The organism is Rhodophyticola porphyridii (genome assembly GCF_003688285.1).
Classification (GTDB): Bacteria; Pseudomonadota; Alphaproteobacteria; order Rhodobacterales; family Rhodobacteraceae; genus Rhodophyticola; species Rhodophyticola porphyridii.
The window spans coordinates 283,104-338,091 of sequence record NZ_RCNT01000004.1; the positions used below are offsets into that span (position 1 = coordinate 283,104).

Genomic DNA, 54,988 nt, shown 5'->3' on the forward strand with positions numbered 1-54,988 from the left:
TGCATGCCCGCATAGCCCAGAGCCGCCAGAAGCGGCAGGGCCGCGGCCCATCCGATCCCTTCGCCGGCGTCGGCCCACGGGCGCATCATCACGACGACCCCCAGAAACCCCACCAGAACAGCGCCCAACCGGCGCGGGCCCACCGTTTCGCCCAGAACCGGGATCGACAACAACGTGATGCAAAGCGGCGCGATGAAGAAAAGCGCCGTCGCCGTGCCAAGGGGCATCACCGCAAGGGCCGCGAAAAAGGTCATGTTGGCGAACACGATCAGCGAGGCGCGCAGCAGATGCAGCCCCGGCCTGCGCGTCCTGAGCAGGTGAAAGCCGCCCTCCATCCGCACGAAGGCCAACGCCATGCACAGCCCGATGGCCGACCGGATGAAAACCATCTGATGCAGCGGGAAGTCCTCGGACAGAAGCTTGATGATCATGTCGTTGACCGAGATGAACAGCATCGCCACCAGGATCAGGCCGATCGCCACCTGGCCCGGCCCGATCCCCCTGTCCTGATCCGCGCTCAGCATCCGCACCCCTCTCGTCGTCACCACCCGGGCTACACCGATACCCGCGCCGGCGCCAGCGCCGCGCGGCGATGTCGCCCCGCGCCCTGCCCTGGTCCGTGAAACCGGCGGCGCGGGGTCATGGAGTTTCGCCCCGGCGGATCCCGCGCGCAGGGCGACGGTCTTCCGGAGACCGGCAAGCGCCGCGCCCGGAACCCCGACGCCTCATGGCGCGCAACGCCCTACCGGCTCGGCAAGGGGATGAACTCCTCATCATCGCCCGGCGGCAACTGGAACCGGCCATGCTGCCAGTCGCCCTGCCGCCATGCCTCTTTCGCCTCGTCGATCCGCTCTTTCGAGGACGCGACGAAGTTCCACCAGATATAGCGCGGGCCCTCCAGTGTCTCGCCGCCGAGGATCATCACCCGCGCGCCCTGCGCACCCGCCGTCATCGACACCCGGTCCCCGGGTCGGAACACCATCATCTGCCCGGCCTCGAACCGTTGCCCGGCAATCTCCACCGCGCCCGACACCACATAGGCCCCGCGATCCTCGTGATCCTCGGGCATCGGCAACGTCGCGCCGGGCTGCAACACCGCATCCGCATAGAACATCTCCGACGCGGTTTCGACCGGTGCGCGCTGGCCATAGGCATGGCCCAGGATCAGACGCAGCTCCTTGCCCTCACCCTCCATCATCGGCAGTTCGGATTTGCCCGCATGCACGAAGGCCGGCGCGCCATCCTCGGCCCCCTTCGGCAGCGCGATCCATGTCTGGATGCCGGCCAGCGTATAGGGCGCCTTGAGCATCTCCTCGTCGATCCGTTCGGAATGGGTGATCCCGTGGCCTGCGGTCATCAGGTTCACCGCGCCGGGTTCGATCCACTGATCCGTCCCGAGGCTGTCACGGTGGTGGAACTTGCCCTGATAGAGATAGGTGACCGTCGCCAGCCCGATATGCGGATGCGGGCGGATATCCACCCCCTGTCCGGTCACGAACTCTGCCGGGCCCATCTGGTCGAAGAATATGAACGGGCCGACCATCTGGCGTTTCGGCGCCGGCAAGGCCCGGCGGACTTCGAAATCCCCCAGATCCCGCGCGCGCGGGACAATCACGGTTTCGATTGCGTCGACACCGTCCCCGGTGGGGCACTCAGGGTCAAGGGCGGGGTTCCAGCTCATCTCGGGGGCCTCCTTCTCAGGCAGTTCGCGTTGCAGGAAAGGTAGGGTCTCCGGCGAGCCTTGGGCAGGGTGTTCCCCCCACAGATAATGTGCATTTGCGCACGAAATGTATGACTCTCCCCAAAATCTATGCGAAATTGCTGATATCTGGATAGACCGCCAGGAAACCCGCCCCCGTGCCGGTCTGCTTCGAGCCTCACGCGGGCCTTTCGACCGGACACACAGTCCGCGTGGGACAGAGGGTGGCCCGGCAAGTTTTGGAAAGGACATGGTGGGTGATGAGAGACTCGAACTCCCGACATCTTCGGTGTAAACGAAGCGCTCTACCAACTGAGCTAATCACCCGCCCGCGCCGCTCTAGCAAATAGCCGGGGGCGGACGCAAGCGCGGTTTCATCCCGTTGGGTTCCCTTTGGCGGATGCACCGGCAGATCGTGGCGGAATCCGGAGACCTCCACCGCATGATCGCATGCCGCGCCGGGGCAGCTCATGGCCCTCCCCCCGACATGCCCCCAATGCGCGAAGACCGCCCCGCACCGCTCAGGGGATCGGGCGCAGAACCGTCTCCAAGCCATTCTCGATTGCGAAGACCACGCCTTGCTCGTGATCCAGCCAGGCCATCTCATCGAACTCCAGCCCCAGAAGCTGCCCGCGCAGCACCGATGACGTGATGCCATGGGTCACCACCAGCGCGGGACCGGACAAATCTCCCAGAAAGCCGGAGACGCGGGCGGCAAGGTTGGCATAGCGCTCCCCGCCGGGTGTGTTCAGGGACAGGGCGAACACGGTGTCATGGGCGGTATAGATCCCGGGCCAGCGGGGCGCGATCTCCTCATGGGTCAGCCCCTGCCAGGCGCCCATATCCACTTCCGAGAGGCGCTCATCGAAGCGCACCGGACCCTCATGGCCACAGCACCGCGCCGCGATCTCCCATGTGGTGCGGGCCCGGCCCTGCGGGCTGCAATGGACCGTCAAATCCGGATAGGCGGCCGAAATCTCCGCCACGATCCGGCCCTGGGCCGCAGCCTGGGCACGGCCCCTGTCGGTCAATTGCGCATCAAGCCTGCCCTGAACCCGGCGTTCCAGGTTCCAGGTCGTCTCGCCATGGCGCAGGATATAGACCGGATACATGGGCGCAGCCCTTAGGCCGGGACGCAGGCGGGCGCAAGCCGACGGGCGCGCGCGCCGGTGCGCCTCAGCTCTCCAGCGTGCTCCGCTCCTCCGGCGCGCCGTTCCAGCGTCTCGCGCCCGGCCCGTTGGCGGCAAGCGTATCCCGGGGATTGTAAAGCGGGCAGGTCTCCAGCGACAGGCAGCCACAGCCGATGCAGGATGTCATCTGCTTGCGCAATCGCTGCAGGGTCTCGATCTGCGCATCCAGCCGCGCCGCCCATGGCTCGGCCGCGCGGGCCCAGTCCGCGGCAGTGACAACCGAATTGGGCGGCACCGCATCCAGCACGATCCTGATTTCCGACAGCGGCACGCCCACCGATTGCGCCGCGCGGATGATAGCCACCCGGCGCAGCTCCCGCCGGTCGTAGCGGCGATGATTGGCGCTGTTCCGCCATGAGCTGATCAGCCCCTCCGCCTCATAGTAATGGAGCGTCGAGACCGCGACCCCCGCCCGTGCCGCCATGGCCCCCACACTCAGATCCTTCGCAATCGCCGACATTTCCGCTTTACCTCAAGTTCACTTGAGGTCGTAGCGTGACCCTATTGAGACGATTCGCCAAGAGGAGACTGCCCATGGACCGCCCGATCACCCGCACCGCACCCCCTTACCCAAAAATTCGCTTTCCGGGTTTTCTGTCGCTGATGCTCAAGGCACTTCTCCGCGCGGCGGATCACCGCCGACAGGCCCGCGCCTTCGACCGGGCGATGACCGATCCCCATCTGGCCCGCGATATCGGCCTGCCGGAGGCTTCGGGTGCCCCGGCAAGCCCCGATCCGCTCGCCAGAATAGGAGAGCTTCGCTGACCGCCGGACAGGCGCGCCTCTCCCCAAGTCATTACCCACGCGCCGGCGGGACACCGGCAAACGCGCACACCCGGTCCGCGCGGAACCCGGCAGCAAGACAAAAGGAAGGCGTGGTGGGTGATGAGAGATTTGAACTCCCGACATCTTCGATGTGAACGAAGCGCTCTACCACTGAGCTAATCACCCGTAGGGCGGGCTTTTAGCCATCCTCGCCCGGGTCCGCAAGACCTTCCGGCGACGACTGATGCCGCTTGATCCGGGTGATCAGAACATCGCCGTTCCTCGCCGGATTGCGGCGTTTGACATTGACCTTTCCAAGGGGCGGCACGACCAAATCCTTGCCGCTGTCGAGCGCCTTGCCAAGCTCTTCAAGGACCAGTTCCACCACGATCCGCAAATCGCTCCGCTTCATCGCGGAGCGGGCCGCGACCGCCGCAAGCAGATCGCCGCGCTTGAACTTCTCGCTGCCTGTCCCTCCGGCGCCGGTTTCCGCACCGGCCTCCTCCGCGACCGGCTCGGCCTCAGGGGGCGCTTCGGCCACGGCAGTGGCGTCTGCCGCTGCCCCCGCCGCACCCCGCGTCGCGTTGTACGCCACATTATGCGCAGGGGGCTCGGCCTCCGTCTCCGCCGCGGGGACAGCCGCGGCTGCGGGGCCCTTCGGTGCGGATCTTGCGGTTTTCGTGCGCCGCCGCCCTGCGGGTGTGGACTTGCGTGGCTTGCTGCTCGTGGCCATGAGCTGGCCCCCTGTTCATTGTTGCAACTCAGGAAACAGCCTAGCGGTCCTTTGCACAGCCGTCAAAAGAACAACCGGGACAATCCCTGAACCCATGGCGCCACTTGCGGCTGTCCTCTCCCGGTGACGGCAAGCCCGGCTTCCCCTGCGCAAACCCCTATCCCGGGTGCTTCGACACGGCCCGGGACACGGCGCCGCGCGCCTGCGGGGCAAAGAAAAAAGCGTGCCGGGAAGACCGGGCACGCTTTTCGCAGTCACATATCCGTCGCGGTGGTCAATGCGCCACGGTCGCACCGCCGCCCGGGCTTTCCAGCGCGGCCTTGGCCGCGGCGGCTTCCTCGGCCGCCTCATCCCATTCCACGGGCTCCGGCTGCTCGATCAGCGCGTGACGCAGGACCTCGGTCACATGGCCAACAGGGATGATCTCCAGCCCCGCCTTCACGTTATCCGGGATCTCGGGCAGGTCCTTCGCATTCTCCGCCGGGATCAGAACGGTCTTGATCCCGCCCCGCAGCGCGGCGAGCAGCTTTTCCTTCAGCCCGCCGATGGGCAGGACATTGCCGCGCAGCGTCACCTCGCCAGTCATCGCGATATCCTTGCGAACCGGGATCTGGGTCAGCACCGACACGATGGAGGTCACCATCGCCACGCCGGCGCTCGGCCCGTCCTTGGGCGTGGCCCCCTCGGGCACGTGGACATGGATGTCGAGCTTGTCGAATTTCGGCGGTTTCACCCCGATGCTCGGGCTGATCGACCGCACGAAGGACGACGCCGCATCGATGGATTCCTTCATCACATCGCCCAGCGTGCCGGTTGTCTTCATCCGGCCCTTGCCCGGCAGGCGCAGTGCCTCGATCGACAGAAGATCACCGCCCACCGATGTCCAGGCCAGCCCGGTGACCACACCGATCTGGTGGTCCTCCTCGGCCAGTCCGAACTTGTAGCGGCGCACGCCCAGCATGTCTTCCAGCTTGTCCGGCGTCACGGTCACGCTCTTCGCGGCGCCGCGCACGATGGTGGTCACCGCCTTGCGTGCCAGCTTGGCGATCTCGCGCTCAAGGTTCCGCACACCCGCTTCCCGGGTGTAGTAGCGGATCACATCGGTCAGCGCCGCGTCGGTCAACTCGAACTCGTCCTTTTTCAGACCGTGGTTCTTGACCTGCTTGGCCACCAGATGCTGTTTCGCGATCTCGCGCTTCTCGTCCTCGGTATAGCCCGCCAGCGGAATGATCTCCATCCGGTCCAGCAGCGGCCCCGGCATGTTGTAGGAGTTGGCCGTGGTCAGGAACATCACGTTCGAGAGGTCGTACTCCACCTCCAGATAGTGATCGACGAAGGTCGAGTTCTGTTCCGGGTCCAGCACCTCCAGCATGGCGCTGGCCGGGTCGCCCCGGAAATCCTGACCCATCTTGTCGATCTCATCGAGCAGGATAAGCGGGTTCGTGGTTTTCGCCTTCTTCAGCGCCTGGATGATCTTGCCCGGCATGGAGCCGATATAGGTCCGGCGGTGTCCACGGATTTCGCTTTCATCGCGTACGCCGCCCAGCGAGATGCGGATGAACTCGCGCCCCGTGGCCTTGGCGACCGATTTGCCGAGGCTGGTCTTGCCCACGCCCGGCGGCCCGACCAGACACAGGATCGGCCCTTTCAGCTTTTTCGAACGCTGCTGCACGGCGAGATACTCGACGATGCGTTCCTTGACCTTTTCAAGACCGTAATGATCGTCATCGAGGATCTTCTCCGCCCGGCCCAGATCCTTCTTCACGCGGGATTTCACGCCCCACGGGATCGACAGCATCCAGTCGAGGTAATTGCGCACCACGGTCGCCTCGGCGCTCATCGGGCTCATGCTCTTGAGCTTCTTGATCTCGCCTTCGGCTTTCTCGCGCGCCTCCTTGGACAGCTTGGTCTTGGCCACCCGCTCTTCCAGCTCGGCCACTTCGCCCGCGCCATCCTCGCCATCGCCCAGCTCCCGCTGGATCGCCTTCATCTGTTCGTTGAGGTAATATTCCCGCTGCGTGCGCTCCATCTGGCTCTTCACACGGGTCTTGATCTTCTTTTCCACCTGCAGCACGGACATTTCGCCCTGCATCAGGCCAAACACCTTCTCCATCCGCTCGCCCACATCGAGCGTTTCCAGAAGTTCCTGCTTCCGGCTCACCTCGATGCCCAGATGGCCCGACACCAGATCGGCCAGCTTGGCGGGGTCCTGCGTTTCCGCAACCGAACTCAGCGCCTCTTCGGGGATGTTCTTCTTGACCTTCGCATAGCGTTCGAACTCCTCGCCCACCGTGCGCAGCAGCGCCGAGACGGTCGCCTCGTCACCGGGGCTTTCGGCAAGCGGCGTCACGCGCGCCTCGAAAAACTCGGGATTGTCGACGAAACCGGCGATCCGCACCCGCGCGCGCCCCTCGACCAGTACCTTTACGGTGCCGTCGGGCAGCTTCAGCAGTTGCAGCACATTGGCCAGCACACCAATTTCATAGATCCCGTCAGCGCTCGGGTCGTCGACACCGGGGTCGATCTGCGCCGACAGCAGGATCTGCTTGTCATCCGCCATCACCTCTTCCAGCGCGCGCACCGATTTTTCCCGGCCCACGAAAAGCGGCACCATCATATGCGGGAACACCACGATATCGCGCAGCGGCAGGACGGGATATGTCGTCTGATTATCTGGCATCTTGCCTTCCTTGTTCTTGGCAAGAGGGCACGGGACCCTGACTTGGCAGCAATCCTCCTGGCCCTCTCCGGATCAGAAGGTCTTAATCTGGGGCACCCGGTGGGCAAATTCAAGCACATCCGGGGCGCGATACTTAATGCAACCTGCACAGCCATGGAGGCTGGCACAAGGCAAGATTTGCCTTCTCCACCTGGAATAACCGCAAAATGTGGCGGTTTGCGGGGCATCGGGACGGCCTGACCGGGGCGCGGCGGAAGCCGCCCGCGACGGGCCCGCCGCGATTTCCGCGGCCTCCGACCATCCCGGTATGCGGCCATGGAGCGCGCCGACCGCCACGCCTTTCGAATTGCCGAAGGCGTCTTCCCCGAAATGCAGCGCTATTCATTCGGCAATTGTTAATTTCCCGAAACTCTATAGCGTGAGATTACCCGGTATCGTCATTCCCATGAAAGGGCCCCGAATATGCGTGGTAATCGCCGTCTGTCCGATATTTCCGATATCATCGAAAAACATCAGCTCTCCACCGCGCCGCCACCGGCGGATTCTCTGTTCTGGAAAATGTGGAACGGGGTGCAGGATGTGGCAACCGATACGCTTGCCCTCCCCTATCTTCAGGGGATCAACGCCGGCACGCTCGATCCCAATCAATATGGCGGCTACAACGTGGCCGATGCCTATTACTGTTTCGAAGGCGCCGACGCCTATCAGACCGCGGTATCCAAGACCACGCCCAACACGCCGCTGAATGCCTTCCTGAGCAAGAAACTGGCCGGATATCAAAGATATAATGCCACGTTTCCAGATACTTGGCATGTCTCCTCCGCCGCCTCCGTCACGCCGCCGCAGGTCACGAAGGATTACGCCGAATACGAAGGCAACGTGGCGGCCCAGCTCGATCCGATCTATTGCCTGATCGTCATGATCCCGTGCGAATATCTCTGGGCATGGCTTGCCGGCCAGATGAACCCGCCGCAGCCCACGAATGTGTATGGCGAATGGATCACCGAAAACAACGATCCCTCTGGCGCTTATGCCATGGGCAATTTCCTCGACAGCTACATGACCCAGAATCCGGGCGTCGTGGATCCGCCCTATGCGCAGCTGATTTACGGTTTCGCCCAGATTTACGAGTATCAGAATTTCGCCGCCGCGACGGGAACCCAACCCAATGACGCGGCGCATTACGGGATCGGCAAGCCGGCCATTCCGCCCAGCTAGAGCGGCTCGATATCGCCCTGGGCGCGGAGCGCGTGGAAATCCGCCTCCCATGCCTCGAACCTGTCCGCGGCGATCGCGCCGCGGATCCCGGCCATAAGCTCCTGATAGTAATGCAAGTTGTGCCATGTCAGCAGCATCGAGCTTATGATCTCGCCTGCCCGGAACACGTAATGCAGATAGGCGCGGCTGTACTGCGAGCAGGCCGGGCAGCTGCAGGCCTCGTCCAGCGGCCTCGGATCGTCGGCATGGCGTGCGTTCTTGATGTTCACGACCCCGCGCCGGGTAAAGGCCTGCCCCGTCCGCCCGGAGCGGGACGGCAGGACGCAGTCCATCATGTCGATCCCGCGTTTCACCGCGCCCACGATATCGTCCGGCTTGCCGACCCCCATCAGATAGCGGGGCCTGTCCTCGGGCAGCATGCCGGTCGCGAAGTCGAGACAGTCGAACATCGCCTCCTGCCCCTCGCCCACGGCCAGACCGCCCACCGCGTAGCCGTCGAACCCGATGCGTTTCAGCGCCTCGGCGCTCTCCTCGCGCAGATCCCGCTCAAGGCCGCCCTGCTGAATGCCGAACAGCGCATGGCCGGGCCGGTCGCCGAACGCGTCGCGCGACCGCACCGCCCAGCGCATCGACATCCGCATGCTCTCCGCGATCCGGGTGCGATCCGCGGGCAGGGCCGGGCATTCGTCGAAACACATCACGATATCCGAGCCCAGAAGCGTCTGGATCTCGATCGACCGTTCCGGGCTCAACATATGTTTCGACCCGTCGATATGCGATTTGAAGCGGACGCCCTCTTCGGTCAGCTTGCGCAGATCGGCCAGACTCATCACCTGAAATCCGCCGCTGTCGGTCAGGATCGGCCGCTCCCAGTTCATGAACCGGTGCAGGCCACCCAGCGCCGCGATCCGCTCCGCCCCCGGGCGCAGCATGAGATGATAGGTATTGCCCAGAATGATATCAGCTCCGGTCGCGCGCACGGACTCCGGCATCATCGCCTTGACCGTCGCCGCGGTGCCCAGCGGCATGAAGGCGGGTGTGCGGATCTTGCCGCGCGGGGTGGACATCTCGCCGACGCGCGCGTCGCCGCTGGTTGCACTCACGGAGAAGGTAAATCGATCAGACATCCGGTCCCGATACGCCCAAGCTCGCGACTTGCCAAGACCGGTTTGCACCGGTGGCCGATCCCGGCCATGGCGTGGGGCGGCGCGAATTGATATACTATTGATATACCCCGGGCCTCCGCGAGGGCGGTCAACACACCCTTTACGGGCCCGGTTCCAATCCTTATATCTTCTGTCAAGAATAGCGCAGTGAAGGTCGCCCCATGCCCCAGACCCAAGAGCATCTTGAAGGTACGCCGCTGATCAGGCCGTCAAGCACCGATCACCCGCTCTACGACAGCGTGGTGGAGGCATGCCGATCCGTCTATGACCCTGAAATTCCGGTGAATATCTACGATCTCGGTCTGGTTTACACGGTCGATATCGGGGCCGAGAACGATGTCGAGATCATCATGACGCTCACCGCGCCCGGCTGCCCCGTGGCCGGCGAGATGCCCGGCTGGGTGGCCGATGCCATCGAGCCGCTCGACGGGGTCAAGACCGTCAATGTGCAACTCACCTGGGAACCGCCCTGGGGTATGGACATGATGAGCGACGAAGCCCGGCTCGAACTCGGGTTCATGTAGTTAAAACAACCGCTTACGCAGTACGGCCCAGAGGCGCGAGACCCTTCGCGGCCGCAACTCCATTTGCATTTTTGCAAATGCCATCTGTTCTTTGCGATATTCCGTCAGGCACTGATCTTCGATATAAACGGGTCTGACAATGGGCATCATCATAGCCTCCTCGTCTTGAGTTACGAGACAGATCTATGCTGCCGCTGCATGCCCAGGCAGGCTCCAAAACCGCGACTGGATTTGCAAAAATGAACACACAGCCTCATTGGGACGATTACGCCTATTTTGCGGCCGTGGCCCGATCGGGCGGCATCGCGCGCGCAGCCGAAAGCTGCGGCGTCAGCACCGCCACGCTCAGCCGCCGGATGCGCGCGTTCGAGGCCCGGCTGGGCCGCCGTCTGTTCCTGCACGGCACCTCCGGCTATACGCTGACCGCCGAGGGCCGGGCGCTATGGGAAAAGACCAGAAAGATGGAGGCGGCGGCGGCCGATGTTTCAAGATGGTCCAAGAAAACAAAGGGTTCCGTGCCGGTCCGCATCTCCGCCGGCACATGGACCGCGCTCCATATCTCTGAACGGTTGAGCGATATCTGGACGCCCGATGACATCTGGCTGCCCGAGTTCATTCATTGCGAGCTGCCCATGGATATCGCCCGGCGCGAGATCGATATCGGCATCCGCAACCGCCGCCCCGAACAGCCATGGCTGGCCGGGCAACGGGTCGGCACCACCGAATTCGCGATCTATGGCGCCAGTGAATCGGTAACAGGCTGGATCGGCCCCTCCTTCGACGCCGCCGCGACCCGCTCGGCCCAATGGGTCGAGTCGAATTACGGCGCGCAGATCGTAACCCGCTCGAATCTCCCGATTTTCTCCTATCAGATGGCCCGGGCCGGGGTGGGCCGCGTGGTCCTGCCCCTGCCCGTCGGCGACGGCGCGCCCGGGCTCATGCGCCTTTCCGAGCCGATCGAGGAGCTTCGCATGGAACGCTGGCTGGTCAGCCATCACGAAGGCCGGTTCGAGCCGCCGGTGCGGGCCGCGCTGACCGCGCTTGCGGCCTTTTTCACATCCGCGCCCGCGACACTTGAGGAAACGGCTCCGGTCGCCTAGATTGTACCCGTAACGCGAAGGAGCAGGACCATGTTCGGCATCCCCGGAAAACAGGCGGTCAGCATGACCCCCGCAGCCTCGAAACAGATCGCCAAGCTGATGACACGCGATAACCATCAGGGTTTGCGCATCGGTGTGAAAAAGGGCGGCTGCGCCGGTATGGAATACACCATGGATTACGTCACCGAGGTCGATCCTCATGACGAAGTGGTGGAACAGGATGGTGCCCGTGTGATGATCGCGCCCATGGCGCAGATGTTCCTCTTCGGGACCGAGATCGACTACGAGGTGTCGCTTCTCGAATCCGGCTTCAAATTCCGCAATCCCAACGTCACCGACGCCTGCGGCTGTGGCGAGTCGATCAAATTCGACGAGGCGCTCGGCAAGACCGCATGAGCGTTTCCGATGCGGATATCGCCTTCGCATTGGAATTGTTCGACGATCTCGGCCCCCTGACCACGCGCAAGATGATGGGCGGGCTGTGCCTGTACCGCGATGGTACGATCTTCGCGGTCGTTCACGCGGACGGCTCCATCTGGATCAAGGGCGCAGGTGCGTTTCAGGATATGCTTGACGCCCGGGGCCTTACCCGCTGGACCGGCACCAGCAAGACCGGCAAGACCACCGCAATGCCCTATTGGAGGCTGCCCGATGCGATGCTGGACAATGCGGAGGCCGCGACCGGTCTTGCGCGCGAGGCGCTTGGCCATCTGTGATCCCGCAGTCTCCGTTTTTCCGGCCTGTCGGCCCAGCCCTCTGCCTGCGGGCGATAGCCCAAGAGCGTGCCGGCGGTTGTTGACGCCTCGCCCGCCTCTTGTCATCTCCTGTCTGACATCAAAAGGAACCCCATCATGACACGCCGCAAGCTTGCCGCCGGAAATTGGAAGATGAACGGGCTGAACGCCGATCTGACGGAACTGGAGGGGCTTCCATCCGTCAGCCGGGCCGAAGTGCTGATCTGCCCGCCCGCCACGCTGATCGAGCGGATGGCGCGGAAAACCTCCTCCGTCTCCGTGGGCGGTCAGGATTGCCACCCGGCCCGAAGCGGTGCGCATACCGGTGATGTTTCCGCCCGGATGCTGGCCGATGCCGGGGCGACCCATGTCATCCTCGGCCATTCCGAACGTCGTCAGGACCACGGAGAAACGGACGCGCTTGTCCGCAGCAAGATCAAGGCCGCCTGGAACGCGGATCTGCGCGCGATCCTGTGTATCGGAGAGACAGAAGGACAGTATAAGGCGGGCGAGACACTGGAAGTCCTGCGCGGTCAACTGGCCGGTTCCCTGCCAGATGGAACAAGCCCGGACAACCTGATCGTGGCCTATGAACCGGTCTGGGCGATCGGTACGGGGTTGGTGCCGACAATGGCCGAGATCAGGGATGTTCACGCCTTCCTTCGCGCCGAACTGACGGCCCGGTTCGGGGCCGATACCGGCGACGGTATCCGGCTTCTCTACGGGGGCTCGGTCAAACCGGGAAATGCAGCCGAGATTTTCGCCGTGCCGGATGTGGATGGCGCGCTTGTCGGGGGCGCATCCCTCAAGGCCGACGATTTCGGAGAGATTATCAAGGCGCTGGAGGCCGCGGCGGCGGCCTGACGCCCGGGCGCGTTCATTTCTTGCATCCCTCAGTATGCGCGCTAAAACAGTGCCCAAGTGGGTTGGACCGGGCGCATGAGGCACCCGGCCTTTCACATGGGGAGGATACAAAAAAATGACATTCACCAAACTGACCGCGCTGGCAATGACCACCGCATTGACCGCCTCCGTCGCCTATGCCGACGGGCATATCGACCGTACCGGCTGGCCCGAGAGCTTTACTGTCGGCACCGCGTCGCAGGGCGGCACCTATTTCGCCTATGGCTCCGGCTGGGCCAATCTGGTGGCCGAGGAGCTTGGCCTGTCCGGCGGCGGCGAAGTGACCGGCGGTCCGATGCAGAACATGGCGCTGGTCCATACCGGCGAGGCACAGTTCGGCATGACGACCATGGGCCCGGCGGCGGAGTCGCTTCAGGGCACCAACCCGATCGCGCCCGGTCTGCAGATGACCAACGCCTGCGCGATGTTCCCGATGTACCAGACGCCGTTCTCCGTAACCGCGCTGGCATCTTCGGGCATCAGCTCGATTTCCGACATTCCGGCAGGTGCCCGTATCGGATTCGGGCCCGCGGGTTCCACCTCCGACACCTATTTCCCGCGCATGATGGAAGAGCTTGGTGTCGAGTTCGAGCGCCGCAATGGCGGCTGGTCGGATCTGGGCGGACAGTTGCAGGATGGTCTTCTGGACGTGATCGCCTTTGCCGCGGGTGTGCCGGTGCCGGCGGTCAGCCAGCTTGAGGTACAGACCGATGTGAACATCATCGAGTTCACCGAAGAGGAGCAGGCCGCGATCATGGAGGCTTTCCCGGTCTCGGAGTTCATGATCGCGGCCGATACCTACACGACGCTTGAAGCCGACGCGCGGTCGGTTTCGATGTGGAACTTCGCCATCGCCAATTGCGAACTGCCCGACAGCTTCGTCTATTCCGTTGTCGACGTAGTGATGAGCGATAATGAGCGGATGATGAATATCCACCGCGCCGCCCGCTCCACCCTGCCCGAGAACTGGGACAAGAACAGCGTTATGATGTGGCATCCCGGCGCGGCGCAGTGGTTCACCGAAAACGCGGGCGCGGAGATCCCCGCGGACATGATCCACGGCGGCATGTAATCACGCCACCGCTGCTGAACGGACACGAAACAGGGCCGCCCGACAGGGCGGCCCTGTTCAATTTTCAATCCCGCGTCGTTACTGCGCCGGGACGTAGCGCTGCAAGGCCACACGGATCACGCCGGAATAGCTTTCCGAATACTGCGTCACACCCAACATATAGGTGCCGGGATTGACCTGCACGGTCAGCTGGCTGTTCAGCGAGTCGCCCGCGTCATCGTTGAAATCGATCATCCTGCCGACCCCGTCGAAAAGACGGATCACCGGATCGCTGTCGCTGATCTCGATCGCGTCGATCAGCACCAGACCGCCTGCGGGCACGCTGAAACTGAACCACACCGCATCGCTCCCGACGACCTGATCCATGACCAGGCTGGTCTGCAACACGCCCAGATCGGTGATCGGATAGCTGCCGCCAATGGGCGGGCTGGCCTCGCCGGTGGCGAACATCTCCTGCATCGCGGCCGCCGGATCGTAGCCCCGGACCGAGACGGTCACCGGCTGCGTGTCGTCGGACAGGGACCGCATCGCGATGCAGTAATTTCCCGCCGGCAGCGGGTCGGTGAAATCCACGCGGGAGTTCAGCCCGTCATAATCGTCGTTTTCCGCCAGAAGCGTGCCCTGTCCGTCATAGATGTAGATATACGGATCCGCAGATGGGTTTTCAGCCCGAATGCTCAGCGCCTGCGGCGCGGACAACGAGAAGCGGTAATACGGCGTGCCGGCGATGGAGTTCGTGGCCGTCACACCCTCGCCCAGCATCGCGTCGACCGCGCCTGCGCCAAGCGGCGTGGCCGGTGTATTGGGCAGGCAGGGGTCGATGCCCGCGAAATCGGCGATGCCGCCACCCCAGCCCGGGGTCAGCGCCTCGTGTTCGGCCCGGCCCACCCGCAGATCGGCGACCACGGCGCCGCCGCCGAAGGCGCGGGTCGACACGCAATAGGTACCCGGTTGCAGCGCGATGTCGCCGCGGGAGGCGAAATTGCCGCCGCTGTCGTCATCGGTCAGGATGATCGTGCCCGCCTCGTCGCGGATGTCGATGACCGTATCGCCCCCGGCGTTCGGGTTGGCCTCGATCCGGTACTCGCCCGCGCTGCTGACGGAAAACAGCGAAACGGTTTCTCCGCCCGGCGGCACCATCAGCCCGGTCTGGTCAATGAACGTGTCCGATGTGGAGATATCCGAGGCCTCGGGCGAGCCGCCGACCCATAACCCCTGGGCGCCGACGCCGCCGCAAAGCTCGGCGTTCTGCGCCATGGCGGGCAACGCCGACGCCGCGAGGATCGCGCCTGTCAAAAAGGTGCCAGTTCTGAAATTCATGTCTCGTCCTCTTCACTTCTGAAAGGCGGCGTGCACGCGCCCGACGCTACAAAGACTAGCCCGCCCGCTCCGCCGCTGGCCAGTGGAATACGCCGCCATCTTTCCCCTTTTTTCGGGCGCTCTCCGGGTCGATCTTCCACGGCGCTGTCGAAACTGTTTGTTGCAATGCCCCGCGCAGCAAGACAAAAAGGCGGGCACGGGTGTTCCGATGCACAATCGCAGGGGCCCCGTCGTCGATCAGGGGGGCTACACATGACCGAGACCAGCGCGCAGACCGAGGGCCCGGTTCTTGCCGAAGGCGTCGATGAAGAGCCGATCGAGCAGAACCGGCGGTTGTATCACGGCAAGGCCCATCTTCTGGTTGCCATACTGTCCACGGTCTATGCCGGGTTTCACATCGCCGCGTTGAACGGCCTGTCGATCGAGACGATGACCGGGCTCGACCTGCCGTTCCTGCCGCAATTCCCCATGGAAACCTGGAATTTCCGCATCGTACATATCGCGGGCGCTCTCGCGCTCGGGTTTCTGCTGTTTTCGGCCCGGATGTTCGGCGACGACACGAACCGCCGCGCCGGGCTGCCATCGCTGGCCGGGCTGGCGCTGCTGATCCCGGCCTTCATCGCCATGTTCACCACCTTTCAGTTCATCGCGCTGGTCAGTTCCGACACGCTTCCCGAAATGGGCGGATTGCCCACATGGCCAGCTTTCGAAGGCACCGATATCTACGCGCAGGAGGTCACGTGGTTCGGATTGCCGCTGTTGATCGCGACCTTCGGCGCGATCCTGCTGAGCTGGATCGAACGGCGCGACCGTGGCCAGTTCGCCACATCCGATATCGTGCTTGCGGTCTGCGCAGTCGTCGTGGCGCTTTATCTCGTGCCGGTCTATTCCACGGCGGCGCGCAATTCCGTGGGCACCCCCTTCGTGCCGATCGGCGTGGCCTTCGCGGCAACGGCGGGCGCCGCGCTGATCCTTGAGCTGACCCGCCGCGTCGCGGGTCTGGCGCTGGTCGTCATCACCGCCATCTTCCTGGTCTACACCTTCAGCGCGCATCTCCTACCCGGCATTCTTGCCGTCCAAAGCCCCTTCACGTGGCAACGCTTCTTCGGCTTCGTCTATACCGATGCGGGCATTCTGGGACCGACAACGGCGGTATCCTCGACCTACATCATCCTGTTCATCATCTTCGCGGCGTTCCTGCAGGCCTCCAAAGTGGGCGACTATTTCGTGAATTTCGCCTTCGCGGCTGCGGGCCGCGCACGGGGCGGCCCCGCCAAGGTGGCGATTTTCGCCTCGGGCCTCATGGGCATGATCAATGGCACTAGTGCGGGCAACGTGGTGGCAACGGGCTCGCTCACCATTCCGCTGATGAAAAAGGTCGGCTATCACAAGAAAACCGCAGGCGCGATCGAGGCTGCCGCCTCCACCGGCGGTCAGATCATGCCGCCGATCATGGGCGCGGGCGCCTTCATAATGGCCGAGATCACGGGCATTCCCTATCAGGAGATCGCGATTGCCGCGATCATCCCCGCCATCCTCTATTTCGTGTCGATCTATTTCATGGTGGATTTCGAAGCCGCGAAACTGGGCATGCGCGGCATGCGCGAGGATGAACTGCCCAAGTTCCGCGACATGGTGCGCCGTGTCTTTCTGTTCCTGCCGATCATCATTCTGATCGCGGCGCTCTTCATGGGCTATTCCGTGATCAGGGCCGGCACGCTGGCGACCGTCGCGGCCATCGTGGTCAGTTGGGCCGTACCGGAGCATTTCTCGATCAAAGGCAAAGGGGCCTGGTCCGTCCAGCGCGTGCTGGTTCTGGCCATCACCGCGCTTACAGTCCTCATGACCATCACCTGGTTCCTGACGCCGGCCGCCGAGCCGACTGTCGGGCCGTCGGAAACCGGGGCGCTCCTGCGCAGACTGGCCGAGATCACCGGCGTCGTCATCGCGGCGGGCTTCGTCTATATCTCGGTGCTGGAGTTCTCCAAGCCCGACAGCGTCGTCGGCCTTGCAGTCAGAGGGACGATCCGCGCGCTGGAACTCGCGGGCGTCATGTCGATCCAGATCATCGCCGTCTGCGCCTGCGCCGGCATCATCGTGGGCGTCATCAGCCTTACCGGGGTGGGCGCGCGGTTCTCCTCCGTGCTGCTCGATCTTGCCGGGGTCAGCCAGATCCTGGCGCTGTTCTTCGCCATGTGCATCGCGATCCTGCTTGGCATGGGCATGCCGACAACGGCGGCCTATGCGGTGGCCGCCTCGGTCGTGGCGCCCGGCTTGATCCAGCTTGGCATTCCTACGCTAACAGCGCATTTCTTCGTGTTCTATTTCGCCGTGGTTTCGGCCATCACGCCACCCGTGGCGCTGGCCAGTTACGCCGCCGCGGGGATATCCGGCGCCAATCCGATGGAAACCTCGGTCGCCTCCTTCAAGATCGGCATTGCCGCCTTCATCGTGCCGTTCATGTTCTTCTACAACTCCGCCATCCTGATGGACGGGACATCGCTCGAAGTGGTCCGCGCGGGGCTGACCGCCATATTCGGTGTGTTCCTGCTGTCGGCCGGGGTGCAGGGCTGGTTCCTCGGCGGGCGCACCGTCTGGTTCCTGCGCCTGGCCCTTGTTCTTGCCGCCCTCTTCATGATCGCTGGCGGATTGGTCACCGATCTGATCGGGGTCGCCATCACCGCCGCCATCTTCTTCATACAGCGGGTGGTGAAGCCGTCTCCCGATGCGACGATCTCGGTGCGCGGCGCCGACTGACCCTTGGCACGCGAACCCGGACCACATCTCAATCCCCATCCCCGCCGCGTTGGGCGGGCTCCTTCGGCCTTCGTTTCAGATGCAGCATCTCAGCCAGTCCCCCACCGATCCGGGTTTCGTGCAGAACCCCTACCCGTTCTATGACCGCGCCCGCCGGGCCGGCCCGCTCTTCCGTTGGACGGAATACGATCTGATCTGCGCCACCACGCATGAGGCCGTGAACACGCTCCTGCGAGATCGCCGTTTCGGGCGCGAACCGATCGCACCGCCGCCCGTCCCCGAGCATCTGGAACCGTTTTACGCGGTCGAGGCGCATTCCATGCTGGAACTGGAGCCGCCGCGCCACACCCGCCTGCGCAGCCTGGTGCTTCGCGCCTTCACCTCGCGCCGGATCAAGGCGCTGGCGCCAGAAATCGCTGCACTGACCCATCAGCTTGTCGATGCGTTTCCCGAGGGCGAAAGCGATCTTCTCGATACGCTTGCCCGGCCCCTGCCGGTCACGATCATTGCCCGGCTTCTGGGCGTGCCCGAAGCAATGGCGCCGGATCTGCTGCGCTGGTCGAATGCGATGGTGGGCATGTATCAGGCCGGTCGCACCCGCGCCGACGAGGACGCCGCCGTCGCCGCGACCGAGGCTTTCGTGGAGTTCATGCGCGACTATGTCGGCAAGCGCCGTTCGGAGCCCCGTGACGACCTGATCAGCCATCTTATCGCCGCCGAGGAGGACGGAGAGAAACTCTCCACCGACGAGCTGATCACCACCTGTATCCTGCTCCTGAATGCCGGGCATGAAGCGACGGTTCATTCCATCGGAAACGGTGTGAAACTCTGCCTCGAAACCGGCGCACGGCCCGGGGAACACCCCGATCTTCTGGTCGAAGAGGTCCTGCGCTACGACCCGCCGCTGCACCTTTTCACGCGATATGTCTACGAAGAGGTGGAGGTTTTGGGCCATACCTTCCGTCGGGGTGACGAGGTCGGCCTTCTACTGGCCTCCGCCGGGCGCGACCCTGCAGCCTATGCCGATGCGGACCGGTTCCTGCCCGACCGCCGGGACGGACCCGCCAATCTGGCCTTCGGGGCGGGCCTGCATTTTTGCGTCGGGGCTCCTCTGGCGCGTCTGGAGATGCAGATCGCGCTGCCTATCCTGTTCGAGCGCTGCCCGGATCTGCGCCTGATCGCGACGCCGGCCTATGCGGACATCTATCATTTCCACGGGCTCGAGCGTCTGATCGTGGCCACGTGATCGGGACGCATTCGCCGGCACGGCGACCGGCGATGCGCCCTGCGACTTTCACTCGAACCGGATGCTGGCGCTGACGCCGCCATCGGTGGTGCGTGTAGAGGGGTTGCCCAGCACCCGGACAGAGGCACCGGCCCGTGCCTGCACCGCCGCGGATTGATCGGCGTAGCCCAGGGCGCTTGCCCCTGCACGCGCGGATATCGACAGCGTGCGGCACTCAAACGCGCCCGCGTCCAATCGGGCCCCGGCGCGCACTTGCGCATTCAGATCTGTGCAAGTGCCCGCAAGCTGCATGGTGGCACCGCTTTGCACCTGAACGTCCGTTCGGCCGGCCGCGCCTTCGAATTGCAGGCGTGCGCCGGAAGCGACCCGAAGCGAGCTCTCCTCTGCCTCTACCCCTTCTATGTCAAGCGAAGCACCCGATTGTGCCTCTGCCTCGAAGCGATCCGTCACCGGCACATCCGCGGTTACCGTCGAGCCGGAACGGGATATCACCCTCGACAGGACCGGCATCTGGATATCCACCTCGAAGCGATCCTCGTCGTTCAGCGAAGGCTGAAGCCACGGGGTTTCCCGCTCGATCCGCAGAATATCTCCGTCCTGCTCTATCACAAGCCGGTCGATATCGCCGCGCCGTGCCGTCGCCTCCACCCGGAACGGGCCCTCGCGCAATGTCGCAACAATACCTTCGGCCACCTCCACCTGAGTGAAGTCCCTGACCTCGAACATCCTGTCCTGGGCCACCGCACTGCCGGCAATCATGATCGCGGCGGCGGCCCCTAGGCTCAAACGCATGAACATCCCGAGAATCTCCCTGTCTCACAAAATGTGAAAAAGAAGTATGTAAACAGAATTAACATTCAAGAGCCACGGGCGAAATTTTCAAAGCAAGCGTCCAAGGTCAGGCGCCGGAGCTACTCCGCGGCGACACGCTGCTTCAACATCGGCGCCAGATAGCGCCCGGTATGGGATCGGTCTTCCAAAGCGACGTCTTCAGGTGTGCCCGTCGCCACGACCCTTCCACCGCCATCGCCTCCTTCGGGGCCGATATCAATGATCCAGTCTGCGGTCTTGACCACGTCCAGATTGTGCTCGATCACGATGACGGTGTTGCCCTGCTCGACCAGTTCATGAAGAACCTCCAGCAGTTTTCGAACATCCTCGAAATGCAAACCGGTGGTCGGCTCGTCCAGAATATACAACGTCCGACCTGTGGAGCGTTTGGCAAGCTCCTTCGACAGCTTGACGCGCTGCGCCTCCCCACCCGAGAGCGTCGTGGCCTGTTGACCCACCTTGATGTAGCCCAGCCCGACGCGCACCAGCGCATCCATCTTCTCGCGGATCGAGGGGACCGCCTTGAAGAACTCCTGCGCGTCCTCGACCGTCATGTCGAGCACATCGGCGATGGATTTGCCCTTGAAGCGGATCTCCAGCGTCTCGCGGTTGTACCGCGCGCCCTTGCAGGTCTCGCACGTGACATAGACATCGGGCAGGAAATGCATTTCGATCTTGATGACGCCATCGCCCTGGCAGGCTTCGCAGCGTCCGCCTTTCACGTTGAAGCTAAAGCGCCCGGGCTTGTAGCCTCGCGCTTTGGATTCCGGCAGGCCTGCGAACCAGTCGCGGATGGGCGTGAAGGCGCCCGTATAGGTCGCAGGGTTCGAGCGCGGCGTCCGCCCGATGGGGCGCTGGTCGATATCGATCACCTTGTCGAGATGTTCCAGTCCCTTGATCGTCTCGCAGGGCGCCGGCGTCTGTCGCGCGCCGTTCAGTTTCATCGAGGCGGTCTTGAACAGCGTCTCGATGGTCAGCGTGGATTTGCCGCCGCCCGACACACCCGTCACGCAAACGAACTTGCCCAAGGGGAAATCGACCGTCACATCCTGCAGATTGTTGCCCGTGGCCTTGACCACGGTGACCTTCTTCTTGTTGCCCTTGCGCCGGGTTGCCGGTACCGCGATCTTGCGCGTGCCCGACAGATACTGCCCGGTGATCGACGCCGCATCGCCCATGATCTGCGCTGGCGTTCCCTGGCTGACGATCTGCCCGCCATGCACGCCCGCCCCGGGGCCGATGTCGAAAACATAATCCGCCTCGCGGATCGCCTCTTCGTCGTGCTCGACCACGATCACCGTGTTACCGGCATCGCGCAGATTTTTCAGCGTGGTCAGCAGCCGGTCATTGTCGCGCTGATGCAGGCCGATGGAGGGTTCGTCCAGCACATAAAGCACGCCCTGCAGGCCCGATCCGATCTGGCTGGCCAGACGGATCCGCTGCGACTCCCCGCCCGAAAGCGTACCCGCATTGCGGCTCAGCGTCAGGTATTCCAGCCCCACATTGTTCAGAAACCCCAGACGTTCGCGGATCTCCTTCAGGATCGCGCGCGCGATCTCGTTTCTCTGGTCGCTAAGATGCTCGGGCACCTGCGCGCACCAATCGGCGGCCTCCCGGATGCTCATCTGCACCACTTCGCCCACATGCAGCCCGCCGATCTTCACGGCAAGGGCCTCGGGGCGCAGACGGAAGCCTCCGCAAGTGCCGCAGGGGCGGTTGTTCTGATAACGCTCGAATTCTTCCCGGATCCACGCGCTGTCGGTCTCGCGATAGCGGCGTTCCATGTTGGGGATCACACCTTCGAAGGTGCGTTTCACCTGATAGACGCGCCCGCCCTCGTCATAGCGGAACTGGATTTCCTGCTCCCCCGACCCGCGCAGAAACACGTCCTGTATTTCTTTCGGAATGTCCTTCCATGGGGTCTTGGCCGCGAAGCCGTAGTGATCGGCAATGGCCTGGATCGTTTGCAGGAAATAGGGCGATTTGCCCTTGCGCCATGGGGCAAGGGCCCCGTCTTCGAGGGTCAGCGCGGCATCCGGCACCACCAGCCGTTCGTCGAAGAACAACTCCACCCCAAGCCCGTCACAGGACGGGCACGCCCCGAAAGGCGCGTTGAACGAAAAGAGCCGCGGCTCGATCTCGGGGATCGTGAAACCGCTGACCGGGCAGGCAAAATTCTCGGAAAAGGTGATCCGCTCAGGCGTGCCTTCCTTCGGCGCCGTTTCCAGAATGGCGATCCCGTCCGCAAGGTCGAGGGCGGTCCGGAAACTGTCGGCCAGGCGCGTCTCCGCCCCTTCGCGCACCACGATCCTGTCGACCACAACATCGATGTCGTGACGGAATTTCTTGTCCAGCGTGGGCGGTTCATCAAGCTCGTAGAACTGCCCGTCGACCTTGACCCGCTGAAAGCCCTGCTTGCGCAGTTCAAGGAACTCCTTGCGATATTCGCCCTTCCGGTCGCGGATGATCGGCGCCAGAAGGTAACCGCGCGTCCCCGCCTCCAGCGCCATTACCCGGTCGACCATGTCCTGAACCTGCTGCGCCTCGATCGGCAGGCCCGTGGCCGGGCTGTAGGGCGTTCCGACACGGGCGAAAAGCAGGCGCATGTAATCGTAGATCTCGGTGACCGTGCCGACGGTCGAGCGCGGGTTCTTGCTGGTCGTCTTCTGTTCGATGGAAATCGCGGGCGACAGACCGCTGATATGGTCCACATCCGGCTTTTCCATCATATCGAGGAACTGCCGCGCGTAAGCCGACAGCGACTCCACATAGCGGCGCTGCCCCTCGGCATAGATCGTATCGAAGGCCAGACTGGATTTGCCCGAGCCGGAAAGCCCGGTGATCACAACCAGTTCATCCCGTGGGATATCCACATCGATATTCTTCAGGTTGTGCTCGCGCGCGCCGCGCACTTCGATATTTTTCAGCTCAGCCATCAAGGCCCCCGTTTGCCGCTGGCTAACACATAGGCGAGCCGGCCTGAGTCTCCAACGAAAATGTGCGAACGAAGCAGGAACATGCTGACAGGATTGTCAACGCTGCGCAACCCGGCCTCCTATCCACAGGATCGAGACGAGCCCGGCGGCCATGATCACCACCGTGATTGCGACCAGACCGGCCAGACCGCCCACCGCCATGGCGGCCGCAAAAATCGGGCTGCCGGCGGATGTACCGACATTTCCAAGCTGCGCCAGGGCGCCATTGGCCTCCGCCTGGGCCACTGACGTGTCGTTGAGCGCCGGAATTGCCGCAAAGCTCGCGCCGGGCACCAGGCCAATGCTGACGAATGTCAGAAACGCGAGCCACGGCTGCGCGATCTGGGGCAGCAGCAAGAGCCCCACCATGCCAATCACCGTGGTGATATAGGACACCCGCAGGATCACGAAGACCGAATACCGCCGCGCCAGCCAGCCCGCCAGGAACGTGCCGCCAAGCGCCGTGAGCGGCAGGACGCTCGCCACCAGCGGGACCGGCAGATGTCCCGCCACGAAAGGGGCCAGAAAGGTCAGCAACGCCACGAAAATCAAGGTATGCCAGAAAAATCCGAGCGCGGGGGCCAGACGGTGCGGATCGGAATAGATCGCCCGGTGGGCGGCGACAAAGCCGGGCCATGGCGTGGAAGACGGGCCGATCGGCGCGACCATCCGCCAGACCAGTGCGGCCAGCGCCCAGAACGCCAGGCCATGCAGCATCCAGGCGGCCCCCAGTCCCCCGATCCCGACAAGCACCGGAAGGAGAAGGGCGCTGAGCGCGAATGACACGCCGAAGAAGCTGGCCCATAGCGCCATCACCATGGGCTGGTCCCGCAGGCTGCTGATCCGCGCCATGAGCACCGGCGCCGCAACCACGATCGCCAGATGCGTGACACCTTCCAACAGCCGCAATCCGATCAGCACCGGAAAAGGCGGCAGAAGGCTTTGAGCCATTGACAGGGCGCCGCCCGTCAGCAGCGCGGTCAGCAAGACCGGCCTCGGGCCGAACCGCCCCGCGCCCATGCCCGCAACCGCACCCAGAAAGATGCCCGCCACACCCACGGCGGAGACGACGAGCGCCAGAACCGGCTCGGGCCGGTCATAGGTCGCGCCAAGGGCTTCGAATATCAGGGAAACCTTGCCGAATTGCGCCGCGGCAAACAATCCGGTCACCCAAAGCAGAATAACCTGCGCCCAATCCGTCCTGACCCGATGCTCCATTGCCGCGACATGACAGCGGGGCGCCGGACGGTCAACCACCCCATCGCAGACTTCACAAATGAAGCGGCGCGGCCTAGCATCCTCTGCATATTCACGCCGTGCGGCAGGCGCGGCATTTGCATTTTTGATATCGAATATGGAGTTTCCCCATGCGCCAGCTTCTGTCAGCCGTGCTTCTCTCTGTCTGCATCCTGTTGCCCGCCGCACCTGCGGTCAGGGCGCAGGGCGACGAAACCCCCGCCGCCATTCTGGTTCTCGATGCCTCCGGCTCCATGTGGGGCCAGATTGACGGCATCAACAAGATCGTCATCGCCCGCGAGGTCATCGGCGGGATGCTGCAGGATCTTCCCGTCTCGCAGGCCATAGGATTGACTGTCTATGGCCACCGGACTCGTGGCGATTGCGCGGATATCGAAACGCTGATCGCGCCGGGTCTGGACACCCGTGCGGCCATCGCTGAGGCGGTCAATTCGATCAACCCGCGCGGGCGCACCCCGATGACCGCCTCGGTGGTGGAAGCCGCCCGGGCGCTACGGCACACGGAAAACGCCGCCACGGTCATCCTTGTCTCGGACGGGATCGAAACCTGCGAGGCCGACCCGTGCGCCATCGCTGCCGAGCTTGAGGCGTCGGGCATCGCCTTCACCGCCCATGTGATCGGATTCGACGTGGCAGACCCTGAAGCGCGAGCCCAGATGCAGTGCATCGCGGACAACACCGGCGGGCAGTTCCTGACCGCGGACAATGCCGAGGAACTGGCGCAGGCGCTCGAACAGGTCGCCGTGGCCCCTGCCCCGGTGGCGACGCCGATCACCCTGCGCGCGCTTGTCGAACCCGACATGTCGGCCCCGGTCTCCCCCCTTGAGTGGACATTGTTTGACGCCGACGGCAACCAGGTTCTCGACCCGACCCGGGCCCCGACACTCACCGCGCAGCTTCCGCCCGGCAGCTATCGGACGCAGGTGTTGCGCATGGCGCAGGACAGCGAACACGGCGCGAGCTTCACCGTCGAGGAAGGCGTGGCGCAAACTGTCACCATCCTCCTGCCCTTCATTCCGCCAGCCACCCATGGGGTCACCTTTACCGCCCGGATCGGTGGCGAGGATGGCCCGCTGATCACGGACCCCGTTCTATGGGATATTCGCCCTGTGCCCGACGACGCGGCCGAAACCGAAGAAGGTAACGGGCTGATCTTCGATATGGCCAACGGATCCTATACCGTATCGGCCTACTGGACCGTGCAGGAGGTCAGCCAAGAAGTGCAGTTCATCGTCATCGACGCGGCCCGCGAGATCACCGTGGTGTTCGAGGAACCCGCAGTGACCGCCACGATCGTCGCCCCCGCCTCCGCCATTGCCGGATCGACCATCGAGGTCGGGTGGAACGGGCCGGACATGCCCAACGACTACATCGGGATCGGGCAGGAGGGCGCCACTGGCAGCGACGCCTGGCGCAACTACACCTATACGCGCGACGGCAACCCCCTCAGCCTGCTGGCGCCGCCCGAACCGGGCGAGCACCTGATCGGTTATTTCCTGGCCGACGGGCGCGAACGGATCGGCGCGGCCCGGATCACCGTCACCCCTGTAGAGGCCACTCTGATCGCACCGGAAACCGCGCGCGCCGGAGATACGATCAACGTGGACTGGACCGGGCCGGATTACCGCAACGACTATATCGGGATCGGCCGCGCGGAGGCGACCGGTTCGGACCGATGGGAGAACTACACCTACACCCGCGAGGGCAATCCTCTGCAACTGCTCGTGCCCACGGAACCCGGCGATTACGCGATCACCTATTTCCTCGATCAGGACCGAACCCCGCTGACCTCTGTCCCGATCACCGTCACCGCGCTGGAAACCGGCGTCACCGCGCCCGCCACGGCCATCGCCGGATCGACCATCGAGGTCGGATGGACCGGGCCCGACAACCAGAACGACTATATCGGGATCGGCCGCGCGGAGGCGACCGGCTCGGACCGGTGGGAGAACTACACCTACACTCGCGAGGGCAATCCTCTGCAACTGCTCGTGCCCACGGAACCCGGCGATTACGCGATCACCTATTTCCTCGATCAGGACCGGGCCGCGCAAGCGACCAGCGTCCTGAACGTGACCCCGGTTGGAGCAAACCTGACGGCGCCGGACCGCGCAGAAGCCGGCGCGACCATCGAGATCGGATGGACCGGGCCGGATTATCACAACGATTACATCGGGATCGGGCGAGCGGATGCGACCGGCAGCGCGGCCTGGGAGAGCTACGCCTACACCCGCGATGGTTCCCCCCTCAGGATACAGGTTCCCGATGAACCGGGCGCCTATGTGATCCGCTATTTCATGTCGCAGGACCGGACCGAACTGGCGAGCCGGCCTCTGATCGTGGACTGATCCGGCAAGCCGAGAACGAAAGGGGGCGGCCACCAGCGGCGCCGCCCCCTTGTCCCGATTACGGTCCCGCGGTCTAGAAGTTGATGACCCGGTCATAGGCATCAAGCACCGACTCGTGCATCATCTCGCTGAGCGTGGGGTGCGGGAAGATGGTTTCCATCAGGTCCTCCTCGGTGGTCTCCAGCTGGCGGCCCACCACGTAACCCTGGATCAGTTCGGTGACCTCCGCGCCGATCATATGGGCGCCCAGAAGCTCGCCCGTCTTGGCGTCGAACACGGTTTTCACCAGCCCCTCCGCCTCGCCCAAGGCAATCGCCTTTCCGTTGCCGATGAAGGGGAAACGCCCGACCTTGACGTCGTAGCCAAGCTCCTTCGCCTTCGCCTCGGTATAGCCGACGCTGGCGACCTGCGGGTAGCAATAGGTGCACCCGGCAATGCTTTCGGGTTTGCTTGGGTGAACCTTGTTCTTGCCCGCGATCAGTTCGGCCACCATCACGCCTTCATGGCTTGCCTTGTGTGCCAGCCACGGCGCGCCTGCGATGTCGCCGATGGCGTAAACCCCCTCCACGCCCGTGCGGCAGAATTCATCCGTCACCACATGGGTCCGGTCGATCTTCACGCCAAGCTCCTCCAGCCCGAGTCCCTCGACATTGCCGACGATGCCCACGGCGGAGATCACCGTGTCGAACTCCTGCTTCTCAACCTTGCCACCGATCTCGATATGCGCGGTTACCTTGTCCCGGGCGCGATCAAGCTGCTTGACCATGGCCTTTTGCAGAATCTTCATCCCCTGCTTCTCGAAGCTTTTCTTGGCAAAGGCGCTGATCTCGGCATCTTCCACGGGCAGGATCCGGTCCATCACCTCCACCACGGTCGTGTCGGCGCCAAGGGTGTTGTAGAAGCTGGCAAACTCGATCCCGATCGCACCCGAGCCGATCACCAGGAGCTTCCTGGGCATGTGTTTCGGGGTCAATGCCGCCTTGTAGGTCCAGACCCTGTCGCCATCTGCCTCCAGCCCAGGCAGTTCGCGGGCGCGGGCGCCTGTCGCCAGGATGATGTTCTTGGCGCCCAGTTCCTCGGTGCCTTTGTCGGTCTTGACGCTGACCTTGCCCTTGGCGGGTATCGTGGCGTCGCCCATCACAACGGTGATCTTGTTCTTCTTCATCAGATGGCCGACCCCGGAATTCAGCTGCTTGGCCACCTTCCGCGAGCGTTTGACCACCTCGTCCAGATCGTAGCCGATCCCGTCGGCCTTCAGCCCGAACTCCTTGGCCCGCTGCATCAGGTGAAAAATCTCCGAACTTCGCAACATCGCCTTGGTCGGGATACAGCCCCAGTTCAGGCAGATGCCACCCATATGCTCCCGTTCGACGATGGCGACGTTCAGACCAAGCTGACTGGCGCGGATCGCGGCAACATAGCCCCCCGGTCCGGCCCCGATTACAACGATGTCAAAGCTTTTGGCAGCCATGGGCGACCCTCCTGGCGAAAATTTTGTTCAGCATTAAACTATCTGACCGTATGTCGCAATTGATCCATGGGGCGCAGTATTGTCGCGGCGTTATGCCCCCGACAACCACGCGATTGTCGTGGCGATGACCTGATCCAGCATATCGGGCCCGGTGAAGACATTGAACACATGATCCATCTCCATCAGCACCAGCGTGTCGGTCGCGTTTCCGCGCGCATCCAGCACCGACTGCCCCATCGCGGGCTGCGGCGTGATCAGGTCGTCATTGGCCCCCACGACCACCAGCACCGGGCCGGGGTAATCCGCGATCGCGCCCACCGGGTCGCTGTCAGGGATTTCGTGAAAGAAGGCGCCGTTCAGCTCCATCTCGGCGCCCCAGGGCAAGGTGAAACCCACTGGCGTGGCCGGTGCCGCAGCCAGCCCGGCCTCCATCACCTCGGGTCCGAAAAGTGCCCCGAAGGAGACACGCGGTGCCGTCACCGGGTTCAGCAAGACGACGCGGGCCAGATCCGGACGCTCGGCAGCCAGATGGGCGGCGACAAGCCCGCCCTGACTCCAGCCGATCACGGCAATTTCTCGGGCGCCGATATCGGGATGCGCGGCCATCCAGTCGACGGCCGCCACCGCATCCTCGATCTGGGTGGAAAAGGTCGTCTCTTCCCAGGGCATCTCCAGGCTCTCGCCCGAACCGCGGAAATCGATCCGCAGGCTCGGCATTCCGGCGGCCGCAAGCTGCCGCGCGAAGCGGGTGAAAACGAAATCCTCCGTGCCTTCCACCGGAAGCTCGTCGCGGGTGCCGGTGAACCCGTGCAGCAGCAGAACTGCGGGCCCCGGCCCGTCAGACACCTCGTAGGTGCCGATCACGCTGTCTCCGCCCACGTCCAGCCGCACATCCTCGGCCATCGCCGCCCCTGTCGTCACCAGCACAGCGGCCAAAGCCGTTCCGATCCGTGTCATCGCGCCGTCCCTTCCTCTCAATCAGGTCGGTCGGAGGGCACGCAATCGGCTCAGATCAGCCTGCAGCCTCCAACTCGCTGACAACCTTGCCATAGCCGCCATCTTCCATAAAGCGCTGTTCGTCGACAGAACTCTGCCGACCGAGCGCCTCGTTGCGAAACGGAAAGCGGCCGAACGTCCGGATAATCTCCCGATGGGCCCGGGCGTGCAGGATGTTGCTTTGCCCGGTTTCCGGCATCCGCTCCTTCATCAGGCGCACGCAGTGATCCTGATCGGCCAGAATTTCGGAATGACAGAAGGGCATGTAGAAAAACTGCCGTTCCGGCTCGGCGGCGCGCATGTCCCAGCCGTTTTCGATCGAATAGCAGGCGGCGGATTTGGCCTTGAGATCGGTGGCAAAGGCCCGGGCCTGCCCCCGGAACATGTTGCGCGGAAACTGGTCCAGCAGGATGACGAGCGCCAGCGCCTTCTGCGGGTGGCTCGTCCAATCCGACAACTCGCCCCGCTCTCCCTTTTCCCAGAGATCCATGAAGCGCGTGGTGATCTCCTCATCCAGCGCCGCGTCCTGCTTGTACCAATCCTCGGGCGAACGCTCGGTCAGCCAGAAGGCCAGAACCTCCTCCGACGGGTGCGGGTTTGTCATCGCTCTCCTCCTTCACGACCTTTGGCGGTCTTGGGAGCACCTTACACGGCGGGCTGCGACTTGTCTTCCGTCTCCTCGGCTTCCTGCGCAGCTTCGATGAAGGCCTCCTGCGCCCATTCCATGGCGACCGGCGATGTGGTCGCCATCACCGGGGCATAGCTGCCAGTCTCGTCCGACGACGGCGCGGGCCGCACGGTCATCCGATAGACCGCATAGACCGCAAGCGTGGCCATGAGCACGGCGAGATAGATGAAATAGCCCGACGGCCCGATTGCCCCCATGATCGCACCCACCGCGAGGGGGCCGAAGATCGCGCCGACCCCGTTGATGAAAATCAGCCGGCCGCCGGCCGCCGCCATCTGTTCATGTTCCAGAAAGTCGTTCGTATAGGCCACCAGAAGCGCATAAAGCGGGTTCGCCATACCGCCGAACAGGAATGCCGCCGTTAGCAGCAGCCAGAACAGGCCGCCGCCCAGCACCGCGACCACGGCGAGCGCGGCGGCCAGAACGCTGATCGCGAGGATCAGCACGCGGCGGTCCATCCGGTCCGATATCCACCCGATCGGGTATTGCAGCAGCAGGCCGCCCACATAGAAAGACGCGACGAAAATCGAGATCTGGCCAAGGCCAAGCCCGGCCTCGGTGCCATAGACCGCCGACATGCCGAACATCGCCGAATAGACGCCCCCCATCACGAAGATGCCCGCACATCCAAGCGGAGAGACGGCGAGGACTTCGCGCAGGCTCATCGGTTTGGTGGTCTCGAAGGCCGGCGTCGGGGTGACCGACAGCAGGATCGGCGCAAAGCTCAGCGAGACGAGCACCGACAGCACGATGAAAAGCGTGTACCCGGACGGATCGCCCAGAACCAGCAGACCCTGCGCGGAGACGATGCCCGCCATCTGCACCACCATGTAGATCGACAGCGCCTTGCCCCGCGTCTCGTTGGTGGCCGCGTTGTTCAGCCAGCTTTCTGCGGTCACGTACACGGCGGAGAAACAGAACCCGATGATCACGCGCAGCACCGTCCAGCTGATCGGATCGGTCAGCACCGGGAACAGAACCAGCGCCGCCGAGATCATCGAGCCCAGGGCCGCGAAGACGCGGATATGCCCCACCCTTCGGATCATGTCCGGCGCCATGCGGGAGCCGCCCAGAAAGCCCGCGAAATAGGCGGACATGACGATCGACAACTCCAGCGTCGAAAACCCCTCGATGGCGCCGCGCACGCCCAGAAGGGTCCCCTGCAGGCCGTTTCCGACCATCAGCAGAAGCATGCCCAACAGCAGGGCCCAGGAAGAGCGAAGAACATCTATCATGGGGCCGTCCCTAACTGTTTGAAGCCAGTTAGGTCATCCAATTTCGTCACGATCTGTCACGTCTGCGACGGAATCAGCAGCGAGGCGTCCCCGTAGGAGAAAAATCTGTATTCCTGCTCAATGGCATGGGCGTAGATCTCCTTGATCCGGTCCGCGCCCATCAGTGCGGAGACCAGCATCATCAGGGTCGATTTCGGCAGATGGAAATTGGTCATCAGAGCCTGCGTGATCTTGAACCGGTAGCCGGGGTAGATGAAGATATCGGTGTCGCCCTGCCACGCGGTGAGGGAGCCATCGGCACCCGCAGCGGTTTCGATCAGCCGCAATGCGGTGGTGCCCACCGGGATAATCCGGCCGCCGGCGGCTTGTGTCGCAGTGATCTCGGCGGCGGCCTCGGCGGTGATCTCGCCCCATTCCGCATGCATCCGGTGCGTGGTCACGTCATCCACGGTGACCGGAAGAAAGGTGCCCGCGCCCACATGAAGCGTCACGAAACTCATCGTGACCCCCCTGTCGCGCAGCGCGGCCAGCAACGGTTCGTCGAAATGCAGGCTGGCGGTGGGCGCTGCCACCGCGCCGGAGCGGCGGGCCCAGATCGTCTGATAATCCTGCTTGTCCTGCGCATCCGCCGCCCGTTTGCCCGCGATATAAGGCGGCAGCGGCATGGCGCCGGCCGCATTCAGCGCCGCGTCGAAATCCGTACCGCTCAGGTTGAACCGTAGGTGCAACCCGGCCTCCAGCGCCGTCACCTCGGCCGACAGATTGTCGGAGAACACCACCTTCTCACCGATCGCCAGCTTGCGCAGCGGCTTGGCCAGCGCCGACCAGCTGCCATCGGCCTGCGGCTCCAGCAGAGTGACCTCGACCTTGGCCTTCACGATCTCCGTGCCGGTGTCGCGCCAGCGGATCCCCGACAGGCGCGCCGGGATGACCTTGGTGTCATTCAGGACCAGCCGGTCGCCGGGACGCAGGATGTCGGGCAGATCATAGACATGCCGGTCCTCGGTCGTAGGGCCGTCGGCCAGCAACAGGCGCGCCGACGATCTGGGCCGCGCGGGCCGGGTTGCGATCCGGCCCTCCGGCAGGTCGAAATCGAAATCGTTCAGGTTCACTGGCTCAGCTCCGGTGGCGGACGGCGAAAGATCTCGCGGAAGATGCCCGGCGTCAGAATCGACAGCGGGTTCACGTTTACACGTGTGTTTTCCGGCGTGCCGGTCAAGCGGTAAGTGACACCGAAAAGCCCCTCGCGGCGAGGGGCGAACAGCGCGCCCAGAACGCCGTTGACCATGTAAAGCGGGGACACGACGCCCTGCATGTCGAAGCGCCGGTTGGCGATGTCATAGACCCCGTCCATCGAGATGCCCATGGATGGCCCCACCGCCGTGCCCTGTTCGACGACGATGGCCCGCGGATCGAGACGGAACCGCGCCTCCACCTCGCCGAGATTGATGCCGGTGTCGCCCAGTTGCTCCAGAAGTCCCACGATCGAAACGGCGTTCAGAAGCTCGGCCATCGCAGGCGCGTTGCGCAGGCGCGGCCCGTTGATCGTGATCTGGCCGATATAGGCGCCGGTCTGGCCCGTCGGTCGCATGACAAGCTCCATCGCACCGCCATATGCATTCTCGAACAGGCCCGCCGCGCGCATGACCGCCCCGCCATCATCCGAGCGCAGCCGCACAGCCGCCCCGTTCGCCGTTGTCACTAGCGTGCCGCTGACCGGCACCGCGCCGTTGACCTCTCCCCGGAACTGTCCTGACAGACCGCCCGCCGCAGTCAGATCCGCCGCGACCGAGTTGAGCGCGATGCCATCGCTGATCTGCAACCGGTCCAGGCGCACCGTCAGGGGCCCGCTGCCCGCCCCGCCGCGCGCGCGCCCGCCGCCCGACGGCACCCGGCGCAGATCGACGCTGCCGCCGGTCAGCTCGACCGAGGGCGCGCGCCCCTCCCCCCGGCCCACCAACGCGCCGGTCACATCGAGCCAATCGTTCAGCCGGAACCGCGTGGCGGTCAGCCGGTCGAACCCGCCACCCTCACGCAGGCGGATATCGCCCTGAAGCTCCAGACCCGTGGCGGCCAGTTCCAGCGAGGTGACACCGGGCGCGGGGCCAAGACGCACCGTCGCGGCAAGCCGCCCGGCCTGACCCTGCGGCTTTTGCCATGACAAGGCGTCAAGCCGCAGCCCAAGACCGGTGAGATCTGACGACAGAATCAGATCGGGCGGGCCCTCCTCCCCGCCGAGATCCAGAACGAAATCAGCCCCCGTCGATCCCGTGAGAAGCCCGTCGGGCAGCACCACACCAAAGCCGGCCAACCCGTCCGGAGACAGAACGCCCGTACCCTCCAGCCGGCTGCGGCCATCGGCGCCGGGGCCAAGGGAGCGGGTCCATCGCCCGGTGGCCGCGATCCCGTCGAGGCGCGCGCGTCCACTGATCGCGACGCGGTCCGGCACAACATCGACCTCAAGGCTGTCGGCGCTCACCACCCGCCCGGCCACGAGTGTATCTGAGCGGATGTCGGCCAGCCGGCCGCTAACCTCGAAATCGATCTCCTCGAACGGCACCTGTTGGCGCAGCGGCACGGTGAGCCGCCCGCGCAGATCGGCCCGCCCCGTGGCCAGCGTCTCCGCAGAGAGCCGACCGTCGGAAAACAGGTTCACCGGCGGCAGTTCCAGAAGGCTCAGCACATCGCGCAGCTCCCCGCGGGCGTGGAGGTCGAAGGTGGTATCGGGGCCGCGCACCCGCACATCCTCGATCACCATCGTCGATCCCGCCAGCCCGACCGATCCCCCCAATGGCCCTGTCACTCCGCCCGCGCTAAGCGACATCACAAATCGCGGGCCGGTCAGCGACACATAGCCCCGCGCGCCCTCGATGGGAGGCATCTCGCGCAAGGCATGGATCGTGGCCTGCTCGAAGTCGAGACGCAGCATCTGCGCCGGTCTCTCCCCCGGTTCCTGCCGGAGGGAGAAGCGGATATCGCGCAACGTGCCGCCGGTCAGATTGCGCTCCAGCCAGCCCCGGGTGTTCGGGATCGCGCCGGTCGGCCAGTAGGGCAGCACGTCGGTCGCCGCGACTTCGGGGATCGTCGCGTCGATCCGCATGCTCAACCCGTCGGGGCGCGCCGCAATCTCGCCCTCAGCACTCAGATGCAAGGCGCCGTCGAACAGCACCGCCTGCCCCAGTTCAAGGCGCACGAAAGGCGACAGGGACAGCCGCATATCCATAGCGCCCCCTTCGAACTGCACAGGCGCGGCAAAAACACCCTCGGGCGCGGCTTCGATCCCGGTGAAGTGAAACTGGCCGACATAGCTGGTGCCATCTTGCATAAGATCGGCATTGCCCGTGGCCCGGAACCGTAAGGCGGGCGCATCCACGTCGAGCGCGGAGAAACTCAGCCGTGCGGCGGCCGCATCGTAATCGAAATAGGCGCTGAGCGCTGTGAAGGGCAGAGGTGCCACTCCCTCGCCCAGAGAGATACGGCCTTCCCCGATATCCAGCGCGCCGCTCAAATCGCCAACCGTGCCGTCATCTCTGAGCCGCGTCGTCAGCGCCCCTGAAATCGGCGCGCGCATCAAATCGAGCCAGGCAAGCGCGGGAGCGGCGCTGGCCACGTCCCGGGCCGCCAGATTCTGGAACTGCGCGCGCATATCCGTTCGCCCCAGTTCGGGGTTGCGGGTTACCGCAAGCGACAGACTCGCGTTCCGGCTTCCCTCCAGCTGGCCGCCCATGATCAGGGTCAGCGCGGCGCCCTTGCGCTCCAGGCGCAGGTTGGCGTCATGGGCCCGGATCTCGCGGCCCGTCACCGCATCGTTCAGGATCAGTTCCAGCCCGCGCCCGCTGATCTCCTGCAGTTCGGCGAAGATCGGCTGCGCGAACATCGCATCGATCCGGGCCAGCGTCTCGGTCAGATCGCGGGCCTCGGCGCGGCGCTCATCGGTCAGGGCCAGATCCAGGCGCCCGTCGGCATCGCGGACCATGCGCAGGCCGGCACCGGTCAGGTCTACCCGATAGGGCCGCATCTCTCCGCGCAGCAACGCGCGCCCGTTCAGATGCACCGAGAGTTCCGGGAACCGCGCCCGCAGGTCGTCGCCGTCGCGGAGCACCACATCGCTCAGCACGATCTGCGGTGTCACCCCGCCCTCGCGCAGCGCCAGCCCGATGTCGCCGATTTCGACCCGATTGGCCGCCATCGCCCGGTCGAGACGCGTCTCGATCATCGTCTGAACGCCGTCGGGCAGGCGCAGGACATTGTCCATCGCCATCCAGATGACGGCAACCAGCATCAGCACCGGAACCAGCACCAGCAGGCTCAGAACCGTACTGCACCACCAAAGAATCCGCCGACGCAATCGGCGGGGCGGGGTCTGGCTTACGTCCTTTGGCTGCTCTGCCATGGGTGGCCTGTCTGAGGGGCATTTGCCCGGCGCGTCGATCTTGTCCTTTATCTTCGCCGCAAATCCCCTAGCTTGCAAACCGAACGCGGCCAAGCCGCCCGTCACAATTCGATGAGGTTCACATGCTCGACACCGGCGCTCCCGCCCCCGATTTCACGCTGCCCCGCGACGGAGACGGCGAAATCACCCTTTCCGCCCTGCGGCCCGCTGCGGTGGTGCTTTATTTCTACCCCAAGGACGACACGTCCGGCTGCACCAAGGAGGCGATCGCCTTCACCGAGCTTGCCCCGGAGTTCGAGGCCGCGGGGGCAAAGATTATCGGCATCTCCAAGGATACCGTCGCCAAGCATGACAAGTTCATTGCCAAGCACGACCTGGGCATCGCCCTTGTGTCCGACGCGGAGGGCGATGTCTGCGAACGCTACGGGACATGGGTCGAAAAGAACATGTACGGCAAGAAATACATGGGTATCGAGCGCGCTACGTTCCTGATCGATGGCGAGGGCAAGATCGCCCGGATCTGGCGCAAGGTGAAGGTGCCGGGCCATGCGGATGCGGTGCTGGAGGCCGTGCGCGCGCTGTGAGCACGCCGGCCAGCCTTGCCGAGATGGCCGTGGCGGTTCTGACCACGGCGGATGCCCGCGCGAAAACCGCGCTCTCCCGCGACTTCGCAAAGCGCTGGAAGGCCTCGCGGGCGGAAGCTGGCCGCGCCATTCCAATTGGCGCCGCCTGCCCGCCCGACCAGCCGGCGCGACCGATGCAGCCGCCGCTGCTGGACCCGCGCGACGTGCCCCGCCGCAAACCCGGAACGCTCGCGGGACGTACCGCCATTCTCCATGCGGTTGCCCATATCGAGCTGAATGCGGTGGATCTGCACTGGGACATCCTTGCCCGGTTTGCGCATGTGCCCATGCCGATGGGATTCTACGATGACTGGGTGCAAGCGGCCGATGAAGAGTCCAAGCATTTCAACCTGATCGCCGATTGTCTGGCGGAGATGGGCAGCTTCTACGGCGCGCTCTCCGCTCATGCGGGCATGTGGCGCGCCGCAGAGGATACGGCCGATGATTTCATGGGGCGGCTTGCCGTCGTCCCGATGGTGCTGGAGGCGCGCGGGCTGGATGTCACGCCCAACATGATCGAGGTTTTCCGCCGCGCGGGCAACGCCCCCGGCGCGGCGCAGGCCGTTTCCGCGATGGAGGTGATCTATGCCGAGGAGGTACACCATGTAGCCTATGGCTCCAAATGGTTCCACTTTCTGTGTGGGCGTGAAGATACCGACCCGAAAGAGGCTTTCCACCGCCTCGTCCGGCGCTACTTCCACGGCGCGCTCAAACCGCCCTTCAACGAAGAGAAGCGCGCCGAGGCAGGGATTCCCCCCGATTTCTACTGGCCGCTGTCCGAGAAAGCCGGGTGAAGGCCGCCAGATCGGCGGATTTCCGCTCAAACCGCCCATTGCTGGCGTCTTTTAGCCACACTTAAAGATAAATCATTGAGGCAATAATCCCCATCGCTTATGCCCTTGCGGAGCTACGATGCCGCGTAGGGGATGACGCGTGCGGGCGACAAGACGGAGCATGGGGCAGAATATCGTGAAGACACGGGCACTAAACCGCTTGAGCGCGGTCTTGGAAAAGCATCTTCCTGAACAGCGACTGTTTCTCAAAGCCGATGAAGGCACGCGGTTCGTGCGGCTCCGACCCGGAACACAGGCCCTGATGATCGCAGGCGGCGCGCTTTTCGTGGGCTGGACCGTCATCGTCACATCCATTTTCCTCATCGACACGATCAGCGCAGGCGGCGCCCGGGATCAGGCCGCGCGCGAACAACTGACCTACCAGACACGACTGAATGCGCTTTCCGACGAGCGCGACGCCCGCGCGGCGGAGGCACGTCTGGCCCAGGACCGGTTCGCGGTGGCGATGGATCAAGTGTCGGACATGCAGTCGCGGCTGCTGGAATCCGAACAGCGCCGGCGCGAGATGGAAACGGCCGTCGACGTGATCCAGACCACGCTGCGCCGCACCATGTCGGAACGCGACGAGGCCCGCGCCCGCGCTGATCAGCTTATGGCCGAACTTCAGGCCGAAACCGGAACGATCCAGACCGCGGCCGGCCGCCAGCAGGACATGGAACAGACGATGACCTTCCTCGCCGAGGCGTTGGAGGATACCGCGAGCGAACGCGACAATGCGCATCTCAACATGGCCGAAGCTCATTCCGAGGTAGAGCGGCTTCAGTTCGAGGCCGAACTGGCCGCCGAGCGGAACGAGCGCATCTTCACCCAGATTGAGGAAGCCGTCGCAATGTCACTGGAACCTCTGGACAACATGTTCCGCAGCGCCGGCATGCCCACCGACCAGATCATCGAGCAGGTGCGCCGCGGCTATTCCGGCCAGGGCGGGCCACTGATGCCAATCACCATGTCGTCACGCGGGCAGGAACCCGACGCGATGTCGCTGCGTGCCAACGAGGTGCTGGAAGGTCTCGACCAGGTGAACCTGTACCGGATGGCGGCCGAGCAACTGCCCTTCGCGATGCCGGTTCAGTCGTCGGTCCGCTTCACCTCCGGGTTCGGCTATCGCCGCGACCCGATCAATGGCGGTCGGCGGCTTCACGCCGGTACCGATTTCGCGGGTCCCGTGGGTACGCCGCTTTACGCCGCGGGTGACGGAGTGGTCATATTTGCAGGGCGCCAGAGCGGATATGGGCTCATGGTGAAGATCCAGCACCCCTTCGGGATCGAAACGCGTTACGCTCATATGTCGCGCCTTCGCGTGTCCGAAGGCCAAAGGGTCTCGCGCGGGGACCGGATCGGTGATATGGGAAGAACGGGCCGTGTAACGGGGTCGCATTTGCACTACGAAGTGCGCCAGAACGGCACTCCAATCAATCCGATGAACTTCATCACCGCAGGTAGAGATGTTTTCTAAATCCAAGATCAACGATCCCGCCCCGAAACCGGGCGATGACGCCGCCGCAAAATCGGCGAGCGTGCCGGTCGAACGCCCGGCAATGCCGCTTGGCACCCCCAGCACACCGAAGGCGAAGCCGCCCGCCTCCACGCTCAGTGCGGATCTGACCATTGTGGGCAATCTGCGCACATCGGGCGATATCCAGGTCGAGGGCCATGTGCAGGGCGATATTCGCGCCCATCTTCTGACCGTGGGCGAAAGTGCCACGATCGAAGGCGAAGTGGTTGCCGATGACATCGTGGTCACCGGCCGCGTGGTCGGCCGGGTCAGAGGGCTGAAGGTTCGCCTGACATCCACGGCGCGGGTCGAAGGGGATATCATCCACAAGACCATCGCCATTGAATCGGGCGCGCATTTCGAAGGCTCGGTTCAGCGCCAGGAAGACCCGCTTGCCACCTCGGGCCAGCCCAAGGCGACGCCGCCTTCGGCGGTTTCCAAGCCCCCCTCCTCGCCGGTTCAGGCCGCGCCCAAACCCGCGGCTGCCGCCGAGAGCAAAAGCTGATCCTTGAGCACTGGCCTGCCTTCTCAGGGCGCCGCCGCCACGACAGTGAAAAAGCCGGGCCATGTGCCCGGCTTTTGCGCGCCCGAGGCACGGCCGTTCATTCTCTTTTCCGCCATTCTGGCCTCGGCCCTCGGGTTCATAGACGGCACGCTGGTCGCAATTGCGCTGCCGGCCATGCGCGACGGCCTGAACGCGACACTGGTTCAGGCGCAATGGATCAATAACGGCTATCTGCTTCCCCTCTCCGCGCTGATCCTGATCGACGGGGCCATCGGGGACAGATACGGGCTGGCCCGCGTCTTCGCCGCCGGGATTGCCGGTTTCATGCTGGCCTCGCTGGCCTGCGCCGTCGCCCCCACGCCGGAAACGCTGATCATGGCGCGCGTGTTTCAGGGCATCGGCGCTGCGGTCATGGTGCCCGGCAGCCTTGCGCTTATCGCCCGCGCCTACCCCTCGGCGGAACGCGGCCGGGCCATCGGCATCTGGGCAGCGGCCTCCGCGCTGACCACCGCACTCGGGCCGATCCTGGGCGGGCTGGTTCTGAGCTTCGGCGGCCCCGAGATGTGGCGGCTTCTCTTCGCGATCAATCTGCCGCTTGGCGCGCTGGCGCTCTGGATGATCCTGACCAAAGTCGCCGCCGACCCCGCGCGCCCCGATCATTCGCTGGATCTGCCCGGCGCGGCCCTGATCACCGGTGCGCTCGCCCTGATTGCTCTGGGCCTTACCAGCGCGTCCGAAGGGCATGCCGTCAACTGGACACCCGCCCTTGTCGGCGCGGCGCTGTTCGCGGGATTTCTGGCATGGGAGACCCGCAGCCCCTCGCCCATGGTTCCGCTTGATCTGTTCCGAAATCCCGGTTTCTCTGCCGCGAACGGGGCGACCTTTCTGATCTATTTCGCGCTGTAGACGCTGCTCTTCACCCGCACCAAATATTCATAAAAAATGAACCAATATACGTATCTTGCACAAGTTGTTAAAATAAAATCCCCCCAACTTATCCTCCAGAGCAGTCGCTTGGTCGCTTCTCTTGTACTGGGCAAGAAAGCCGCCTTTCCTCGAATGTAGAATCGGTTGAGCACCGCAGCCGAGCAGAGGTTGGCCTTAAAAAGGACACCTCAGATCAACAGACTATCCTTGTGATTTTGAGGATAGCTCGCCAGTTGCGCAATCACCGTTTTCAACCGGATTGATGGTGGATCATAAACTAGTTCGATTGCCGTCCTTTTCCAGACTGGATCTCTGCCGGCCGCGGGATTGTTGTGGGAGCACCATTGAATAAAAAATAATATTACAATAATTTAATTGGATGACGTGACTTTCGTCCTCTACCGCATCCCTCAGGTTGGATCGGTTCTTCGTTATCAAGCTGCCATAGAGCCCACAGGATTTTTGCCGGAATTTGTCGTAGGTGTACGCTCTTGGCATTTGCGGAGGGCGGTCACACGCATCGATATTCATGGGCGCTAACTGATCGATGCTGAAGAGGGACGGTACTGACTCTCTTGCGCGGGTTGAACCGCACTGGGATTGTCGGAGGTTGTACCAACCCTTGCGGTTCAATCAGTCTATCGAAATGTCGAAATGCATCACGTCTTCGCGGGTACCAAGCTTGGTGTACAAGGCGATGGCAGGATCGTCGCCGTAATCTGCCTGCACGTACATGACGCTGTCGCCGCTCGCTTTTGCAATCTCCCCAAGGTCTCCGATTATTGCGGTCGCAACGCCCTGGCGTCGCCATTCTTCGGCGACGGCAAGGTCGTAAATGTAGAACTCCGAGCGATCTTGCTCAAACTTTGGCAATTCATATGCGACCAACGCGCCGACAACCCTCCCGCCCGCAAGAGCGACAAGTGCGAAAAAATCTTGTTTCGCCAGAACGACATGCCGGTAGTCTGGTGAAGGCCTTGCGCTGCTGTAGCTTTCCGGATCATCGAAAGCTTCAGCAAACAGATCAAGCATTTCGCCATAACGGATGTCGTCACCGGGCGCCAATCGGCGGATCGAATAAGCTAGGGGTTCGGCTTTTGGCGTCATGATGGTTCTCCAATAGGGATATGCAAGACTTGCACACTGCGTCTGAAGGGTCAGCCTTTGGGGCTGCTCTCAAGTGTTGGCTGCTTTCAGGTCTTGTTTCTCATTATCAGTGATCACCTTGACGCTGCTTCAAGCCAGCGAAGTCTGGGCCTTGTCACCGGGGCGCTATCCGGTCTTTGGCCATGGATCTAATCAACGTCCAGGCTCGCGTATTCGGTGACCCAGGACCGGATGTATTGATGTGCATCGGACCAATCCAGCCAAGTCGCTTCTGCCCACTCTCTGACTTTGGAGATATGGAATGAAGTCCCCGCGAAAGGTGCAATATCGATTGCTCTCACCCTGAATTCCACAGGCACCATGAGCGGGCGGAGTGTCTTCTTATGCTGCGCGAAGTCCAGCATCACGGCGTTGGTTTCGCGTGGCGGGCGGGGACTTGTGAGTTGCAACATCAAGCGGGCGAGGTGCAAGCCAACGGATTGGACGGCGCGTCGGTCTTTTTGGGTGCCCGGATGCTGAACGGCCCATGTGTCGACCGTCAGGCGGTGCGCGTCCAGCAGGTTGTTTGAACTGTATTCGGCTGCGAGCAGGCTATTGAAGGCAGCGAAGCAGGCAGGCGACGACTGCATGTAGGCGTGGATAGGCCCATTCGTAACAGGGAGCACTGCCCCGCACCCCATGCATCGCTCGGTTCTGGATGCATCTATCAATGAGAAATCCTCTTCAAGCTATTGGCCCATTCAGGTGCCATTGGAGCGAGCTTTCAGCGCGTCATCTAAACCAACTAGAGATCGACCCGCGTGATTGGGCGCCAGGTCGCACCGATCCAGGTTTCTGTGTCAAATGGGACAAAGCCTCGGGGCACCACTGATTTCGGCAACACAAGATAGCCTTCCTGACCTGAGGGAAGCAGCGCGTAATGGTTTGCAGCGTCGACGGCATAAGCCCACCATTCGCCTGACCCCTCGTTCATCCGAACGACACGGAAGGTCCAGATGGTACTCTCGGCTGGGATGAAGAAGCCGGTTCCGGTCGCCAGATAATAGGCATTCTCCACGAACTGTCCGCTTGCCAGCACGGCAATTGCGCCAAGACAAAACGCGAGCAGCCTCCATCGAGGCTTGGGTGGGCGGCGCACAAAGGGTCTTCGATCTGTCATACGGCTCAAAAGCGAAGCGCATACATGGCGCCCAGTCTCACCTCGACCCCGTTTTCGCCGCCTGCTCCCAGTTCACCGGAAAGCCGCAGGGTCGCGCCGTTGCGGATATCGAAGGTTGCATGCGCCCCTACAAAACCCTCTGCGCTAAATCCGGCCGGCTCGACCCCGAAGTCCACGGGTTGCCCCGCGATCATGGCGCTGACATCGCCAGCTTGGCCGTAGCCAAGATCAAGCCCGCCGTAGAGGGTGATCCCAACATCCCCCAGTGCCGTCTGCCAGGGGGTCAGATCGCTTTCAACCATCGCGCGAAAGTCCAGACGCCGGGAGTCGCGGGCTTCCACCGTCATGTTGGCTTGCGATCCAGCCTCCGAAAAGGCGTCGGCCCGGTGCCAGCTGTAACGAAGGCGTGCACTTGGCCGCACTGTCATGCCATTGAAATCAGTCTCGGTGCCAAGTGTTGCAGACAGGCTGAGGAAGGTACTGGTCGGGTTGGCGATGGCCTCCTCGATCCCTGTCAGCACGGTGTTGTTTGCCACCCGGCGGATCGAGTCGTGGTCGGTTCTGCCGAAGCTGAGTGCGGTTTCGAAGAACCCCCATTCCGTGACTCCGCCCCATGTCAGGCCGCCGAAGATCATGCGGCTGTTGATCTCGGAACTGCCGAACGCGCTTTCAAATGCGGCCGTCTGGGTGCCCACAAAGCCCCCGACATACCGATCTGCCGACAGGGCGAAGGTAGTGCCCAGTATTCCCGCCACTTCGTCCGCGTCGCCCGCGCTGGCGATATTGCCCGTGGCCCAGACGCTTCGCTCGCCCGGGTTGGGTGCTGAGGGGCGTTGATCGAGGGTGAAGCTGATCTGATCGAGGATTGAAAAAGCGGCTTGATCCATGGCCCCGAAATGCGCCGGGTCGAAGACATAGAGGGTATTGCCGACCACAAGTTGCGGGCGCCCGTCGCTGAGAATGGTGTCGGGCGGGGCCAAATCCCACGTCAGCGCAGCATTGGGCAGGCCCACGTCGAGAGTCGCACCGGCAGCCAGGAACTCGAATTCGCCCACGATGATCGAGCCGGGATCAAGCCGCAGATGGGTGTTCAGCCCGTTCGAGCTGAACGAAAGGTCGCCCGCGCCCAATCCCGAAAAGATGCGGCCCGTGTTGCGGACAAAGACGTTGTCGCCGCGGATAAAGAGCCCCTCAATGCCGGGATCGGTTCGGATGTCACCCGAATTCAGGACAGTCGTGTCATCGACATTGACGAAAATCCCTTCGTCCGCAGTGCCTTCTGCCCGGATCAGACCGCTGTTGATCAGCGTTTGGCCGCTGCCTACGTCTGAATGAATCCCGGAAGCACCGTCGCCCGTGACAAGGATCTCGCCGGTGTTCTCTAGTATGACATTGGTGCTGTTGAAGCTGTAGAGTCCATGGCCCAAAAAGCCAGTAGTTGAGATCGACCCGCTGTTGGTCACCCAAGAGCCATCATTTACTTCATTCCATACCCCGGCCGCCTGCAATCCACTGGTCGTGATCTCGCCGCTATTGATGATGCGTGCGTTGTCACCGTCGTTTCGGATGCCTGCGGCGTTACCATTTGTCGTGATCTCGCCGCTGTTGGTGATCACGGGATTGTCGCTGCCCGCTTCGACAAAAATTCCGTGCGCGCCAAGCCCATTGGTGAAGATATTTGCCCCGTTCAGAACCGTCGCATCGTCGGAATTTAAGCCCACATCGATTCCGTATGCACCCGTGCCCTGGGTCACGATTTCGGCCCCGTTGGTCGAGCCGGTCTCGATGATGATCCCGCTGCCGCTGCCGCCGCTGATACCGGAAGCGTCGTCGCCAGTCGTCTGGATGAGCAGGCCATCAAAGAACACCCGGTTGCCGATGCCCGAGACATTAATGCCGTCGCCGTTCGCCCCGGCTGTCGAGATCTCCCCGTTTCCCGTGACCGAGACGACATTGTCACCACCTATCACGCTGATGCCAATAGAGATGGTTCCGGCGGGATCGGTCATCGCGATGGTGCCCGTGTGCTCCATCGTGTTTCCCGAGCCGCTCACAAAGATGCCGCGCGAGACGCCAGCGCCAGACAGCTCGATATCTCCTTCATTCAGGATGCTGCCATCATTTGAAAACATGCGGATGCCGAGGCTGTCGTCACCAAGTAGGGAGATGCCTCCGAGGTTGATGACGCGAACCCGGTCGCCGCTTGCGTCGATGGCGATTACGTTGGCGAATCCGCCCGCACCTGAATTGTTGATGGAGCCTGCGTTGACCGCGAGCCCATCTTCGGAGGTCAGCAACATGCCGGTTGCATTCCCGGAAATGCCGATAGACCTCAGATTGGTCAGTGTGATGCGATCTCCTTCGCCCCATATTCCGACATTTCCGTCCGAAATCATGTCGATGAAGGCGTTCGAGATCACGCGGCCGTCGTCCCCGAACACCGCGATGCCGACGGCGTCAACACCGCCCACAACAATCGAGTTAAGGGGTTGGGAGCCGAGGACCTGAATATTGGCGTTGTCACCCTCGACCACGATCCCGAAGCCCCTGTTGGTACCATCCGGACCGCCGGAAATCTGGATCCGCCCGTCGGCAATCACCTGTGAATTGTCGCCGGTCATGTTGATGCCGTCGCCGCCAGCGCCGTTGACGGTCAGGGCCGGGGTGGGCGTGCCGTCTTCGATGATCACGGTGTTGTTGTTGCCGGTGGTCTGGATCGCGTTTTGACCGACGCCGCCGACGGTGATGGAGCCTGCGGGCGCGGCCACGATCAGCGTGTCGTCGCCGTCGACGATAACCGGCGGATCGCCGGGCAAAGTCCCGTTGGTCTCAAAAGTCGGCCCGTTGACGGTGAACGTGTCCTGCGCCAATACCGGTGACACAGGCATCGCTAGGCTGAGCATAACACCCAGGCTCACGCTGGACCTGAGAGCCTTCAACATGGTTTCCATATTCTTCTTGCCCGTTTCCTGATGCCCGCATGCGGGGCGCCTTCTGAACCAGTGACCCGCCCAGGATCAGGGGGCACGGGTCATCGCTGCGATGGCCTCAGCGCGTTATCCGCCCGGATCAGCTATTTGGGAATACGCACCGCTGCATCGCCGCTATGCGGGAATGCGGGTATGAATCCGGGGAAAGCCGGTGCCAGGTCAGACCCCGAGGGGTTAGGATGGTAGTGGTGAGGGGCGGGGCGGGCCGGTCGGCCAACCGCATCGGTCACGGCCAGCCACGGGCACAGGACAAACGGGGGACGGCGATGGGTTTCATAGTTGGGGTTGTGTTTCTGGGCGTACTGGTCGGTGTGCTCTATGTTTGGCCCGCCTATGCGCAGCCCGGAAAAACGCTGATCCTGGCCTTTGGGGTTGCGCTTGCTGCGTTGGTCCTGTTCTGGGTCTCGGCCTATGTCGGCCCGATTGCCATGGAGGAGCCGCGTGGGTTGGGCGCGGCCATCGACCTGGCGTTTCGCGGGGTCGCCTCGGGATATGTGGTCATGGCCGCGGTGGTGCAGGCGATCCGGCGCTGGGCGAAATCCATGGACATCGGGGGCTATCGCCATTGGATCGTCGTGCTGCTTTGCGCGTTTCTGCCGCCGTTTCTGATCGTCCCGTTCTTTTGAGGGGCGCTGCGGCCTCAACTCAAGGAGCCTAAAGTCCAAGCGATTGCCTGAGGGCCGATATCCAGACAAGACGCTGATAGGTTTGACGCTGGATCGGGTCCGCGACGGAGTCCGCAGCGGCCATCGCCAGTGTCAGGTTGCGATTGCCGCTGAGTGCGCTTGCCAATGTCACGAACACCGCGTCGCGGGCGGCGGCGTCTTCCGTGGCGTGGGCGATGCGTAACGCCTCGTCGATCCGGTCCGCGTAGACCAACTGGATCACCAGGTTGCTGGTCAGCTGCTGACGGTCGGCCGGGTCCGGCAGATCGGCGACAGCTTCTTGCGCGATTGCGAGGTAGGTCTGGAATTCTTCGGGGGTGCCGTTCAGCGCGGCAAAGCCGAGATTGGCGATGCGCCCCCACCGTTGAAGGTTCGTGTCCTCCAGAAACCGCAGGCGGTTCTCGGCAATGGCATAATATCCCTGGCTCGATTCCAGCTCGGCCAGTCGGCTGATCGCGTAGTCGCTGAGCGGGACCCATTCCGGCCCTTCGACCAACCCCAGCACGATGCCCCTGGCGCGCGCGCTGACATCCGCGTTTCCCTGCAGGTCCGCCGCGCGGGCCAGGCTGATAAGGCCCCGCGCCTGCGCTTCGAGGTCCTCCAGCGTGGAAAGAAGTGCCAGTGCCTCCTCGAACTGGTTCGTGTTCACAAGGCTCAGGGCGACGTTGGAAAAATCCTGCGTGCGGCGCTCGTCATCGCGGATCCGTGCGAGGGTGTCCACCGCCCGGTCGATGTCGCCCGACATGGCCATGGTCCGGGCCAGGCGGCCAAGATGATCATCGAACCGGAGGCCGATATCCCCGCCATCGCTCGGGCCCGCTTCGAGTGTGTCCATGGCCACCCTCAGAAGGGCGTTGAAATCGATGTCGAGCCCACGGGACAAAGCCATCTGGGCAAGGATGTCGTAAGCATCCACCTGGTCGAACCGATACGTGCTGACATCGGAAATCGCAGCGATGGCAAGGTCGGAACGACCGGCCGAAAGGGTCGCGCGGGCGAAGGCTTCGAAGACGTAGTAGCGTTGGTCCGGATTGGGCAGTGCCGCCAAGTCGCTTCGGGCGAGGGCGAACGCCTCTTCGGCCGCTGCCATCTCGCCTGTCTGCGCCAATGCCTCGCCGATCTGCGCATTGGATATGATCCGCCATGTCGGATCGACGATATGCGCCATGAGGTCCTGCGCCACGGTGATCTCGCCCGCGTCGAGCCTGTTGACCACCAGCCCGCGCAGCAAGGCGCCCCGTCTCGACAGGTCGTCGGGGATGTTTTCGACCACCAGACGCAGCGCCGTGTCGATCTGATCCGCCTCGATCAATGCGACGGCCAGCTTGTCCAGCCCGACGAACCCCAGCGGCAGGCCGGACCTGTCGGTTGCGACCACGTCGGCAAAGGCGCGCTCGAGATGGCCGTGTTCGACCAAGTAGGCAATGTGCTGGGCGCGGGCGATGGCATGGATCCCGTCATCGGATATCTGGTCCAGCAGCGCCAAGCCGCGATCCAGGCTTTCGGCGTCCAGAAAGGTGATGACATTCAGGATCGCGGTGTCGCTTATGCCCGGGCTCGTTGGGGGATCCTCCATTCGGGCCAATACCTGCTCGGCGGCATCGAATTGCCCGCCTTCTGCAAGTGCACCGGCCAATTGCAGTTGCGCCCAGGCGCGCCGGTCGGGGTCGACTGTCGCCTTTTCGAGTTCCACGAGCGCTGCGGCGATCAGGTCAACGCAGGCAGGCCCGGGCGCGGCCAGGCAGGTCTCGATGCCTGTTTGCGCCAAGGCCCGCTCCGGAGAAAGCGGGACTGCAATGAGCGCCATAGCAAGCAAGTGTCCCGCAGAAATGAACGCACGAAAAATCAAGTGTTATCCTTTGCCGCGGAAATATGCTGCGATCAAACCCGGCCCGATCAGTGGAGCCAGCACGACAGCGGTGATCGACAGCAGTGCGGTTAAGACGACCCATGAGAACGGGCTCTCGAGGGGCAGTCCACCTATGATCCCGCGATAGACTGGCAACGTCAACCCCAGGAGAACGAGCAGCACGATATAGGGAACTGCGATAGCCGCGGCTGACGCGACACCCGTCGCCAACGCGTCGATCATGCCGCCCCATAGCGTGAGGATGGCCAGCCCGACGAGCAGGCCGCCGCCATATGCCTCGCCCCTTTCTGCTAGGCTTCGCATCTGAAAAACCTTGTTACCTTGTGAAGGCAGTTTCGAACGAGTCTGCCGCTTGGACGCTGAACGCGCTTGGCTCCACGGTAGAGCCGATATTGATGTTGCTGAAGATGTAGTCCTGCATAGAGACCCTGCAAATTCACAGATACGGGTGTTGCCCCGCACAGAGCGGCGCCCGGGCAAGAACAGCGCGATATCCAGCGTTTCTTGACGCCGAGCGAGTGACAAAAGCACGCTGCGCTACTGAAGGGCGTGGTGCGCCACGGCGTCAACCCCTACGCGCGCGAGGGTGATATCCGGGCGCTGATGCTGGCCGCTGGTGTCGAGGTCGCTTCGGGGCCATCGGCCGTTGGCCTTTACGATCTGTCCTGCACGCCCGGCATTGCGGTCGACGAGGCCTTTGCACAGCTCGCCGCCGCGACCGATATCATCGAAAGCGTGAGCCGGATCGATGAGTGACCGGCATGTAATGTCTGTCCTGCTCCGGAGCTTCCTGGCCGCCATGACAATGATCGTCCTCAGCGCGGGCCTGGCCATGGCGCAACCTCGCGGCGGAGGCGGGCCGGATGATAGAGGCGGTGGGACGTCGGCGCCGCGCGACGCCGATGTAGTGCAATCCTCGGGGCGCCCGGAGTACATCCTCGTCGTGCCGCCCGCGCAGGCCCAACCGGCGATCGACGCCCTTGTGGCGGCGGGCGCGCAGTCGCTGCGTCAACGGCCGTTCGCGGCCCTGGGAAGGCTCACGGTTGTGTTTCTGCTGCCCAGGCAACTGGACCTGCAGGACGCACGATCGGCCGTCGCGCCGGTCGCACCCGATGGCGTCTTCGATCTGCATCACATCTACCGCTTCGCCCAAGCGGCCCCACGCATCTATGCACCCACGTTGATTGATGATGCCGGTGCAAGCCGGTGTTCCGCACCGGAATCGGTCACGGTCGGATTGATCGATGGACCGGTCGACGCGTCCCACCCCGCGTTGGCCGCGTCATCGGTCGTGTCGGAAAGCGTACTGGGTCAAGGGGATCGCGGAGCCTCCAGGGCACACGGAACAGCAATTGCCGCCCTCATCGTGGGGCGCGACGGGGCGGGAAACCTGAGTGGCTTTGCCCAAGGAGCGCGGTTGCATACCATCACGGCCTTCCGGCGTGAGGGCGGCGGGAATGCGACCGACGTGGAGCACATCGGCTCGGCGCTCGACAGATTGACAGGCCGGGGCGTCTGGCTCATCAACATGTCCTTTGCCGGTCCTGAAAACAGAGCCTTCGCCGATCTCCTTTCGGCTGCGGCGTGGCGAGGGGCCGTGATGGTTGCGGCTGCCGGAAACGACAGGACCTCCCGCCCGGTCCATCCTGCCGCGCATCCCGACGTGATCGCCGTCACCGCTGTGGACGCCCTTCTGCGACGGAAGGGGGCCGCCAACAACGGCGCTCATATCGAGGTCGCGGCACCGGGCGTGGACCTCTTCGTGGCCGGAGGTCGGGGAGGAGCCTACGAGTCCGGGACGTCACATTCTGCTGCCATCGTCTCGGCGCTAGTGGCGCGCATGGGACGGGTCGCGGCCGAACGCGCGGTAGCCGCCTGATCGGCGGCGCAATGGATCTGGGCACGCCCGGTCGCGACGGAGACTTCGGTTTGGGCTTTGTCCAGGTCGACACCTGCTGATCGGACCGCCGACAAAACGAGATTGACGCAAGGTTAATCCACTTCTTGCCGCCATCCTTTGAACCATTCTTTGGGCTGTCCGACCAACACTCATACACGGCACCATGCCGCGTTGATTGAAACCCGGAGATCTTATCCATGAACCCCTCGTCATTTTTTCACACATCCCTTTTCGTCCTCGCCACTTCCGCTCTTGCGGCTAACATGGCCCATGCGGATGCAGGCTCGTCCCTTGGTGATTGCTACGATCACGTCATCACCGCCTGCAACACGACCGCCCACCCCGTGCCCTGTTCGACGGCCGGAATGGATGCCTGCGATGAGGAACATTCTGCCAGCGATGCCGCCGTCGCCATCCAGGGCATCCGAGTCGTGCCGGGCACCAACATGCGGGGAGAGCCTCGCTACCAAGTCCTTCTGCAAACGGACCGCCCCCAGACGCGCCGTCCTGGCATTGGGGAGGACGGCGATAGCGACGGGCGGCAACCCCTGCGGTAGCGACGACATACCGGTGACGCCCGTTTCGCCCAGATCACATCCTACCCACGGGGCGCTCGCAAGAGAACTGGAAAACATGGACTGGAACGACATCAGAGTATCCCTGGCCGTGGCGCGGGCCGGCTCGCTCAATCAGGCGGCCATGGCCCTCAACATGGACCAATCTACGGTGAGCCGTCGGCTGACCGCATTGGAAGCGCAATTAGGAACAACGCTTTTTCAGCGCTCACGGCATGGTGTCTTGCCGACGGAAGCTGGAACCGTCTTCTTCGCAAGCGCCACGGAGATCGAACGCCGGGCGACCTCTCTGGTCGATCAGGTGCAGGCTGCGGGCGGCCAGCGGGCTGGTGTCTTGCGGATCTGCGGCGACCAATGGACGTTGAACCGTCTTGCCGCAAATGGCCTGTGGGGGTTCATGGAACAGCACCCGCAGATTGAGATGCGGCTGGTATCCGACATCCCCCACCCTACCGTCTGGCATCAGGATCCAAGTATCGGGTTGTGGTTCAGTTCAAAGCCCGCCGATGGCGCCTTTGCGGTCAAACTCGGCGCCGTGCCATATGCCGTCTATGCGGCCAAGGGGACATTGCCCTGCGACTGGGTGAAATTGCGGGCGCAGAACGCGGCTGGGTGCCGCGAGACATACGAAGCGGACCCATCAAATGATCCGAACGCTGAGGTGCGCCTCAGTTGCACCGATGCGGCAACGGTGCTGGAAAGCGTGGCCGCCGGGATCGGGAAAGCGGTCTTGCCAAGATGCCTCGGCGACAATGACACCAGATTGACGTGCCTGTCCGGACCAGAAGATGACCGACACCGAACTCTCTGTCTCCATGTGCATCCGGACTCACTCTCGTCCAAACGAGTCGAAGCGATGATGGCCTGGTTGAGGACGTCCTTTCCGTTGATCTTCTTGCCGATCTGCCCTGGGAATTAGGATACAAGGGCGGCAGTCGAGGGATCAATCCTTGCGGATTGCGCGTAGTCCATGCTTGTGCGGGACGGCGGACCCGAGGGCAACGCGTAACTGCCCTCCACAGCAAAACCGCCCTCATGAACAAGCGTCAGAATTTCAGCGCGACCAAAGGTTCGATGCCGCCATTGCAGCGAGATGATTGCGTTGCACAAATGGGGCTTGGACACGACCAGGTATAATCGCCCGCCGGGCCGCAAGGTGTCGCGGATTTGCGTGAGCGCTGCGGCAGGGTCCGGGCAATACTCGAGGATATGAGCCGCAAGCGCCTCATGGGCGGGTTCGAGAACGGTGTCGCCCAACATCGACTGTATGAGGACCGGTTCCACGCCAAGGCCCCGAAGGCACGCTCGCCCACGTTCGAGCATCGCGCGGCTGGGATCCAGCAGCAGCAGTCTTTTTGGAGCGCCGTTGACCGCTATCTAGGCCTCCGCAAACGAGGCCGTGCCACAGCCGATGTCCACCAGATGCGACTGATGATTGCCCTGCGTCCGAAACGCCGCCAGAACCCCCTGATACGCATCAGAATAGCCCAGCGCCCGCATCTTGTCGCCCCATCGAGGCGCGGCGGTGTCGTAGTCGGTAGCGCTCAGCGCTTTCGTCTTTGGCATCGTCTCACCCTTTCATACTGTCATGCATGGCGCCTTCTATCGCATGAGCACGAAAATCAATGCAGGCGGCACGGGGGCGAGCAACAGGACGACAAGCCAGTGCTTGTATGCCGTGTTTCCCGAAGAGGTTGCCCGATAGCGCACCCATTGCAGACCACAGGAGAGTGCGAGGTAGGCGGTGGCGGCCCACCTGAAAGAGGCCTCCAACTCGGATGCCAGACCTTGCGGGGGATTGGTTGCATTGAACCCCCGATAGATAGACACCCAATATGAGGCGACCAGGCAGAAAGCGATTATAAAGGCGATCAGGAAGGGCGCCCAGAGCCGTGCGGTGGCGGGCAATATATAGACTATGAGAATGAGAATGGTCGTGACGAGAGCGCCGATATAGACATATCCCAACATAGTATCCTTTCTTCTGTCGAAGCGCTTTGGACACCCCGAGCCCTTTCACAAGGAAAGCCCAAACCGTCATGTTCGTACGCCTCAAACCGCAATGCCCTTTTCATCCGGGTAGGCCGCATCAATCATGATCCTGGACATCTCGGCGTAGGCCGCGCGCCATGTCGCATAGTGTTCCTGAGAGAAACGCGGCCCGAAGACCTGCTGAATGGTCAGCAGAAGCGCCTCGCCGACGCTGGGGTAGTGCTCGGGCAGGACGCCATATCCTATGTGGCGTAGAGCCAGCTCTTCGATCATGCGCGCGCAGGCGTCGGTGTCATCGAGAATTGCCACGATAGCCGACAGCTCCAGCATGGTCTTTTGCGTCTGACCCATGATGTCGGACCCAAACATGGGCCGCAGGTTTGGAGAAATCTTGAACATATTGGCGTAGAAAAGGCTGGCCATGGCCTCGCGTTCTTCTTCAAATCGCAGGAGACTTTCTCGAAGAATGCTCTTTTCTCTTTCAGACAGTTTCATTTTTTACCCAATTCTAATCAGTTTACCTGGCATCCGGCCTTCATGGCAGGAATAAATCACGAAATGACGCCCTCAGCCAATTCGTCACGATCTGCACTCTGGGTGAATTCAGGGAATCTGGATGCAAATGCATGTACAACTGCCGGTTGACCTGCTCGGAGGGCACCGAAACCCTGATCAAGCGAGGATCGCGTTCGGCAAGGCACATCGGCAAGAGGCCCAGTCCGATCCCGTTGGCGACTGCCGCGAGCAGCGAGGTTGCGTCCACCGCGCGCATCCGAACCAGAGCGGTGCCGCCTGTTCTGAGGGCCGGAAACTGGCTGGCTGAGTTCGCCGGGTTATCTTCGTCGTAGAAGGACACCCAAACCTCCGGACTGATTTCTCTGGCTCTGTAGACTGCGAAAGGAACCATGCCGAGTTTGACTTGAAACGACCGATCAACGGGAGGTGTTTCAAACCAGATCGCAAGGCTGGGATGACGATGCCACAGACTTGCTCCGGGACGCCCCGAGATCAGGCGGACCTCCAGATCCTGATGCTCTTCCAAAAGCTGTGCGAGCCCTCCGGCAACCAGCCGATCCAACGTCCACTGGTTGCCAAGCAGCCTTACAACGCCGCCGGGCTTTTTTTCCGCTGTGCGAACGTCGTCGAAAATCGCTGCGGCCTGGCGTTCCATTTCTCCGGACCTTGCGATGAGGATCTTGCCAGCCTCCGTCGGCAAAACGCCCTGTTTGGACCTTTGGAACAGGGTTGCTTCAAGGAAGGCCTCCAAGGCTGTCAGGCGGCGGCCTACGGTCGACTGGTCGATTTCAAGTATCCTTGCTGCCCCGCTCAGAGAGCCGGTGCGCGCGATTGCGAGCGTCAGCTTGATGTCATCCCAATCGAAATCCTTTTCGGCCATTCGACTGCACTCTCGGAGCAAAACTCATAATCCGTCAGGATGATATCGGGGCTGCGTACCCGGCGGCACCTTCACCTATGAAGATGTACAGGGATGGTACGGAACTGTGAACATGCATTGGCACATATACGCACCCCCATAAGTGCATATCTCTTCAGTCAATGCTACAGGTTTTGAGCGCAGACCGATATTTCCGCATAGCCGCGCTGCGCTGGTGCGGCTTCCAAATTGCGATGCCCCGTGTTGAGTTTGGATACGATCCCGCATTTCAGGGGAACGGGTGTGGAACTGAGATTCTATCGTGCGACGTCGTTCCCGCCGGGCCTGCATTTTGACTTTAAACGCGCATCACTCACGGAAAAAACAAACCTGAAAGAGATCAAGATACATGCTGATAACACTTACCAGATCATCGGCCTTTGCACTTTGTGCGTTGTCGATTTTGGCCTGTACGCCACAATTTGAGCGGCAAGCACCGGAGCGCCAAACGGTTCAGGGCGTTCCGATCTACAACAAGCTCGGGTCGATCTCGGAATGCGTCGCTCCGGATGGCCGGGTCTTCTCGCCAAACCGGGAGCTGGCCGAGCCCTGTACCGTAATTGAGGATTGCCCCGGCGGGTTCATTTCGGCCACTGGTGAGTACATCTGCCCTGAGGATACTGACCGAGGTGACCCCGACCGCGGGCCATTTGGGGTACAGAGTGACCCGCAAACCCCCGATCCACGCGGCCCGGCCACGCCGCCGACCACAGGTCCAGGCGGTCTGGCTGTCGTCGGAACTGGTCGTGGGTGACTTCGATATCAGCAGACCCGGGCGGACAAAATGGCAGTACGATTCCAAAGGTGCTTGCTGACGCATCCTCTTGTCGTACAAGCACCGTTAGGCGCAGTGGTGGCTCCGTGTGCAGGTGCTTGGCTGTGGGATACGCTTACGAATGGAGATTTGGCCGAAGACGTAGAAGGACGGCCAACTGTTGCCCAATGCAACAAATGCACTGGTGCTCTACTCGATTTGGGACGGTTAAGCTTCCTTTCGGGGTCTCGGGACGAGTTCCGAGATACGAAATTCGAACGTGTCGAAGGCCTGGGTTGGGAGGCCTTCGTGAAAAGAATTCCGGTTTTCTCCAGGTGGAGCTCTATACCGACGCTTGTATCGACGCGGTGTCGCGAGGCTTCCCCCGATTTATTCTTTGCATTCGGAAACTGGAGCATGGGAAGCCAGGTGGTCTTGCTGATGGCTACGGACTCAAGACCCGACAATGACGAACGGGAGTTCCTTTTGTGTGTCAGTAGCGGACAGACACCGACGGCCGACTTGCCGAACCTGCTGGCCGTGCTGGTTCCCATGGTGGACGGGTGTGGCGTTATCGCGAAGTCGAGAGACCCAAGCGTTATTGATGACGTCGACGCCGTCTTCATGTCCCGTGCGCCGTGACTCACGGCAGCTCCGATGTCAGACCGAGTGCGTCGAGCCACAGTTGAATGCGCGCTCTGTTCATGCCGAAGTCGTTATGACCTGCTCCCCTTGGAGTCCGCGTTTATAGGTTAGCTCTGTTCAGGGTTTGGTCCTCTTCTGACCGTTTGTGATACTCCCAAGGGGTGAGCCCGTCGAGGCTCGAGTGTGGGCGG

General features: G+C 63.1%; 50 protein-coding genes and 2 tRNA genes (1 of these 52 running past the window's edge). 21 read left to right on the forward strand and 31 right to left on the reverse strand.

What is annotated here, in order from left to right:
- The 5 genes from D9R08_RS10165 to soxR form a co-directional block, all read right to left on the reverse strand.
- Positions 1–524: the 5' portion of a DMT family transporter gene (locus D9R08_RS10165; RefSeq protein WP_121898001.1), read on the reverse strand. It extends 433 nt beyond the left edge of the window; 524 of the gene's 957 nt are visible here — the first part of the coding sequence; it begins with the start codon at positions 522–524; the stop codon falls past the left edge of the window.
- 218 nt (positions 525–742) lie between these two features.
- Positions 743–1,681 (reverse strand): pirin family protein, encoded by a 939-nt coding sequence (locus D9R08_RS10170; RefSeq protein ID WP_121897931.1) that lies wholly within the window; start codon positions 1,679–1,681, stop codon positions 743–745.
- 269 nt (positions 1,682–1,950) lie between these two features.
- Positions 1,951–2,026: transfer RNA gene (locus D9R08_RS10175), tRNA-Val, on the reverse strand.
- A 194-nt stretch (positions 2,027–2,220) separates the two neighbouring features.
- Positions 2,221–2,811 (reverse strand): histidine phosphatase family protein, encoded by a 591-nt coding sequence (locus tag D9R08_RS10180; RefSeq protein ID WP_121897932.1) that lies wholly within the window; start codon positions 2,809–2,811, stop codon positions 2,221–2,223.
- Between the two features lie 64 nt (positions 2,812–2,875).
- Positions 2,876–3,349: a redox-sensitive transcriptional activator SoxR gene (gene soxR, locus D9R08_RS10185; protein ID WP_121897933.1), complete on the reverse strand. Its 474-nt coding sequence runs from the start codon at positions 3,347–3,349 to the stop codon at positions 2,876–2,878.
- 74 nt (positions 3,350–3,423) lie between these two features.
- Between soxR and D9R08_RS10190 the strand changes: the two genes are divergently transcribed.
- Positions 3,424–3,654, forward strand: a complete 231-nt coding sequence (locus tag D9R08_RS10190) for a hypothetical protein (protein WP_121897934.1) — start codon at positions 3,424–3,426, stop codon at positions 3,652–3,654.
- A gap of 111 nt (positions 3,655–3,765) precedes the next feature.
- Here D9R08_RS10190 and D9R08_RS10195 read toward each other — a convergent pair.
- The 3 genes from D9R08_RS10195 to lon form a co-directional block, all read right to left on the reverse strand.
- Positions 3,766–3,840, reverse strand: a tRNA-Val gene (locus tag D9R08_RS10195).
- Positions 3,841–3,853: 13 nt separating this feature from the next.
- Entirely contained in the window at positions 3,854–4,387 is a 534-nt protein-coding gene (locus D9R08_RS10200; RefSeq protein ID WP_121897935.1) for an HU family DNA-binding protein, read from the reverse strand.
- Positions 4,388–4,661: 274 nt separating this feature from the next.
- The gene (gene lon, locus D9R08_RS10205) at positions 4,662–7,067 is read right to left on the reverse strand and encodes an endopeptidase La (protein WP_121897936.1); all 2,406 of its coding nucleotides are present in this window, start codon (positions 7,065–7,067) and stop codon (positions 4,662–4,664) included.
- Positions 7,068–7,529: 462 nt separating this feature from the next.
- Here lon and D9R08_RS10210 point away from each other — a divergent pair, with 462 nt between their 5' ends.
- Positions 7,530–8,285, forward strand: coding sequence for a TenA family transcriptional regulator (locus D9R08_RS10210; RefSeq protein ID WP_121897937.1), 756 nt, complete (start codon positions 7,530–7,532; stop codon positions 8,283–8,285).
- Here D9R08_RS10210 and tgt read toward each other — a convergent pair.
- Positions 8,282–9,412 (reverse strand): tRNA guanosine(34) transglycosylase Tgt, encoded by a 1,131-nt coding sequence (gene tgt / locus D9R08_RS10215; protein ID WP_121897938.1) that lies wholly within the window; start codon positions 9,410–9,412, stop codon positions 8,282–8,284. The two genes, D9R08_RS10210 and tgt, sit on opposite strands and share 4 nt — an antisense overlap.
- Positions 9,413–9,612: 200 nt before the next feature.
- Here tgt and D9R08_RS10220 point away from each other — a divergent pair, with 200 nt between their 5' ends.
- The 6 genes from D9R08_RS10220 (at position 9,613) to D9R08_RS10245 (ending at position 13,784) form a co-directional block, all read left to right on the forward strand.
- Complete coding sequence (locus tag D9R08_RS10220) at positions 9,613–9,975, forward strand: SUF system Fe-S cluster assembly protein (RefSeq protein ID WP_121897939.1); 363 nt, start codon at positions 9,613–9,615, stop codon at positions 9,973–9,975.
- A gap of 239 nt (positions 9,976–10,214) precedes the next feature.
- Positions 10,215–11,075 (forward strand): LysR family transcriptional regulator, encoded by an 861-nt coding sequence (locus D9R08_RS10225; protein ID WP_158598973.1) that lies wholly within the window; start codon positions 10,215–10,217, stop codon positions 11,073–11,075.
- Between the two features lie 30 nt (positions 11,076–11,105).
- Positions 11,106–11,471 (forward strand): HesB/IscA family protein, encoded by a 366-nt coding sequence (locus tag D9R08_RS10230; RefSeq protein WP_121897941.1) that lies wholly within the window; start codon positions 11,106–11,108, stop codon positions 11,469–11,471.
- Positions 11,468–11,791, forward strand: coding sequence for a TfoX/Sxy family protein (locus tag D9R08_RS10235; RefSeq protein ID WP_121897942.1), 324 nt, complete (start codon positions 11,468–11,470; stop codon positions 11,789–11,791). The genes D9R08_RS10230 and D9R08_RS10235 overlap by 4 nt, the downstream gene beginning before the upstream one ends.
- Positions 11,792–11,926: 135 nt before the next feature.
- Complete coding sequence (gene tpiA / locus D9R08_RS10240) at positions 11,927–12,673, forward strand: triose-phosphate isomerase (protein ID WP_121897943.1); 747 nt, start codon at positions 11,927–11,929, stop codon at positions 12,671–12,673.
- A gap of 115 nt (positions 12,674–12,788) precedes the next feature.
- Positions 12,789–13,784: a TAXI family TRAP transporter solute-binding subunit gene (locus D9R08_RS10245; RefSeq protein WP_121897944.1), complete on the forward strand. Its 996-nt coding sequence runs from the start codon at positions 12,789–12,791 to the stop codon at positions 13,782–13,784.
- A 78-nt stretch (positions 13,785–13,862) separates the two neighbouring features.
- On the opposite strand, the gene D9R08_RS10250 is transcribed toward D9R08_RS10245, so the two are convergent.
- Positions 13,863–15,104, reverse strand: a complete 1,242-nt coding sequence (locus tag D9R08_RS10250; RefSeq protein WP_121897945.1) for a DVUA0089 family protein — start codon at positions 15,102–15,104, stop codon at positions 13,863–13,865.
- 252 nt (positions 15,105–15,356) lie between these two features.
- On the opposite strand from D9R08_RS10250, the gene D9R08_RS10255 reads away from it, so the two are divergent.
- Together D9R08_RS10255 and D9R08_RS10260 are read left to right on the forward strand one after the other, a co-directional pair.
- Positions 15,357–17,861 (forward strand): TRAP transporter permease, encoded by a 2,505-nt coding sequence (locus D9R08_RS10255; RefSeq protein ID WP_121897946.1) that lies wholly within the window; start codon positions 15,357–15,359, stop codon positions 17,859–17,861.
- Positions 17,862–17,940: 79 nt separating this feature from the next.
- Entirely contained in the window at positions 17,941–19,107 is a 1,167-nt protein-coding gene (locus D9R08_RS10260) for a cytochrome P450 (RefSeq protein ID WP_121897947.1), read from the forward strand.
- A gap of 48 nt (positions 19,108–19,155) precedes the next feature.
- Here the strand turns inward: D9R08_RS10260 and D9R08_RS10265 are convergent, their stop codons facing one another.
- The 3 genes from D9R08_RS10265 to D9R08_RS10275 all read right to left on the reverse strand — a co-directional run bounded on the left by D9R08_RS10265 (position 19,156) and on the right by D9R08_RS10275 (position 24,131).
- Positions 19,156–19,905, reverse strand: a complete 750-nt coding sequence (locus tag D9R08_RS10265; RefSeq protein ID WP_121897948.1) for a GIN domain-containing protein — start codon at positions 19,903–19,905, stop codon at positions 19,156–19,158.
- Between the two features lie 113 nt (positions 19,906–20,018).
- Positions 20,019–22,874: an excinuclease ABC subunit UvrA gene (uvrA, locus tag D9R08_RS10270; RefSeq protein WP_121897949.1), complete on the reverse strand. Its 2,856-nt coding sequence runs from the start codon at positions 22,872–22,874 to the stop codon at positions 20,019–20,021.
- 96 nt (positions 22,875–22,970) lie between these two features.
- Positions 22,971–24,131, reverse strand: a complete 1,161-nt coding sequence (locus D9R08_RS10275) for an MFS transporter (protein WP_121897950.1) — start codon at positions 24,129–24,131, stop codon at positions 22,971–22,973.
- Positions 24,132–24,280: 149 nt separating this feature from the next.
- Between D9R08_RS10275 and D9R08_RS10280 the strand changes: the two genes are divergently transcribed.
- Entirely contained in the window at positions 24,281–26,518 is a 2,238-nt protein-coding gene (locus tag D9R08_RS10280) for a VWA domain-containing protein (RefSeq protein ID WP_121897951.1), read from the forward strand.
- A 73-nt stretch (positions 26,519–26,591) separates the two neighbouring features.
- Here D9R08_RS10280 and lpdA read toward each other — a convergent pair whose 3' ends face one another.
- From lpdA to D9R08_RS10310, 6 genes are all read right to left on the reverse strand, one after another.
- A complete protein-coding gene (lpdA, locus tag D9R08_RS10285; protein ID WP_121897952.1) occupies positions 26,592–27,989 on the reverse strand; it encodes a dihydrolipoyl dehydrogenase in 1,398 nt (465 codons plus the stop codon).
- Positions 27,990–28,079: 90 nt separating this feature from the next.
- Positions 28,080–28,946, reverse strand: coding sequence for an alpha/beta hydrolase family protein (locus D9R08_RS10290; RefSeq protein WP_121897953.1), 867 nt, complete (start codon positions 28,944–28,946; stop codon positions 28,080–28,082).
- 55 nt (positions 28,947–29,001) lie between these two features.
- Entirely contained in the window at positions 29,002–29,589 is a 588-nt protein-coding gene (locus D9R08_RS10295) for a DUF924 family protein (RefSeq protein ID WP_121897954.1), read from the reverse strand.
- Positions 29,590–29,630: 41 nt separating this feature from the next.
- Positions 29,631–30,908, reverse strand: coding sequence for an MFS transporter (locus D9R08_RS10300; RefSeq protein WP_121897955.1), 1,278 nt, complete (start codon positions 30,906–30,908; stop codon positions 29,631–29,633).
- A 56-nt stretch (positions 30,909–30,964) separates the two neighbouring features.
- Positions 30,965–32,020 carry a tRNA preQ1(34) S-adenosylmethionine ribosyltransferase-isomerase QueA gene (gene queA / locus D9R08_RS10305; RefSeq protein WP_121897956.1) on the reverse strand — a complete coding sequence of 352 codons (1,056 nt, stop codon included), beginning with the start codon at positions 32,018–32,020 and terminating at the stop codon, positions 30,965–30,967.
- Entirely contained in the window at positions 32,017–35,301 is a 3,285-nt protein-coding gene (locus D9R08_RS10310) for a YhdP family protein (RefSeq protein WP_121897957.1), read from the reverse strand. Before D9R08_RS10310 ends, queA begins: the two co-directional genes overlap by 4 nt.
- A 122-nt stretch (positions 35,302–35,423) precedes the next feature.
- Here D9R08_RS10310 and D9R08_RS10315 point away from each other — a divergent pair, with 122 nt between their 5' ends.
- The 5 genes from D9R08_RS10315 (at position 35,424) to D9R08_RS10335 (ending at position 39,684) form a co-directional block, all read left to right on the forward strand.
- The gene (locus D9R08_RS10315) at positions 35,424–35,885 is read left to right on the forward strand and encodes a peroxiredoxin (protein WP_121897958.1); all 462 of its coding nucleotides are present in this window, start codon (positions 35,424–35,426) and stop codon (positions 35,883–35,885) included.
- 23 nt (positions 35,886–35,908) lie between these two features.
- Positions 35,909–36,718 (forward strand): ferritin-like domain-containing protein, encoded by an 810-nt coding sequence (locus D9R08_RS10320; protein ID WP_121898002.1) that lies wholly within the window; start codon positions 35,909–35,911, stop codon positions 36,716–36,718.
- A gap of 175 nt (positions 36,719–36,893) precedes the next feature.
- Complete coding sequence (locus D9R08_RS10325; RefSeq protein WP_121898003.1) at positions 36,894–38,234, forward strand: DUF5930 domain-containing protein; 1,341 nt, start codon at positions 36,894–36,896, stop codon at positions 38,232–38,234.
- On the forward strand, positions 38,224–38,778 hold the full coding sequence (locus D9R08_RS10330) for a bactofilin family protein (protein WP_121897959.1): 555 nt from the start codon (positions 38,224–38,226) through the stop codon (positions 38,776–38,778). The genes D9R08_RS10325 and D9R08_RS10330 overlap by 11 nt, the downstream gene beginning before the upstream one ends.
- A gap of 45 nt (positions 38,779–38,823) precedes the next feature.
- A complete protein-coding gene (locus tag D9R08_RS10335; RefSeq protein WP_199709323.1) occupies positions 38,824–39,684 on the forward strand; it encodes an MFS transporter in 861 nt (286 codons plus the stop codon).
- 654 nt (positions 39,685–40,338) lie between these two features.
- Here the strand turns inward: D9R08_RS10335 and D9R08_RS10340 are convergent.
- The 4 genes from D9R08_RS10340 to D9R08_RS10355 form a co-directional block, all read right to left on the reverse strand.
- On the reverse strand, positions 40,339–40,812 hold the full coding sequence (locus D9R08_RS10340) for an AAC(3)-I family aminoglycoside N-acetyltransferase (RefSeq protein WP_121897960.1): 474 nt from the start codon (positions 40,810–40,812) through the stop codon (positions 40,339–40,341).
- A gap of 188 nt (positions 40,813–41,000) precedes the next feature.
- Entirely contained in the window at positions 41,001–41,492 is a 492-nt protein-coding gene (locus tag D9R08_RS19115) for a DUF5946 family protein (protein ID WP_121897961.1), read from the reverse strand.
- A 104-nt stretch (positions 41,493–41,596) separates the two neighbouring features.
- Entirely contained in the window at positions 41,597–41,869 is a 273-nt protein-coding gene (locus D9R08_RS10350) for a hypothetical protein (RefSeq protein ID WP_147450655.1), read from the reverse strand.
- A gap of 107 nt (positions 41,870–41,976) precedes the next feature.
- Positions 41,977–44,922 (reverse strand): autotransporter domain-containing protein, encoded by a 2,946-nt coding sequence (locus D9R08_RS10355; protein ID WP_121897963.1) that lies wholly within the window; start codon positions 44,920–44,922, stop codon positions 41,977–41,979.
- A 305-nt stretch (positions 44,923–45,227) separates the two neighbouring features.
- Between D9R08_RS10355 and D9R08_RS10360 the strand changes: the two genes are divergently transcribed.
- Complete coding sequence (locus D9R08_RS10360) at positions 45,228–45,587, forward strand: hypothetical protein (protein ID WP_147450656.1); 360 nt, start codon at positions 45,228–45,230, stop codon at positions 45,585–45,587.
- A 28-nt stretch (positions 45,588–45,615) separates the two neighbouring features.
- Here D9R08_RS10360 and D9R08_RS10365 read toward each other — a convergent pair whose 3' ends face one another.
- Positions 45,616–47,433 (reverse strand): hypothetical protein, encoded by a 1,818-nt coding sequence (locus D9R08_RS10365; RefSeq protein WP_121897965.1) that lies wholly within the window; start codon positions 47,431–47,433, stop codon positions 45,616–45,618.
- A 45-nt stretch (positions 47,434–47,478) separates the two neighbouring features.
- Positions 47,479–47,799 (reverse strand): hypothetical protein, encoded by a 321-nt coding sequence (locus D9R08_RS10370; RefSeq protein ID WP_121897966.1) that lies wholly within the window; start codon positions 47,797–47,799, stop codon positions 47,479–47,481.
- Positions 47,800–48,048: 249 nt separating this feature from the next.
- Between D9R08_RS10370 and D9R08_RS10375 the strand changes: the two genes are divergently transcribed.
- On the forward strand, positions 48,049–48,252 hold the full coding sequence (locus D9R08_RS10375) for a hypothetical protein (protein ID WP_147450658.1): 204 nt from the start codon (positions 48,049–48,051) through the stop codon (positions 48,250–48,252).
- Between the two features lie 49 nt (positions 48,253–48,301).
- Complete coding sequence (locus D9R08_RS10380) at positions 48,302–49,375, forward strand: S8 family serine peptidase (protein WP_158598976.1); 1,074 nt, start codon at positions 48,302–48,304, stop codon at positions 49,373–49,375.
- Positions 49,376–49,605: 230 nt separating this feature from the next.
- Here the strand turns inward: D9R08_RS10380 and D9R08_RS19120 are convergent, their stop codons facing one another.
- Positions 49,606–50,046 (reverse strand): hypothetical protein, encoded by a 441-nt coding sequence (locus D9R08_RS19120; protein WP_158598977.1) that lies wholly within the window; start codon positions 50,044–50,046, stop codon positions 49,606–49,608.
- 49 nt (positions 50,047–50,095) lie between these two features.
- Between D9R08_RS19120 and D9R08_RS10385 the strand changes: the two genes are divergently transcribed.
- The gene (locus D9R08_RS10385) at positions 50,096–50,890 is read left to right on the forward strand and encodes a LysR family transcriptional regulator (RefSeq protein WP_233557408.1); all 795 of its coding nucleotides are present in this window, start codon (positions 50,096–50,098) and stop codon (positions 50,888–50,890) included.
- Here D9R08_RS10385 and D9R08_RS19625 read toward each other — a convergent pair.
- From D9R08_RS19625 to D9R08_RS10410, 5 genes are all read right to left on the reverse strand, one after another.
- Positions 50,887–51,348: a class I SAM-dependent methyltransferase gene (locus tag D9R08_RS19625; protein WP_407690606.1), complete on the reverse strand. Its 462-nt coding sequence runs from the start codon at positions 51,346–51,348 to the stop codon at positions 50,887–50,889. The genes D9R08_RS10385 and D9R08_RS19625 overlap by 4 nt on opposite strands.
- Complete coding sequence (locus D9R08_RS10395; RefSeq protein ID WP_121897971.1) at positions 51,349–51,537, reverse strand: hypothetical protein; 189 nt, start codon at positions 51,535–51,537, stop codon at positions 51,349–51,351.
- 36 nt (positions 51,538–51,573) lie between these two features.
- Positions 51,574–51,939 (reverse strand): hypothetical protein, encoded by a 366-nt coding sequence (locus tag D9R08_RS10400; RefSeq protein WP_147450659.1) that lies wholly within the window; start codon positions 51,937–51,939, stop codon positions 51,574–51,576.
- A gap of 84 nt (positions 51,940–52,023) precedes the next feature.
- A complete protein-coding gene (locus D9R08_RS10405) occupies positions 52,024–52,458 on the reverse strand; it encodes a globin domain-containing protein (RefSeq protein WP_121897973.1) in 435 nt (144 codons plus the stop codon).
- 40 nt (positions 52,459–52,498) lie between these two features.
- Entirely contained in the window at positions 52,499–53,359 is an 861-nt protein-coding gene (locus D9R08_RS10410) for a LysR family transcriptional regulator (protein ID WP_121897974.1), read from the reverse strand.
- 1,234 nt (positions 53,360–54,593) lie between these two features.
- Here D9R08_RS10410 and D9R08_RS10415 point away from each other — a divergent pair.
- Positions 54,594–54,794 carry a hypothetical protein gene (locus D9R08_RS10415; RefSeq protein WP_147450660.1) on the forward strand — a complete coding sequence of 67 codons (201 nt, stop codon included), beginning with the start codon at positions 54,594–54,596 and terminating at the stop codon, positions 54,792–54,794.
- The last annotated feature ends 194 nt before the right edge of the window (positions 54,795–54,988 follow it).

Excerpts from the sequence above, each read along its gene's own strand:
- D9R08_RS10290 (WP_121897953.1), bottom strand. The coding sequence starts at position 28,946 with ATGACACGGATCGGAACGGCTTTGGCCGCTGTGCTGGTGACGACAGGG.
- D9R08_RS10265 (WP_121897948.1), bottom strand. The coding sequence starts at position 19,905 with ATGTTCATGCGTTTGAGCCTAGGGGCCGCCGCCGCGATCATGATTGCC.
- D9R08_RS10320 (WP_121898002.1), top strand. The coding sequence starts at position 35,909 with ATGGCCGTGGCGGTTCTGACCACGGCGGATGCCCGCGCGAAAACCGCG.
- tgt (WP_121897938.1), bottom strand. The coding sequence starts at position 9,412 with ATGTCTGATCGATTTACCTTCTCCGTGAGTGCAACCAGCGGCGACGCG.
- lon (WP_121897936.1), bottom strand. The coding sequence starts at position 7,067 with ATGCCAGATAATCAGACGACATATCCCGTCCTGCCGCTGCGCGATATC.
- D9R08_RS10330 (WP_121897959.1), top strand. The coding sequence starts at position 38,224 with ATGTTTTCTAAATCCAAGATCAACGATCCCGCCCCGAAACCGGGCGAT.
- lpdA (WP_121897952.1), bottom strand. The coding sequence starts at position 27,989 with ATGGCTGCCAAAAGCTTTGACATCGTTGTAATCGGGGCCGGACCGGGG.
- D9R08_RS10355 (WP_121897963.1), bottom strand. The coding sequence starts at position 44,922 with ATGGAAACCATGTTGAAGGCTCTCAGGTCCAGCGTGAGCCTGGGTGTT.
- D9R08_RS10310 (WP_121897957.1), bottom strand. The coding sequence starts at position 35,301 with ATGGCAGAGCAGCCAAAGGACGTAAGCCAGACCCCGCCCCGCCGATTG.
- D9R08_RS10405 (WP_121897973.1), bottom strand. The coding sequence starts at position 52,458 with ATGAAACTGTCTGAAAGAGAAAAGAGCATTCTTCGAGAAAGTCTCCTG.
- D9R08_RS10385 (WP_233557408.1), top strand. The coding sequence starts at position 50,096 with ATGGCCCTCAACATGGACCAATCTACGGTGAGCCGTCGGCTGACCGCA.
- D9R08_RS10190 (WP_121897934.1), top strand. The coding sequence starts at position 3,424 with ATGGACCGCCCGATCACCCGCACCGCACCCCCTTACCCAAAAATTCGC.
- tpiA (WP_121897943.1), top strand. The coding sequence starts at position 11,927 with ATGACACGCCGCAAGCTTGCCGCCGGAAATTGGAAGATGAACGGGCTG.
- D9R08_RS10275 (WP_121897950.1), bottom strand. The coding sequence starts at position 24,131 with ATGGAGCATCGGGTCAGGACGGATTGGGCGCAGGTTATTCTGCTTTGG.
- D9R08_RS10235 (WP_121897942.1), top strand. The coding sequence starts at position 11,468 with ATGAGCGTTTCCGATGCGGATATCGCCTTCGCATTGGAATTGTTCGAC.
- D9R08_RS10220 (WP_121897939.1), top strand. The coding sequence starts at position 9,613 with ATGCCCCAGACCCAAGAGCATCTTGAAGGTACGCCGCTGATCAGGCCG.
- D9R08_RS10225 (WP_158598973.1), top strand. The coding sequence starts at position 10,215 with ATGAACACACAGCCTCATTGGGACGATTACGCCTATTTTGCGGCCGTG.
- D9R08_RS10300 (WP_121897955.1), bottom strand. The coding sequence starts at position 30,908 with ATGATAGATGTTCTTCGCTCTTCCTGGGCCCTGCTGTTGGGCATGCTT.
- D9R08_RS10415 (WP_147450660.1), top strand. The coding sequence starts at position 54,594 with ATGGCTACGGACTCAAGACCCGACAATGACGAACGGGAGTTCCTTTTG.
- D9R08_RS10255 (WP_121897946.1), top strand. The coding sequence starts at position 15,357 with ATGACCGAGACCAGCGCGCAGACCGAGGGCCCGGTTCTTGCCGAAGGC.
- soxR (WP_121897933.1), bottom strand. The coding sequence starts at position 3,349 with ATGTCGGCGATTGCGAAGGATCTGAGTGTGGGGGCCATGGCGGCACGG.
- D9R08_RS19115 (WP_121897961.1), bottom strand. The coding sequence starts at position 41,492 with ATGGGGTGCGGGGCAGTGCTCCCTGTTACGAATGGGCCTATCCACGCC.
- D9R08_RS10315 (WP_121897958.1), top strand. The coding sequence starts at position 35,424 with ATGCTCGACACCGGCGCTCCCGCCCCCGATTTCACGCTGCCCCGCGAC.
- D9R08_RS19120 (WP_158598977.1), bottom strand. The coding sequence starts at position 50,046 with ATGTCGTTCCAGTCCATGTTTTCCAGTTCTCTTGCGAGCGCCCCGTGG.
- D9R08_RS10280 (WP_121897951.1), top strand. The coding sequence starts at position 24,281 with ATGCGCCAGCTTCTGTCAGCCGTGCTTCTCTCTGTCTGCATCCTGTTG.
- D9R08_RS10365 (WP_121897965.1), bottom strand. The coding sequence starts at position 47,433 with ATGGCGCTCATTGCAGTCCCGCTTTCTCCGGAGCGGGCCTTGGCGCAA.
- D9R08_RS10170 (WP_121897931.1), bottom strand. The coding sequence starts at position 1,681 with ATGAGCTGGAACCCCGCCCTTGACCCTGAGTGCCCCACCGGGGACGGT.
- D9R08_RS10245 (WP_121897944.1), top strand. The coding sequence starts at position 12,789 with ATGACATTCACCAAACTGACCGCGCTGGCAATGACCACCGCATTGACC.
- D9R08_RS10295 (WP_121897954.1), bottom strand. The coding sequence starts at position 29,589 with ATGACAAACCCGCACCCGTCGGAGGAGGTTCTGGCCTTCTGGCTGACC.
- D9R08_RS10410 (WP_121897974.1), bottom strand. The coding sequence starts at position 53,359 with ATGGCCGAAAAGGATTTCGATTGGGATGACATCAAGCTGACGCTCGCA.
- D9R08_RS10380 (WP_158598976.1), top strand. The coding sequence starts at position 48,302 with ATGATCGTCCTCAGCGCGGGCCTGGCCATGGCGCAACCTCGCGGCGGA.
- D9R08_RS10200 (WP_121897935.1), bottom strand. The coding sequence starts at position 4,387 with ATGGCCACGAGCAGCAAGCCACGCAAGTCCACACCCGCAGGGCGGCGG.
- D9R08_RS10230 (WP_121897941.1), top strand. The coding sequence starts at position 11,106 with ATGTTCGGCATCCCCGGAAAACAGGCGGTCAGCATGACCCCCGCAGCC.
- D9R08_RS10180 (WP_121897932.1), bottom strand. The coding sequence starts at position 2,811 with ATGTATCCGGTCTATATCCTGCGCCATGGCGAGACGACCTGGAACCTG.
- D9R08_RS10340 (WP_121897960.1), bottom strand. The coding sequence starts at position 40,812 with ATGACGCCAAAAGCCGAACCCCTAGCTTATTCGATCCGCCGATTGGCG.
- D9R08_RS10250 (WP_121897945.1), bottom strand. The coding sequence starts at position 15,104 with ATGAATTTCAGAACTGGCACCTTTTTGACAGGCGCGATCCTCGCGGCG.
- D9R08_RS10260 (WP_121897947.1), top strand. The coding sequence starts at position 17,941 with ATGCAGCATCTCAGCCAGTCCCCCACCGATCCGGGTTTCGTGCAGAAC.
- D9R08_RS10210 (WP_121897937.1), top strand. The coding sequence starts at position 7,530 with ATGCGTGGTAATCGCCGTCTGTCCGATATTTCCGATATCATCGAAAAA.
- D9R08_RS10360 (WP_147450656.1), top strand. The coding sequence starts at position 45,228 with ATGGGTTTCATAGTTGGGGTTGTGTTTCTGGGCGTACTGGTCGGTGTG.
- uvrA (WP_121897949.1), bottom strand. The coding sequence starts at position 22,874 with ATGGCTGAGCTGAAAAATATCGAAGTGCGCGGCGCGCGCGAGCACAAC.
- D9R08_RS10370 (WP_121897966.1), bottom strand. The coding sequence starts at position 47,799 with ATGCGAAGCCTAGCAGAAAGGGGCGAGGCATATGGCGGCGGCCTGCTC.
- D9R08_RS10395 (WP_121897971.1), bottom strand. The coding sequence starts at position 51,537 with ATGCCAAAGACGAAAGCGCTGAGCGCTACCGACTACGACACCGCCGCG.